The sequence below is a fragment of the Sporosarcina highlanderae genome (assembly GCF_030433715.1).
In the GTDB taxonomy this organism is placed as follows: domain Bacteria; phylum Bacillota; class Bacilli; order Bacillales_A; family Planococcaceae; genus Sporosarcina; species Sporosarcina highlanderae.
In genome coordinates, this window is the sequence record NZ_JAROCC010000010.1 from 1 (window position 1) to 57,671 (window position 57,671).

Here is a 57,671-nt window from a genome sequence, read left to right on the forward strand (position 1 = left end):
AACACGGAAGTTAAGCTCTTCAGCGCCGATGGTAGTAGGGGGCTTCCCCCTGTGAGAGTAGGACGTCGCCGGGCAAAGGCCATCCCTGTGGGGATGGTTTTTTTGTGTTTAAATATTGTAATATAAAAGATCTATTAGTGTTAAGTGCATTTGGCATGAATTGGTAGTGAAAATTATATGGGTTGGACCGCGACCGCGGGTGATTTATTTATAAAATACTTTAAATGAAGCGTCAAATGCTTTTGACAAACTAAAGGATATTCCCCGCGCTCAAGAATCCCGCCCTGCGCTCAAGATATACCCTCCGGCGCTCAAGAATCCTGCCCCGCGCTCAAGAAGTCAGCCCTCGCGCTCAAGGAACCCGCCTTCGTGCTCAAGAAGTCAGCTCCCGCGCTCAAGAATCCCGCCCCCGCGCTCAAAGCCAGACCTTCCGCATCCAAAAAACTTCCGATTATCCATATTCATCATATTTCACCACTATTAATTCCTTGAATTCACTTGTATTGAGCGTTAAGATGAAGGTCATCCTAGTAGAAGGGGGTTACCTTATAATGACTATGGTTCTTATTATTTTCGCAATTAACATCGTGTATGTTACATTCTTTACGATCCGGATGATTCTTACATTAAAAGGATACAGGTATATTGCTGCTGCTGTAAGTATGGTGGAGGTAGTTATATATGTTGTAGGTCTCGGCTTAGTATTGGATAATTTAAATGAAATACAAAATATCATCGCGTATGCGGTTGGTTATGGAATTGGTGTAATTATCGGATCTAAAATTGAAGAGAAACTTGCACTTGGTTATATAACTGTTAATGTGATTACTGCAGATGTCGATTATGAAATGCCGAAATTATTACGTGATAAAGGTTATGGCGTGACGGATTGGTCCGCGAATGGTTTGGAAGGAAGACGTTCTGCAATGCAGATTTTGACCCCACGTAAAGATGAATTGAAGCTTTATGATACGATCAAACAGCTTGACCCGAAAGCTTTCATTATTTCATATGAGCCGAAAACGATTCATGGTGGGTTTTGGGTAAAGTCTGTTAGGAGAGGAAATTTGTTTAAATGAGTTCAAAGAAGAAAACAGTATGGTTTGAGGTTGAAGAAGGAGAGACCATTGGGGATTGCCTGCAACGCCTATCCGCGGCAGGCTATTCAGTGGCGGGTCGAAAGGAAGAACCTGTTTTCAAGGAAGAAGGCGGGGAGTATGTCCCAATCCGTCAAATTATCAAATTCAAAGGGATTTTAAATGAATAATTGTCTAATATACGAACGATGGATAAATTGATTTATTTATCGTTCGTATTTTTTATTGACGTGAATACTTTCAATTGTTATCATAGATGTAGTAATAAGAAACCCACATATATGCTGAAGAATTGGCTTCAGCGTTTCTACCAGGGCACCGTAAATGTCCGGACTATGCGGGAAAGCGATTTTAAGGATTTAGCGAAAGGTGTGCCAGTAAAATGGGTACTATCATCTTGAAGCTAATTAAACAATCATCCTTGAATGAACTGCTTTCCATGTATATGGAAACCAGTTTGTTCAAGGATTTTTTATTTCATTAAAAAGGGGCGAATTGTCTGTGGAACCGAAAGTCGGCGTCATCATGGGAAGTAAAAGTGATTGGGAAACGATGAAGCATACTTGTGATATTTTGGATGAACTGAATGTGCCATATGAAAAGAAAGTAGTCTCGGCACATCGCACACCGGATTTTATGTTTGAATATGCAGACCAAGCGCAAGACAGAGGGCTTGAAGTCATTATCGCGGGGGCTGGCGGAGCAGCCCATCTTCCGGGAATGGTTGCTGCTAAGACATTATTGCCAGTTATCGGGGTTCCAGTTCAATCAAAAGCACTGAATGGAATGGACTCATTACTATCCATTGTCCAGATGCCAGGCGGTGTTCCGGTTGCGACGGTGTCGATTGGTAAGGCAGGTGCTACAAATGCAGGATTGCTTGCAGCCCAGTTTTTAGCAGTTCATGATGTGGAGTTACGAAATCGTCTACAAGAACGTCGGGATAAAATGCGTGATACGGCATTAGAAAGCAGTGGTGAGTTGGAGTGAAAACAATCTTACCGGGACAGACAATTGGAATTATTGGCGGTGGACAGCTTGGAAGGATGATGGGTCTTGCAGCAAAAGAAGCAGGTTTCCGAATCGCTGTGCTTGATCCGACGATGGACTCGCCATGCGGACAGATCGCCGATATCCGGATTGTCGCTCCATTTAATGACGAAACGGCTCTTGAAGAGCTTGGTGAAGTGAGTGATGTAATTACTTACGAGTTCGAGAATATCGATTATGAAGGCTTGAAAAGACTTAGTGAAATCGCTTATGTGCCTCAAGGGGCTGAACTCGTACGAATCACGCAAAACAGGGTAGTGGAAAAGGCGGAGATTAAGGCGTCTGGCGCACCTGTTGCAAACTATGTAATAGCTGAGACATTTGAGGAATTACTAGATAACATCGATCAAATTGGTTTTCCTTGCATCGTAAAAACGGCTTTCGGCGGTTATGACGGTAAAGGGCAAGTGAAGCTTGATTCAATCGAAGATATTAATGAAGCTGAACAGCTATTTGAACACACAACATGTGTTGCGGAAGCTTTCGTTCCATTCACCAAAGAGATTTCGGTCATCATTCAACGCAATATAGATGGGGAGTCGTATTGCCTGCCAATCTCTGAGAACGTTCATAAACATCATATTTTACATGAATCAATTGTGCCAGCTCGTGTGAATCCAAGTGTAATTACCAAAGCGGAAGAGGCGGCCAAGCAGATCGCTGATCATCTTGACCTTGTCGGAACATTAGCGGTGGAAATGTTCGTACTTGATAACGATGATATCATCATCAATGAACTGGCACCCCGGCCACATAATTCTGGCCACTATTCGATTGAGGCATGCAATGTTTCACAGTTCCATCAGCATATCCGAGCTATTTGCGGATGGCCGCTCCGCAAGCCGAGGCTCTGGGCACCTTCCATTATGGTGAATGTGTTAGGGGAACATGTGGCTCCGCTTAGGAAGGTCATCGTGAACTATCCAGATTGGTCCGTTCATCTTTACGGAAAATTGGAAGCAAAGGAAAAGCGTAAGATGGGGCATGTCACAATCATGACCGATGATATTGAGAAGACACTACAAGACATAGATTCAACAGGTATTTGGGCTTAATCAATCAAACTAAACCGATTTCAATTGGGAGGAAACCAAAATGACAAAAGTTAAAGTTTACGTAACATTACGCGAAAGTGTTGTAGATCCACAAGGTATTGCTGCTAAGGAAGCTCTTCAAACGATTGGCTATAGTGAAGTGGAGAGCGTTCGTATCGGAAAGCTGATTGAGCTTGAAATTGCGGGGACAGCCGCTGAAATCGAAACACGTGTGACGGAAATGTGCGATAAGCTTCTTGTCAATAAAGTGATTGAGAACTATAGCTTTGAAATCGGGGAGGTTGCGGGCAAATGAGGTTCGCCATTCTAAGTTTTCCCGGGTCAAGTTGTGATGTGGATATGCTCCATGCGGTTAGAAATGTTGTCGGTGAGGGCGCTGAAATTGTCAGCCACACGGATGCAAAATTGGAAAATTACGATGCTGTGTTACTTCCGACGGGCGCTTCTTACGGGGATTATTTACGCCCGGGCGCGCTTGCGCAAAGCTCAAAGTCAATAGAGGCTTTAAAAACATTCGCTGATTCCGGGAAACCGGTATTAGGTGTAGGAAACGGGTTCCAAGTTCTTGTTGAAGCAGGTATCTTACCGGGCGCATTCCTGAGGAATAAAAGCTTGAAATTCAGAAGCGGCAATGCAAAGATAGCTGTTCAAAATGCTTCAACCTACTTCACAAGTAACTATGAACAAGGTCAACTTATTACAATTCCATTTGCCCATGAATATGGCAATTACTATGTTGACGAAGATACATTGCATCTTTTGAATGAAACGAACAGAATCATATTCACATATGAAGATGAAAACACTGACGGCAGTGTCGCGAATATAGCGGGTGTTTTGAATGAACAAGGCAATGTCCTCGGTATGATGCCGTTACCTGAACGTGCGGTCGAAGAAATCATCGGTGGAACAGACGGATTGCCTTTATTCCAATCAATCTTGAAGAACTGGAGTGAGAAGAATGTCAGCCATGCATGAACCTACAGCTCAGCAAATCAAAGATGAAAAATTATACCGCCAAATGGGAATGACCGATGAAGAGTTCGACCGTGCAGTTGACATGATTGGAAGACTGCCAAACTACACGGAAACAGGATTATTCTCGGCGATGTGGTCGGAGCATTGTTCATATAAAAGCTCGAAGCCGATTTTGCGTAAATTCCCGACTGAAGGCGAGCGTGTCTTGCAAGGCCCTGGTGAAGGGGCTGGAATCGTCGATATCGGTGACAATCAGGCTGTCGTATTTAAAATGGAATCACATAACTCCCCATCCGCAATCGAACCATTCATCGGTGCTGCGACTGGCGCTGGCGGGATTATCCGTGATGTATTTTCGATGGGCGCACGTCCAGTTGCGCTTGTAAACTCGATGCGTTTCGGTGATTTGTCGGAAGCACGCGACCGCTATTTATTCGAAGAAGCGGTAGCGGGTATTGCAAGCTATGGAAATACGATTGGAATTCCGACAGTAGCAGGGGAAGTTCAATTTGATAATTGCTATTCCAAGCGTCCGCTTGTTAACGCGATGGCTGTAGGTTTATTGAACCACGAAGATATTCAAAAGGGGCTTGCGTCTGGTGTCGGTAATACAGTTTTATATGTCGGAGCTAAAACTGGCCGTGACGGAATCCATGGAGCGACAATGTCGTCATCCGAAGTTGCTGTCGATAAAGAGGCGGAACTTCCTGTCATGCAGGCGGGGGATCCGTATCTTGAGAAGCTTCTCATGGAAGCGTGCCTCGAGCTTGTGAAATCGGATGCATTGATCGGTATACAAGATATGGGTGCGGCAGGACTAACTTCATCTTCCGCTGAAATGGCTTCGAAAGCTGGCTACGGCGTGGAACTAAACTTGGATCTTGTTCCGCAGCGTGAAGAAGGTATGACTGCTTATGAGATGATGCTTTCTGAGTCTCAAGAGCGTATGCTCGTCGTAGTGAAACAAGGCCGTGAAGAGGAAATTATTGAGTTGTGCAAGAAATATGGACTTGAAGCGGTAGCGATTGGTAAAGTGACGGACGATAAAATGCTTCGTCTTGTTCATAAAGGTGAGGTTGTAGCGGAAGTTTTGGCGGATATCCTTGCAGAGGACGCACCGGTTTATTATAAAACATCGGAAGAGCCTGCGTATTACCGCGAGTTTCAGGGAATGGAAAATATAGAACCAGTAGTAGAAGATTTGAAAGAGACGTTAACCGCTTTATTGAAACGTCCAACGATTGCCTCTAAAGAATGGGTTTATAATCAATTCGATTCCAAGGCGCGCTCAAATACTGTAGTTGCACCAGGGTCTTCTGCTGGTGTTATCCGCGTTCAAGGTACGAATAAAGGTCTTGCGATGACAGCGGATTGTAATTCACGCTTCATCTATCTTGATCCTGAGACAGGTGGAAAAATTGCAGTTGCGGAAGCTGCACGGAATCTAATTTGTTCTGGAGCTGAGCCGATTGCTGCGACGGATTGCTTAAATTTCGGAAGCCCGGATAAGCCGGAAGTTTTCTGGCAAATCGAGAAATCTGCAGACGGCATTGCCGAAGCTTGCCGTACATTGAATACACCGATTATCGGAGGCAATGTTTCGATGTCGAATGAAGTGAATGGGGTGCCGGTTTACCCTACACCAACGATGGGCTTGGTCGGGATAGTCCATGATCTACAGCAAGTGACGACAACTGCATTCAAGCAAGCGGGAGACGTAATTTATTTGATCGGTGATGCGGCAACCGAGTTCGGTGGCAGCGAGCTTCAACAAATGGTGGAAGGAAAAATTTTCGGTAAAGTTCCTACGATTGACCTTGAATTGGAAGCGGCTCGTCAGAAGGCATTGCTGAAAGCGATCCAAAGCAGACTCGTTCAATCAGCAACGGACTTGTCGGAAGGTGGCTTTGCAGTGGCGCTTTGCGAGAAAGCGTTCGATGCGGAGGGGCTTGGTGCGGAAGTGACTATTTCAGGTTCGGCAGTAACGGCTTTATTCAGCGAAACCCAATCCCGTTTCCTTGTAACTGTGAAAAAGGAGCTGACAACGGCTTTTGAAGCGCTTGTGAAGGATGCAGTGAAGATCGGTAATGTGACAGCAGACGAAAGTATCGTCATTAAAGGCGAAAACGGCGAAGCGTTGTTAGACGGATCGGTGGATGAATTCCGTTCAGCTTGGAAAGGGGCTATTCCATGCTTGCTGAACTCAGAGGCCTAAACGAGGAATGTGGCGTATTCGGCATTTGGGGCCATGAAGAAGCGGCGCAGCTCAGTTATTACGGCTTGCATGCATTGCAGCATCGCGGGCAGGAAGGTGCTGGGATTGCGACGAAAAATGGTAAAGGGCTGTTAGTAAAGAAAGGCGAAGGCCTTGTGAATGAAGTGTTTTCCGGTGACGCGCTGAAAGGATTGTCAGGGCGTAGTGCAATCGGGCAAGTCCGTTACACGACGGAGGAAGGAAGAGGAGAGGAGAATGTACAACCTCTCGTCTTCCGTTCAACGACGGGAAGTATGGCAATAGCGCATAACGGAAACTTGATCAATGCACAGGAATTAAAGGAAAGCCTTGAAAGACAAGGGAGTATTTTTCAAACTACATCCGATACGGAAGTGCTTGCGCATTTGATCAAAAAAAGCGGCAGAGGGGCATTGACACAGCGCGATCGTGTGAAAAAGGCGCTGTCGATGTTAAAGGGAGCCTTCGCTTTCGTATTGTTGACGGAAGAAGGGCTTATGGTCGCACAGGATCCGAATGCAATGCGACCACTGTCTCTCGGTAAGTTAGGAGATGCATGGGTAGTTGCATCCGAGACTTGCGCATTCGATTTGATCGGAGCTGAAACGATCAGATCCGTGGAGCCAGGTGAATTGATCATCATAAATGATAAAGGGTTACAATCCGACCGGTTTGCTGAGGCGGGGGATCGTGCGATGTGCTCGATGGAATATGTCTATTTCTCCAGGCCAGATTCGGATATCGACGGCATTAATATCCATATGGCACGTAAACGCTGCGGGAAGCAGTTGGCAAGGGAAGTCCGGATTGAAGCAGATGTCGTTACAGGTGTTCCGGATTCCAGTATTTCTGCGGCTATTGGATTTTCGGAGGAAAGCGGCATCCCTTATGAATTAGGGTTGATTAAAAATAGATATGTTGGCAGGACGTTCATCCAACCGACTCAAGCGATGCGCGAGAGAGGCGTTAAGCTCAAGCTCTCACCGGTACACCAGGTCGTCGCAGGAAAACGGGTTGTCATGGTGGATGATTCGATTGTCCGGGGTACGACTTCCAAACGGATTGTGAAAATGTTGAGGGATGCAGGGGCTACGGAAGTCCATGTCGTTATTGCGGCTCCACCATTGGTCAGCCCTTGTTTCTACGGAGTAGACATCAGTACGGATTCCGAATTGATTGCAACCGGACGCACTGTGGATGAAGTCCGTGAATTGATCGATGCGGATTCACTAACGTTCCTTTCAACGGAAGGAATGTTGAATGCAATCGGAAGACCGGCTGAAATGAAGAACTGCGGGCAATGCTTGGCTTGTTTTACAGGAGAGTACCCGACGGAAATCTATGCAGATACAGTAATGCCTCATGAAAAGGAACTTGCACGATAATCTTAAAGGAGGATATTCCATGTCAAAGGCGTATGAAAAGGCGGGAGTCAACATCGAAGCGGGCTACGAATCGGTAGAACGTATGAAATCACATGTCGCACGAACGGCGCGAAAAGGTGTTGCAGGAGCTTTTGGTGGTTTCGGGGGAATGTTCGATCTTTCGGAACTTAATTATAAAGAGCCGGTGTTAATATCCGGAACAGACGGTGTCGGTACAAAGCTAAAGCTTGCGTTTCTTGCAGACAAACATGACACAATCGGAATCGACTGCGTCGCGATGTGTGTAAATGATATCGTCGCTCAAGGGGCGGAACCGCTATACTTCTTGGATTATATTGCACTTGGCAAGGCGATTCCTAAGAAAGTTGAAGCGATCGTCAAAGGGATCGCAGACGGCTGCGTACAATCCGGAGCTGCACTAATTGGCGGGGAGACGGCGGAAATGCCAGGTCTTTACGCAGAAGATGAGTATGACTTGGCCGGATTTGCAGTTGGCGCTTGTGAAAAGAGTAAAATCGTCACTGGCGAAAAAGTGGCTGAAGGTGACGTACTTGTCGGAATTGCTTCAAGTGGTATCCATTCCAATGGTTTTTCACTCGTTAGAAAAATTGTCCTTGAAGAACAAGGTTATTCGCTCGACCAATACATTGCCGGCTTCGAGGAACTTGGAAAAGTAGGTGCGGCCTTGCTTGAGCCAACGAAAATCTACGCTAAGCCTGTATTGCAAATTCACGATGAGCTTGACGTTCATTCAATGGGCCATATTACTGGAGGAGGTTTCTATGAAAATCTTCCAAGAATGTTTGGCGAAGGTTTTGGAGTGGAGATCAATCTTGGTTCTTGGCCGGTTCTTCCAGTTTTCAAAATGCTGAAAGCGAAAGGCGACCTATCGGATAAAGATCTGTATAGTGTCTTTAATATGGGTATCGGTTTTGTTATCGCTCTTCCGGCCGATCAAGCGAAAAGAGCAATCCAAATCGCTGCTGAACACAATGAAGAAGCGTTTGAAATCGGTCGTGTCGTTCGCGGAACGGGAGTTACCTTTATCGGTGATCATGATGGGAGCTTGGAAGAATGACTGGTAAAACAAAGATAGCCATCTTCGCATCCGGAAGTGGCAGCAATTTTGAGGCACTCGAGATTGCATGTCGTGAAGGTGAGTTGGACGCGGAGATTGCACTTGTCATGACTGATAAACCTGCTTCTTTCGTGATAGAGCGCGCGAGGCAGGCAGATATACGGGGGGTTGCTTTGGAGCCGAAAGCATTCCCTACAAAGCAGGCATTTGAAGAAGCGCTACTCGCTATTCTGAGAGAAGCGGGCGTCGAATGGATTGTGTTAGCGGGTTATATGAGGTTGATCGGCCCAACGATGCTTGCCGCATATCCTTCACGTATCGTCAATATCCACCCTTCCTTGCTACCTTCATTCCCAGGTAAGGACGCTATTGGTCAGGCTGTCGCCCATGGTGTTAAAGTGACCGGCGTTACTGTTCATCTCGTAGATGAAGGAATGGATACGGGGCCAATCTTAAACCAAGCCGCGGTCCCGGTCGTTGAAGGTGACCCGGAAAAAACCGCACAAGCTATTCAGAAAACCGAACATGTCATTTATAAAGAGACTTTACAGAAATTATTCAAGCCGGTGCCTGCGAACAATTAACCAGGGCAGGCACTTCACCATAAATCGGAGGGAACCACTCGTGAAAAAACGTGCATTACTCAGTGTGTCAGACAAAAACGGAATTTTGGAATTCGCTCAGGCGCTTGAGAAACTCGATTATGAAATTCTTTCAACAGGCGGGACGATGAAGCATCTGAAAGAAAACGGAGTCGCAGTAACAGCGGTAGACGAAGTGACAGGCTTCCCTGAAATCATGGAAGGCCGCGTCAAAACGCTGAACCCAATGATACACGGCGGACTGCTGGCAAAGCAGGATGATCCAACACATCAAGCACAGATGACCGAACATGGTATCGAGCCGATCCACATTGTCTGTGTCAACCTTTATCCGTTCAAAGAAACGATTTCGAAACCGGATGTTACCGTTGAAGATGCAATCGAAAACATTGATATTGGCGGTCCAGCTATGCTTCGTGCTTCCGCGAAAAACCATGCCTATGTGACTGTAATTGTCGATGCTGCTGACTATGCACAAGTCCTTGAAGAAATAGAAGCAGAAGGACAGACGACTCCTGCAACTCGCCGTCGTCTTGCTGCAAAAGTTTTCCGTCATACAGCAGCATATGACGCACTAATTTCAGGCTACCTAACTGACCTCTCTGAAGAGGAATTTCCTGAACAAATCACATTTACATATGAATTAAAGCAGCCACTTCGCTACGGGGAAAACCCCCATCAAAAAGCAGCATTTTACAGCCGTCCGTTAGGTTCTGATTTCTCCATCGCTAATGCTTTGCAGTTGCACGGGAAGGAACTCTCCTATAATAATATTCAGGATGCAAATGCAGCAATTCAAATCATCAAGGAATTCAATCAGCCTGCTGCCGTAGCAGTGAAACATATGAATCCATGTGGTGTAGGAACAGGTGCTACAATTGCTGAAGCGTTCAATAAAACTTATGAAGCTGACCAAACATCCATTTTTGGAGGCATTGTTGCATTAAACCGTGAAGTGGATTCCGAAACAGCGGAACAACTTTCAGGTATTTTCCTTGAAATTATTATCGCTCCTTCGTTCACTGAGGAAGCAATTGCAATCCTAACGAAAAAGAAGAATATCCGTCTACTGACAATCCCGTTTAATCAACATAATAAAGATGCATTCAACACGGTATCTGTAGAAGGTGGACTTCTCATCCAAGAGTTAGATGCATTCGGTTTCGAAGACGCGGATATCCGTGTTGTAACAGACCGCGAACCGACGGAAACTGAATGGGAAGCATTGAAGTTAGGATGGGCAGTTGTGAAACATGTCAAATCCAATGCCATTGTCGTCTCTGATTCTCAAATGACACTTGGGGTCGGTGCTGGCCAGATGAACCGTGTAGGTGCTGCGAACATTGCTCTAACTCAAGCCGGTGATTTGGCTAAAGGGGCAGCTCTTGCTTCTGACGCATTCTTCCCGATGGACGATACGGTCGAAGCGGCAGCAAAGGCTGGCATTACTGCAATCATTCAGCCGGGTGGTTCAGTGAAGGACGAGGATTCCATTAAAAAAGCGAATCAATACGGAATTACGATGGTGTTTACTGGCATTCGCCATTTCAAACATTAAGGGGGATTTAATAAATGAAAGTACTTGTCATTGGCAGTGGGGGCCGTGAGCATGCAATTGCACGCCAATTCAATAATTCTCCATCCGTGGCTAAAGTGTTCGTCGCTCCAGGCAATGACGGCATGAAAAACGATGCGGAATGTGTGTCGATTCAGGCAACTGATTTCGAAGCACTTGCATCGTTCGCTGAAAACCAAAAGATTGACCTGACGTTTGTTGGACCCGAGCAACCTTTATCGGAAGGGATCGTTGACTATTTCACTGACAGAGGGTTACGGGTTTTCGGTCCTACAAAGGCGGCCGCCCGTATTGAAGGCAGTAAATCCTTTGCGAAAGCTCTCATGAAAAAGTACGGGATTCCAACTGCTGCATATGAAACATTCACCAATGCTGAAGAAGCAAAAGCCTATATTAGACAACAAGGAGCACCAATCGTCGTAAAGGCAGACGGACTTGCCGCAGGTAAAGGCGTTATTGTTGCGATTACTGAGGAAGAAGCGATTGAAGCAGTCGAAGATATGATTGGCAATCAAAAATTCGGGGAGTCCTCTTCCAGAGTCGTCATTGAAGAATTCCTTGATGGTGAAGAGTTCTCCTATATGTCATTCGTCCATAAAGGCCAAATCTACCCGATGCCGATTGCCCAAGATCATAAGCGGGCGTATGATGGCGATAAAGGGCCGAACACTGGTGGGATGGGGGCATATTCTCCTGTTCCGCAAATTCCGGAGCATGTCGTACAAGAAGCATTCGAGAAAGTCGTCATTCCGACGGTGGAAGCAATGTCAGAAGAGGGTGCACCATTCACAGGTATTTTATATGCAGGACTTATTCTTACTCAAGATGGTCCGAAAGTGATTGAATTCAATGCACGTTTCGGAGATCCCGAAACCCAGGTAGTCCTTCCACGCATGGCTTCCGACTTCGGAGAATTCATGAACTCACTTATGAATGAAATTCAATTCGACTTAAAGTGGCATGAAGAAGCACTCTTAGGTGTTGTCGTAGCATCGGATGGCTATCCGGGAGATGTTGTAAATGGCGCGGAATTACCGGATTTTACGAAGCTTGGAAATCTTGATATCTTCCATGCAGGTACGAAAGCGTTAGGCGATCATTTCGTAGGCAACGGCGGCCGTGTTCTCCTTGTCACTGCAAAAGCAGAAACTTTAAAAGAAGCTCAATCCAAAGTGTACGAAGGGCTGAATAAGCTTGAATGGAACGGTTTCTTCTATCGGACGGACATCGGTTGGAGAACATTCAACTAATAAAACAGACCACACTTACAATAATAAGTGTGGTCTGTTTTTATTATTCAACCGCTCCATGTATTGATGTTGTCTTCGGTGCTATATCGAGTATCGGACGATTGAACTTTCATACAAAAGAATAGAAATCTACTATGTTTCGCGGTGATGCTATGCTACGATAAGGTAAAACTATAATCAGTGGTGCTCTTCCACTGATTGTTAGTTGCACCAATCGGGCTTTTACTAACTGTTGATCTTGCAAGGATCTTACAGCCAGTTAAAGCGGGATAAAGTAAAACAGAATCGTTAAAGGGGTTTATCGAATTGTGGAGTCAACTTGAGGTTCAACAGCAAATCGAAATTATAAACGGTAAAAAAGCACCCGATCTAATTATAAAAAATGCTTCATATCTTCATTCGATTTTCAAGAAATGGATGGAAGGGAATATATGGATTTATGGGGACCGAATTGTTTACGTAGGCAGCAGAATGCCTGCGATAACAGATGGAGTTGAAATCGTCGATGCCACTGGTAAAAAAATTGTTCCTGGCTATATCGAACCGCATGTCCACCCTTTTCAGCTATATAATCCTGAAACGTTCGCAGAGTACGCTGGCAGACTCGGTACAACAACATTCCTATCGGATAATTTGACGTTTTTCATGCTTTTGGGCAATGAAAAGGCTTTCAATGTGATTGAACAATTGCGCGAGCTACCATTCTCGTTTTACTGGTGGGCAAGATTTGATTCACAAACGGTCTTAAAAAATGAAAGAGATGTGTTTAACCAGGATGCGATTGCAGAATGGTTGAACCGCGAAGACGTCCTGATGGGTGGGGAATTGACAGGGTGGCCACGTCTTATGAATGGTGATCCGGATATGTTAGCATCAGTTAATGCTGCAAAAAAGGCGGGTAAAAAAATTGAAGGGCATTTCCCTGGATCATCCGAAAGAACGCTTGCGCGGATGAAACTGTTAGGCGTAGACGGCGATCACGAAGCTATGACTGTCGAGGAAGTGGAAGCACGCCTCCTGCAAGGATTTGCGGTAACGCTCCGCCATTCATCCATTCGCCCCGATTTGCCCGACCTATTAAAAGGCATCCTTGGAAAGGGACATGACGTTTTCGACCATCTTATGATGACGACGGACGGTTCTACACCCTCTTTCCATACTGATGGAGTCATGGATAAATGTATCCAAGTCGCACTCGATGCAGGCGTTAAACCTATCGATGCCTACCTAATGGCCTCTTACAATATTGCACGCTACTATGATATCGCCGATTTACATGGGGTTATTGCAACGGGTAGATACGCAACGCTTAACTTCCTTGAGGACGAAAAGACCCCTATTCCAACGGATGTTCTCTCGAAAGGCAAGTGGCTGCTACGTAATAATGAATCGATGGAGCCATTCAAGAAAGTCGATTGGTCTATTGTCCCTTGTTTCAATCCTCCATTTGACTTGGATGAAAAGGATTTTGAATTTACACATCAAGTGGGAATTGAAATGGTGAATGACGTCATTACAAAACCTTATGAAGTAACACTCGATCTCTCGGTGGATAGGTTATCTGGTGATCACAATGAGAGTTTCCTCATGCTGATCGATCGACATGGAAAGTGGCGTGTCAATACGGTCATCAAAGGATTCGCAGATCACGTAAAAGGATTTGTATCTTCCTATTCAAATACAGGGGATATCATTTTGATAGGTAAAGATAAGCAAGAAATGCTCAATGCTTTCCGTGAAATGAAAAAGATGCGGGGCGGGATGGTGTTGTATGAAGACGGCAAAGTTGTTGCGTCAATCCCTCTTCCTATCGGTGGAGGATTATCTGCGGAAAATGTAGAAGTGTTAATTGAACAGGAAATTGAATTAAAAAAAGCACTCTCAGAACGCGGCTATAAACATGGAGATGCAGTCTATACTTTCTTATTTCTGCAATCAACACATTTGCCGTACGTACGGGCGACACAGGTTGGGCTTTATAATGTCATGAAAAATGAAGTAATTATTCCATCAATGGAAAGATAGGAGGAAATGATGAAGGGGAATATGAGAGGCTGGCTTTTGGGGATGGCCATACTGCTGCTGTTGTTGTCAGCATGTTCAAAAGATGAAAAAGTGGGAGCGGAAGAAAAAGAGCCGGATGCCACAGAGAGTGAAGAAGTTGAAGAAACAGCCGAAGAACCGGAAGAAGAGGAAGATAGTAAAGGTTCTCTTCATTTCCAAGCGCCTTTCACTGGGGTGTTGACGAAGGATGAAAATTGGGCAAGACCTGTTCTTGCTACTATTAACAACCATCCTGCTGCGAGACCTCAATCAGGTATTAGTCAGGCAGATATCGTTTATGAATTTCTTGCAGAAGGGAATATGACACGTCTACTGGCATTATTTCAAAGTGAGCTTCCTGAAACTGTCGGTCCAATCCGAAGTGCACGTGACTACTTCGTCTATTTGGCGAAAGGATTAGATGCGTTTTATGTGGCACACGGCTATAGTCCGGATGCACAAAAGCTATTGGCTAACAGGTATGTCGAACATGTGAATGGTATGCAATATGACGGCACTTTATTCAAGCGGTCATCAGACAGAAAAGCCCCACATAACTCCTATATTAGTGGAGATAACATTAAAGCGGCGATGGAGAAGACGAAATCCTCTACTGAAATCGATAAAATTCCTGAGTTTTCCTTCCACGATTCCATCGAGGATGCAAGGGTTGGGGATATCGCAACAATGATTGACGTACGTTTCAGCTCGGATAAGAATTTCATATCGACATTCTCTTATGATCCGGAAAGCGCTACGTACGACCGGATGGTAAATGGGATCAAAACAATCGATAAATCCAATGACATGCCGGTTGCAGTATCCAATATCCTTGTTCTTGAAGCGCCCCATCGCACAATCGATAGCGTAGGGAGACTGGCGATCGATATTGAAAGTGGCGGCAAGGCGATTTTATTCCAAGCGGGAATTGCAAAAGAGGTCGAATGGAAAAACATCGATGGTTTCATGGTGCCGGTTGAGAATGGTGCACCAGCAAACTTAGTTCCTGGAAAGACGTGGATCCATATTATCCCGACTTCAGGAATCTCAAAATCAGTCACATATACTCCTTGATTGGTAATAGGGGAAAGAGGGGGAAATTGCATGCAAATCGACAAAATCCGAAGTGAGCAGACAGACAAGCTTTTCAAGGCCATTTTGGAGTTGAGGGATCTTGAGGAATGCTATATGTTTTTTGATGATTTATCTACAATGAGCGAGCTACAATCAATGGCACAGCGGTTGGAAGTGGCTCATGCACTAAAGCAAAAAAAGACATATGATCGCATCCAAAGCGAAACAGGAGCAAGTACAGCGACAATTTCACGCGTCAGACGTTGCGTGGATTACGGTTCTGGCGGCTACAACACAGTGTTGAATCGACTTTACCCCGAGCTTGCTGATACTAATGATAAGAAGTGAACAGGCGGAGAAACGTTCCGCCTGTTTTTTTGGTATACTAATGGATAGAAACGAACAACGTAATTTGACGGATTAGGTGGTAAAACAATGGATTATAGACAATGGCGCCACGCCTTTAAAGTTGACCCTGCAAAAACATTGTCGGATGAGGCGCTCGAAAGACTCGCTGAATCCGGAACGGACGGCATCATCGTTGGCGGCACAGATGGCGTGACCCTTGAGAACGTCCTCGATTTGCTCGCACGCATTCGAAGGTTTTCCGTACCAGTAGCACTCGAAGTATCAACGGTCGAATCAGTGACGCCAGGATTCGACTACTATTTCATCCCTACCGTTTTGAACTCCACAAAAACGGAATGGATCAACGGCATCCATCACGCCGCCCTTAGGGAATACGGTCACATGATGAACTGGGATGAAATCATAGCAGAAGGCTATTGCATCCTTAATACGGACTGCAAAGCGGCAAAACTAACAGGCGTGGAGGAAACACCTGACGAAGATGACGTCATCGCATACGCGCGTATGGCCGAGCACCTCTTCAACTTACCAGTATTCTACCTCGAATACAGCGGCACCTATGGAGACAAAGAAATCGTCAAAGCAGCTGCCCGAGTATTAGAAAAAACACAACTATTCTACGGCGGGGGAATCCGTTGCGCACAAGACGCCAAAGAAATGGCAGCCATCGCACAAACAATCATAGTAGGCAATATCATCTACGAAGACCTTAAAGCTGCATTGGAAACTGTACAAGCAGTGAAATCAGTACCCTATTTTTTAATTTAATATCCTCACTACTGATATAGACCAGCTCCGTTGATTGAAGCGAAAGGCGGCGACTCCTGCGGGAACAGCACGAGCTGAAAGCCCCGCAGGAACGAAGTGACGAGGAGATTGAAGCCGTGCCCGCGGAAAGCGTCCGCCTGTAGCGGAAATCAACTGTATAAGGTATAATAAAGAACAAATGTTCCACGAAAGGCGGGATTTCTTTTGAATGAAATAGCAGCAGACTTGCTTGTCGGCATGAACCCCGAACAAGCACGCGCAGTAAAAAAAACCGAAGGCCCACTCCTCATCATGGCTGGCGCAGGCTCAGGTAAAACAAGGGTACTAACACATCGGATCGCCTACCTGATCGTCGAAAAAAATGTCTACCCTTCAAACATACTCGCAATCACATTTACAAACAAAGCAGCACGAGAAATGCGCGACCGGATTGACGGCTTACTTGGACCAGGAACCGGCGAGCGCATGTGGGTATCAACATTCCACTCAATGTGCGTCCGTATTTTACGAAGAGACATCGACCGTATCGGTATTGCCAAAAGCTTTTCCATCCTTGATGCCTCAGACCAACTGACAGTCATCAAAAACGTGCTGAAAGAACGGAACATCGACCCGAAGCAATACGACCCACGCGCTATGTTAGGAGCAATCAGCTCAGCAAAAAATGAATGCATTGATGCGGAAACATTTCAGGGGCAGATTAATCCTCATAACCCATACGAAAAGACGATTGCAAACGTCTACGAAGGATATACGAAAAAATTGCGCCAAAACCAATCGCTCGATTTTGACGACCTCATCATGATGACTCTCAAACTATTTGAACGTGTACCGGAAGTCCTCGAATTTTATCAAAATAAATTCCAATATATCCATGTCGATGAATACCAAGATACGAACAATGCACAATACAGACTCGTTAATATGCTTGCGGCTAAATTCCGTAACCTTTGTGTTGTCGGTGATTCGGACCAATCCATCTACAGATGGCGCGGTGCAGATATCGGCAATATCCTTTCATTTGAAAAGGATTATAAAGACGCAATGGTCATAATGTTGGAACAGAATTACCGTTCGACAAAAACAATTTTGCAGGCTGCAAACGATGTTATACAAAACAATCGCAGCCGTTACGATAAGAAGTTGCGGACAGATAACGAAGAAGGAAAATCAATCACCGTCTATAAAGCTTCTGACGAACGGGATGAATCCCAATTTATCGTCCAGACAATCATTGAACTGAAGGAACGTGAAAATCTTCGACTTGATCAGTTCGCAATTTTGTACAGAACAAACGCACAATCACGAATGATCGAGGAATACCTCGTGAAATCCAATTTGGACTACACAATCGTCGGTGGCACGAAGTTCTATGATCGAAAAGAGATCAAGGATTTATTGGCCTACTTAAAATTGATTGCGAATAACGATGATGATTTAGCGCTTGCAAGAATCATAAATGAACCGAAACGGAGCATCGGTGCAACATCTTTCGACAGAATGGCTCAATTTGCAATTGAAAATGACCGGTCTATTTTCGATGCTTTGCAGGAAGTCCATTTCATGGGGCTGACGGCAAGGGCGGCGAACGAAGCGGTGAAGTTCAGGGATATGATACACGGTTTCACACAAATGCAGGAGTACTTGTCGGTCACTGAATTAGTTGAACAAGTTTTAGAAAAGACAGGCTACAAAGAAATGCTTATACGCGAGAAAACGATTGAATCGGAAAGCCGATTGGAAAATATAGAGGAGTTCCTATCCGTGACGGAAGCATTTGAAAAAAGGGCCGAGGAAGAAGAGGGCGACCGTTCGCTTGTAGCCTTCCTGACGGATCTCGCGCTCATTGCGGATATCGATTCTTTAGATAAAGAAGAGAACCAAACATCCGAAAAAATCGTCCTTATGACGATGCATGCAGCAAAAGGACTTGAATTTCCGGTCGTCTTTGTCATTGGGATGGAAGAAAATATCTTCCCACACTCAAGATCCATAGGGGACGACGAAGAGATGGAAGAGGAACGAAGACTTGCGTATGTTGCGATTACGAGGGCTGAACGGATGCTATATTTGACTTGCGCTTCCTATAGGACATTATTCGGACGTTCAAGTTTTAATAATCCATCACGTTTCATAGGCGAAATTTCGGATGATATTATTGAAGTGAAATCTAATAATGATCAAGGCTTTTCTTTTGGTGGTTACAATAGAACTGAAGCCCCTGTTCGACCAGCAGTTAAAAGGCCGATTTATAAATCAAGTGGCGGAGAGAAGATGGGCTGGAAGGCGGGCGATAAGGCGACCCATAAGGCTTGGGGGACAGGCATGGTTGTCAGCGTTAAAGGGGATGAAGATGATCTTGAGCTCGACATCGCGTTCCCGGAACCAGTCGGTATTAAGCGTCTGCTTGCTAAATTCGCTCCGATAGAAAAAGCGTAAGGAGAGGAAAACATGGACCAAAACTTGGATCAAAGCATGAATAGAATTGAAATCGAAAAACGTGTGAGGGAGCTCAATAACCTGCTCAATGAATACGGATATGCCTATTATGTGTTGGACAAGCCAATTGTCCCCGATTCCGTTTATGATCAGCATATGCAGGAATTATTGGCCATTGAGGCGGAGCATCCCGATCTTGTTTTCCCGGATTCACCGACGCAGCGGGTTGGAGGGGAAATCCTTGCTAATTTTAGCAAAGTGGTCCATGAATTCCCAATGCTCAGTCTATCGAATGTATTCAATGAAGAGGATATTCGAGACTTTGATCGCCGGGTCCAGGCAGGTGCGGGTCATTCCATTAGGTATATTTGTGAATTGAAGATTGATGGGCTTGCTGTTTCATTGAAATATGAAAACGGCAACTTCATCCAAGGGTCGACACGTGGAGACGGGACGGTTGGTGAGGATATCACAGCCAATTTGAAAACAATCCATGCGATTCCGTTAAAATTATCGGAACCTATTACCATAGAAGTACGTGGTGAGGCCTATATGCCGAAAAAGTCATTCATGAAGTTGAATGAGATGCGTGATGAAAATGGGGAGGAGCCATTCGCCAACCCACGTAATGCGGCTGCAGGGTCACTTAGGCAGTTGGACCCTAAAATCGCTGCAAGTCGTAACCTCTCTGTATTCATTTACGGAATTGGTGGGGATGGAAGCGCGTATGGACAAGACAGCCATTCGGATTCACTTGACTATCTTGCAACGCTCGGTTTTAAGACAAATACGGGAAGCAAACGTTGCAATTCAATTGAAGAAGTGATCGAATATATAGAGTCTTGGCAAGAACGTAGGCAGGACCTTGACTACGAAATCGATGGCATCGTCATTAAAGTGGATGGCTATGAAGACCAGGAACAATTAGGCTTCACAGCAAGGAGCCCAAGATGGGCGACCGCTTACAAATTTCCGGCGGAAGAAGTTCATACCAAACTGCTTGATATCGAATTAAGCGTCGGTAGGACGGGTGTCGTCACACCGACAGCCATTTTGGAACCGGTCCGGGTTGCCGGGACGACAGTATCAAGGGCTTCCCTTCATAATGAAGACTTGATACATGAAAAGGATATACGGATCGGGGACGCAGTCATCATCCGTAAAGCTGGAGATATCATCCCTGAAGTCGTAAGTGTTCTTTTTGAACAACGGACAGGGGAGGAAGAACCTTTCCAAATGCCTGACAATTGCCCGGTTTGTGATTCAGAGCTTATCCGTATTGAGGGTGAAGTGGCATTACGTTGTGTGAATCCTCAATGTCCCGCGCAGATGAAAGAGGCGCTTATCCATTTCGTTTCTCGTAATGCAATGAATATCGAAGGGATTGGGGAGCGGGTCGTTGACCAATTATATACAGCCAATCTTGTTCAAGATGTATCGGATCTTTACGCACTGTCAAAAGACCAGTTGCTATCATTGGAACGAATGGGTGAGAAGTCCGCTTCGAATCTGATCTCGGCAATCGAGGTGTCGAAAGATAATTCATTAGAGAAACTTCTATTTGGATTTGGCATCAGGCATGTGGGTGAAAAGGCGGCACATATTTTATCAGAGGAATTCGGGACATTAGAGAAACTCGCTAAGGCAGATGCGGAAAGGCTTACATCCATACATGAGATTGGAGACAAGGTCGCAGACTCGGTCATTTCATTTTTCAGTAATGAGGATGTCCAGGAAGTAATCGATAAGCTGAAAGAATACGGAGTCAATATGGCGTATAAAGGACGAACGCGTCAGGAATTGCCGACTGATGGACCGTTTGCAGGAAAGACGGTCGTCTTGACAGGGAAACTTTCGATTTTGACACGTAATGAAGCAAAAGAACAAATAGAAGCAATGGGCGGCAAAGTAAGTGGGAGCGTCAGTAAAAAGACGGGCCTCGTCATTGCAGGCGAAGACGCGGGATCCAAGCTTGTTAAAGCGCAGGAGCTTGGCATCACAGTCTGGAACGAAACAGAGTTGGTCGATGCGCTCGGCGAAAAGGAGTAATTTTTTATGAAAAGGTTATTAGTAGCACCCGGCATGGCGGTCGTCCTCTTTTTGGGCGGCTGTCTACCCTCAATCGGCCCAGAAAAAGATAAAGTCATCCAAGAAAATGAAAAAGTCGAGGAAACGGTTATGATTCCCGACATTCAATTAAAAGACGAGTATTACAGGACACTTCTTCCTTTCAAGAAAAGCGCTACCCGTGGACTCGTTGTAAAAAATATTTACACGAAGTATGACATCCAGGAAGCGGAAGAGGGGCTGATGCGCTTATCCGCCCAGCATTTCGATCCGAAAAACCATTTTTTCCAAGAAGGTCAGTTTATCGATAAAAAGACAGCTAGTGCTTGGCTGGCAAGAAGTACAACTAATGCAGACGGCTTGAATCCACCGGAAGCAACAGGTAAGGATGCAGAGGTGCAGCCAATCTATCTAGCTCATATCATCGAGCAGAATTATTTGACGATGACGGATGAAAGGAAAGTGAGTTTATCCGGGATATCAATAGGTCTTGCTCTGAATTCAGTCTATTACAGCAGGGACGGCAAGCAAACGACTATATCTGACAAGGAGCTTGAAAAGCAAGGCATGGACTTGGCTGAAATTATTGTCAGCAGGCTGAGAGCGAAAGAGGGATTTGAAGATATTCCGATAGTCGTCGGTCTTTTCAAACAGGAAAAACGGAATTCGATTGTTCCGGGTACTTACTTTGCAACTGCTTTCGCGGATAAAGGAAAGTCGGCACCGTCCGGATGGAAAGAAGTGAACGAGCGATATGTATTGCTTCCAGCTACTTCTGACATCGATAACTATCGTGAAATTAATACTAGGTATAGTCATTTCAAACAAGATATTGATAAATACTTTCCAAGTTTCGTCAACGTAATTGGAACTGGATATTTTAAAGAAGGCAGGATGCAGTCACTTCAAATCAATGTTCCAATCCAGTTTTTCGGGAAAGCTGAAATTATCGGTTTTACACAGTTTATGACGGAGCTTGTTAAAAAGTATTATCCGAATATCGATATCGAAGTGAGCATTACTTCGGTAAATGGCCCTGAGGCGCTGATTGTCAAAATCGCCGGTGAAGAAGAATATGTCCATATATATGGGTACTGACGCTTTTAGCTGTCCAGCTCCGGGCGCTAAAGTCTCGGGTCATAAGTCGAAGCTGCTCTGTGGCAAAAACCGCCACGCCGCATCTTCGTCTTATGCCTGTCGCCTTTGAGCAAGCGCCCTACGCTTTTCTCTAGTAACTTTTCAACAAAACAGTTAGATGGTATGATTAGTCGTACAATTGCAGTAGGAGGAAATCAAATGACGAAATTTACACAAGATGACGTGAAATACTTCGCGAATTTTGCAAGAATCGGCGTTTCTGATGACGAAGCTGAAGTTTTTGCTGAACTCATCTCCGAGTTAGTCGGGTTCGGTGATGTCTTGAAAGAAGTTGATACGGATCATGTTGAGCCGATGACTCATCCGTTGCAACTATTCAACGTACTCCGGGAAGACGTTCCCCAGGATATTCTTGACCGGGAAGAGATGTTGAAAAGCGTGGAAGAGCATGAAGCCGGAATGATAAAAGTTCCGAATATCCTGTGAGAACGGGTTTAGAGGAGGATGTAAGATGACGTTAATGAAAAAATCGGCAGCAGAACTCCAACAACTTTTACATAATCGGGAAGTCTCTGTCAAAGAATTGACCGAAGATTCATTGCAACAAATCGCAAAGCTTGACGGTAAAGTACAAGCTTTCCTTGCAGTGACTGAAAAAGAAGCACTATCCCAAGCTGAATCTTTGGATAACGAGCCAATGGAAAACCGTGGTCCTTTGTTCGGACTGCCGATCGGAATAAAAGACAATATCATTACAAAAGGCATCACCACAACATGCGCGAGCAAGATGCTTGAGAACTTCGTTCCAGTCTATGACGCAACGGTCACGAATAAAGTTAAACAAGCCGGAATGGTCAGCGTAGGTAAATTGAATATGGACGAATTTGCAATGGGATCTACAACTGAGCGTTCTGCTTTCAAGACGACTCATAACCCATGGAATTTGGACCGCGTCCCGGGCGGATCATCGGGCGGATCAGCTGCTGCAGTAGCAGCAGGCGAAGTGCCTTTCGCATTGGGTACAGATACGGGCGGATCGGTCCGTCAACCAGCTGCTTTTTGTGGCGTTGTCGGGATGAAACCGACATATGGACGAGTTTCCCGCTATGGCCTTGTCGCGTTCGCTTCGTCATTAGACCAAATTGGACCAATCACACGTACTGTTGAGGACAATGCGCTTCTTTTGAATGCGATTGCAGGAGTGGATCAATGGGATTCTTCATCCTCGCCAAAACAAGTACCTGATTTCCGTGCAGCCTTAACGGGCGACATCAAAGGGTTGCGAATCGCAGTTCCAAAAGAATACCTTGGAGAAGGCATTGCGGATGACGTAAAAGAGTCCGTCTTGGAAGCATTGAAAGTGCTTGAATCCCTTGGCGCAACTTGGGAAGAAGTGACACTTCCACATTCCAAATACGCTTCACCGGTGTATTATACAATTGCAACATCGGAAGCTTCTTCCAACCTTGCACGTTTCGACGGAATCCGCTACGGCTACCATCCGGAAGGTGCAAAAAACTTGGAAGAGATTTATTTACGTTCCCGTTCAGAAGGATTCGGCACTGAAGTGAAAAAGCGTATCCTTTACGGAACGTATGCTTTGAGCGCAGACCATCATGAAGACCTATACGTCAAAGCGATGAAAGTCCGTACGCTAATCGCCCAAGACTTTGCTAATTTATTCGAAAAATATGATGTTGTCATCGGCCCGACAAGCGCTACAACTGCTTATGAAATCGGCGGAGTCGCCCAAAACCAATTAACGTTGTATGCAAATGATGTACTAACAGTGTCTGTAAACCTTGCTGGTGTACCTGCGATTTCTGTTCCATGTGGCATTTCGAACGGATTACCGGTGGGACTTCAAATTATCGGTAACCATTTTGATGAGCCGCTTGTTTACAAAGTTGCCCACGCATATGAGCAAGCAACAGATTTCCATAAACAATCTCCATCTCAAGGGGAGGGGAATGAATAATGAACTTTGAAACGATTGTTGGACTTGAAGTCCACGTTGAATTGAAAACTGATACGAAAATCTTTTCACCGGCACCTTCCCACTATGGTGCAGAGCCGAATATGAATATCCACGTCACGGACTTGGCATATCCTGGTACGCTTCCTACATTGAATAAGCGTGCAGTCGATTTCGGTATGAAGGCATCGTTTGCCTTGAACTGTGAAGTGGCAGACGTCATGAATTTCGACCGGAAACATTATTTCTATCCGGATAACCCTGCAGCCTATCAAATTTCCCAAGACAAGCGTCCGGTCGGCCAAAATGGCTGGATCGAAATCGAGGTTGATGGGAAAAAGAAGAAGATTCGTATCGAGCGTGTCCACTTGGAAGAAGATGCAGGTAAGTTGACTCACTCTGATAACGGATATTCACTTGTCGATTTGAACCGACAAGGTACGCCACTAATTGAAATTGTTACGGAAGCTGATATCCGCACTCCTGATGAGGCATATGCATTCCTTGAAAAATTGAAAGCGATCATCCAATATACGGGTGTCTCCGATGTCCGTATGGAAGAAGGATCACTACGTTGTGATGCGAATATTTCATTGCGTCCGTTCGGACAGAAGGAATTCGGAACGAAAACGGAATTGAAAAACTTGAACTCATTCAACTTCGTACGTCGTGGAATTGCGAATGAAGTTGAACGCCAGGAAAAGATCCTTCTTTCCGGTGGGGAAATCGTCCAAGAAACTCGCCGATATGACGAGGCAACAGGTCAAACTGTCTTGATGCGTGTCAAAGGCAGTGCGAACGATTATCGGTTCATTAACGATCCGGATCTACCTGAAATCCATATTGACAAAGAGTGGAAAGACCGTGTGCGCGCAGAAATCCCTGAACTACCGGATGCTCGAAAAACGCGTTATGTAAGTGAACTTGACCTACCGGAATATGACGCACATGTGTTGACATTGACGAAGGAAATGTCGGATTTCTTCGATGCGACTGTTGCCGCTGGAGCAGATGCGAAACTCGCTTCCAACTGGTTGATGGGTGAAGTTTCCGCTTATCTAAATGCGGAGCAAAAAGAACTTCATGACACAGCTCTAACGCCAGAAGGCCTATCCAGCATGGTCAAACTGATTGCGGATGGTACGATTTCATCTAAAATTGCGAAGAAAGTGTTCAAGGAATTGATCGAGAACGGTGGAAATGCCGCTGATATCGTGAAGGAAAAAGGTCTCGTTCAAATTTCAGACGAAGGCACGCTTCGTAAAATTGTAACAGAAATATTGGATGCGAATGAGCAATCGATCGAAGACTTCAAAAACGGTAAGGATCGCGCTGTCGGATTCCTTGTCGGCCAAGTCATGAAAGCAACAAAGGGGCAAGCAAACCCGCCGTTAGTCAATAAAATCCTCCTTGAGGAAATTAACAAACGATAAATAAATAAGAACGTCCTATGCGAGAAATTTTGTATAGGACGTTTTTTAATAGAGCCATTTCGGCATCCTATTTGATTGTCAAAACGAATAGACTTACACTAAGGAAAAGGAGTGTGTAGCTATGAAAACTGAAAAGCAATATTTTGACGAGGCAATACCACTAGCAGCATACATGGAAAAGATGGAGAAACATAAAGAAAACAGCTTCGGCATCTATGAGAAATTTGAAGTTCCACAAGATGATGAGTTCATTGAGATCTTAAAACAGAAAAAGCCCGATGTATTGGTAATCACTGAAGATTGGTGCGGAGATGCCATGATGAATAATCCAATACTGCGTAGAATCGCTGAAGCTGCAGAATTGGATGTGCGCACTGCCTATCGGGATGAAGACACAGATTTGATTGACAGGCATTTGACGAATGGTGGTAGATCGATCCCAATCTATCTTCTTCTTGATGATGAAGGGGAAGTCCTTGCGAAATGGGGTCCACGGGCGGCAACTATACAAGAAGACGTGCTTGAGCGTCGAAAACAACTTCCTGCGAAAGAAGCTCCGGAGTTTGAAGAAAAGCAACGGGCATTCATTACTGAACTGATGAAGGAATATACGACGCAGCCTGAATTATGGCTAACGGTTTATGAAGACATCCGAAAAACATTCATGCCCGCATTACAGAAAACAAATTGAGCGGATCTCGGACGCAACATGTCTCTATAAGGAAGCGTCCTATAACTATATGAGTAATGATACGTCAGAATTTGTATGAAATGAGAGGGAACATGTATGAAGCGTGCACGAATCATTTATAATCCGACAGCAGGACGTGAAATATTCCGGAGGCATTTAGCTGACGTTCTTGAAAAGTTAGAGAAGGCGGGATATGAAACATCAGTACATGCGACAACCGCAGAGGGCGACGCGACAGAAGCAGCGAAAGCGGCTGTTGAACGCGGTTTTGACGTCATCATCGCTTCAGGTGGGGATGGAACGTTAAATGAAGTCGTTGCGGGAATTTCATCAAGCGAAAAACGACCGAAGTTAGGACTGATTCCAACTGGAACAACGAACGACTTTGCACGAGCATTGCGTATTCCGCGTGATATTGACGAGGCAGTGGATATCATTATTAATGGCGAAACAGTACCAGTAGACGTCGGTCTTATGAATAACCGTCATTTCATCAATATAGCCGGTGGGGGTAGGATGACCGAGTTGACCTATGAAGTGCCAAGCAAGCTTAAAACCGTACTTGGACAGCTTGCTTATTACTTGAAAGGCATCGAGATGCTGCCCTCCATCCATTCCAGTAATGTAAAAATAGAGTATGACGATAATGTGTTTGAAGGGGAAGCGATGCTGTTTCTAGTCGGGCTGACGAATTCTGTTGGCGGGTTGGAAAAATTAGCTCCGAATTCAAGCATTAATGATGGCAAGTTCACGTTATTGGTCTTGAAAAAGTGTAATATCGCTGAATTCATAAGGGTTGTGAGCTTGGCGCTACGTGGTGAGCACCTCGATGATCCATTAGTCATTTCCTCGCAAGCATCGAAAATAAAGGTTACTTCCTCTGAAGAGGTGCTGTTGAATTTAGATGGCGAGTATGGTGGAACACTTCCCGCTGAATTTGAAATTAAATACCGTCATATTGAAATGTTCGCCACTCTTGATCAATTGCGGGAACAGGACCGTATCGAGAGAGACGAAGACAACGAAAAAGCTGCTTTGGATTAAATATCCATGCAGCTTTTATTTATGTGCTTTACACAATAAACTCGATATCTTCATCCTGCCCAGCGGCAAGTTGCGGCAAATTATAAATTGGCAACCATTGGCAATGGAAAATCATACCGTTGTCCTGCCCCTCGCTCTTGACAAGATTATCCCATTCACTCTCATCGTCTCCAATAAAAACAAGATGAAAGATATTCCTCTCATGCATAACATCTTTTCGATGCGCGGGAAAATAATTTCTTTTATGTACTTTTCCCCTTAGCTCAAGCTGCTCACGTCTAATACCGGTCTCCTCTTCAATCTCCCGATAGAGCGCATCAATCAGCAATTCGTCCTCTTCAATTGTCCCCCCAGGAACTTGCAAACCCGCTTCCGGATTTCCTTTTTGATCGAACACAAGGATTTTGCGCTCGGTGTTTTCCCCTTTTGTAATGTAAGCTAAAACTTTACGTTTAACCTCCAATGTGTCCACCTCTCTTTTATCACTCCATTATACATAACATTCAAACTACTCTCAAGAGGATTATTGTCAAAAATAATTCACAGTAACTGTGACAAATTTGTTATTTCAACCCCAAAAAGGGAAAAGTATTAAACGAGAGGCATCTTATATATATTGACGAAGAGTTTTTCTTACCAAGGAGGACCAAAAACCGTGTATAAAAAACAAGAGAAATGGCTAATGTGGCTCGTTTTTATCGTAGCGGGAATAATGTTAGTATCCATTGTCGGAAGAGTTATCGGAAGTTGAAGGAGGAGAAGTAGATGGGAAATGAAGAGGCAGTTTTTTATTCGCGTGTGTTAACGGAACTGACGTTATCCTTCCATATCATTTACGCCACAATCGGTGTCGGTGTCCCGCTCATGATCATGATTGCACAATGGGTGGGTATCCGGAAAAACGATGAACATTATATATTGTTAGCAAGAAGATGGGCGCGTGGGTTTGTCATAACAGTTGCAGTTGGTGTCGTGACAGGGACCGCAATCGGACTGCAATTATCTTTGCTATGGCCGAATTTCATGGAGCTTGCGGGGAATGTCATTGCCCTTCCACTTTTCATGGAAACGTTCGCTTTCTTTTTTGAAGCCATTTTCCTTGGAATATATTTATATACGTGGGACCGGTTCGAAAATCAGAAAAAACATTTACTGCTATTAGTGCCGGTTGCAATCGGTGCATCATTTTCAGCTGTATTCATCACGATGGTGAATGCGTTCATGAACGCCCCTCAAGGATTCGACATCGTCAACGGGGAACTTGTTAACATCAACCCGATCATCGCCATGTTCAACCCAGCGATGCCGACGAAAGTGGCGCATGTCGTTATCACGGCGTACATGACCGCAGCATTTGTGTTAGCAGCAATTGCTGCATTCCGATTACTGAAAGGATCTAATCATATTTATCATAAGAAGGCACTTTATTTAACAATGAAATTGGGATTTGTCTTTTCAATTGCAACGGCATTGATCGGGGATTTCTCAGGTAAGTATTTGGCGGAGTACCAACCTGAAAAGTTAGCTGCGGCAGAATGGCATTTTGAAACGCAGGAAAATGCTCCGCTCGTCTTGTTAGGAGTCTTGAGCGACGGGGAAGTGAAGTATGCTCTTGAAATTCCATTCGGACTTTCCATGCTTGCGCATAATAATCCGAAGGCGGAAGTGATCGGCCTGGATCAATTCCCGGCGGATGAAATACCGCCGCTTTACATCCATTATTTATTCAACATAATGGTGTTCATAGGCATGTGGATGGCAATCCTGTCCGCATTATATTGGTTCGGTATCAACCGTGGCTGGAAACGTGTGTCGTCAAGATGGTTCCGTTGGCTGATCGTTTTAGGGGGGCCATTATCGATTATTGCGATTGAGGCAGGGTGGTGGCTCGCCGAAGTCGGGCGGCAGCCTTGGATCCTTCGCCATATAATGCGTGTTGAAGATGCAGCGACGACAAGCGGCCAAGTCGACTTGATGCTAATGCTGTTTGCACTGCTGTATCTCATATTAGGGATCGGCAGCATAGTGGTCCTCTCGCGGATGTTCCGAAAAAATCCGGTCGAACAAGAGCTTGAAGATCGCCATATGGAAAAGGGCGGTGATTTACATTGAACCTCGAAATCATAGGAATCACGGTTCTTTGGTCGTTTCTCTTCGGTTATATTGTCATTGGTGCAATTGATTTCGGTGCAGGGTTTTTCAATGCATACAGTCTGCTGACAGGAAAAGAGCGAATCTTGACGAAAGTCATCCAACGCTATTTATCTCCTGTCTGGGAAGTGACGAACGTATTTTTAGTCTTCTTCTTCGTCGGAATCATCGGGTTCTTCCCGAAGACAGCATTCTATTACGGCACGACACTATTAGTACCTGTCAGCATCGGTGTCATTCTGTTCGCGATTCGTGGTTCGTATTATGCGTTCGAAACGTATGGCTCTCGAGGTCATAAAGGCTATTCGTTCATGTACGGACTTGCTGGGCTATTGCTTCCGGCGTCCCTTTCCATCGTCCTCACCATTTCAGAAGGCGGCTTCATCGAAATGGTGGATGGACATCCGGTACTTGATTACTGGGTGCTATTCACGAGTCCATTGACATGGTCGATAGTTGTACTAAGCATATCCGCAACGCTTTATATTTCGGCAGTCTTCCTTACTTGGTATGCGAATAAAGCGGGGGACGTTAGTGCGACTGACTTATTACGGAAATATGGGCTTATCTGGTCGTTGCCGACAATCATCACAGCAGGCGGCATCATTTTCGAACTGCGTAGGCATAATTTCGAACACTATAGTAACATCCAGACATTTTGGCTACTCTTCCTTATTTCATTTTTAATGTTCATAGGTACGGTTTGGCTACTGTGGAAGAGGCGTAATTACGGTTGGGCGTTCGGATTGCTTGCCGGCCAATTCGCATTTGCATTTTTCGGCTATGGCGCATCGCATTACCCGTATTTGCTCTATCCGCATTTGACGCTCTACGACAGCTTCACGAACCCGGCGATGGCGATTTCGCTTATCATAGTTTTCATTTTAGGCTTATGCCTATTGATTCCGTCACTTGTGCTTCTCTTGCGCCTGTTCTTGTTCAATAAAGACTATGTGCGTGGAAAGGATAACTTCCATGTGTAAAGGAGGATTGTGCAATGACTGATTTTATAATTTTCTATGCGCCTTTCATCATATTGATTGCAGCCATTGTAGTCGCGTTTCTCGTCGCACCGATGGACGGTTCTGTGAATAAGGATGAGTAACACGGAAACAGACGTCATTAGGCGTCTGTTTTTTCGTTTTTGGTCAAAAAAGTGTTAAACTTGTATCACACGAAATTTGGAGGAAGAATAATGTCTTTTATTGTAAAACAAAACGATCATATCACTGTATTTATAGAGGATCTGACACATGATGGGTCAGGTGTTGGAAAAGTGGAAGGCTATCCGCTATTCATCCCCGGTGCATTGCCCGGCGAGGAAGTCGAGGTTAAAGTCGGGAAGACGTTGAAGAACTACGGATTCGCCCGACTGTTAGAAGTGAAGAAGCCATCCCAGAATCGCATCGAACCGCCATGCCATGTATTTTGGGAATGCGGTGGTTGCCAGCTCCAGCATTTATCATACGAAGCGCAGCTCATCCAAAAGCAAAAACAAGTCCGCGACGTCATCGACCGTATCGCGAAATTGCCACATGTTCCAGTCCATCCTGTAAAAGGAATGGAAGACCCATGGCGATATCGCAATAAATCCCAAATACCCTTCGCCGAACGGGATGGGAAAATTGTATCCGGTTTTTACAAGTCTCGCACACATCACATCGTCGACACAGATGTCTGCATCATCCAGAGCGAGGAAGCGGATGAACTAATGTCGACGTTGAAGCATAAAATGCACAATATTGGACTAAGTGCGTATAACGAAAAAACACATCGCGGCATGCTTCGCCATCTAATTGTCCGGAAAGGGAAGGCGACTGGGGAAATCATGGTTGTCCTTGTGACACTTAAAAAGAAATTCCGTCAAAAAGAGGCAGTCGTTGAACTGATTAAAAGCGTCTTACCAGAAGTGACGTCCATCATGCAAAACGTCAACGGTGAAAAGACGAACGTCATTTTTGGGAATGAAACGATCCCACTCTACGGCAAATCATTCATCATCGATAAAATCGGCGACATCCAATTTGAAATCTCAGCACGTTCTTTTTACCAAGTGAACCCGGCACAAACAGAAGTGCTTTACAAGCAAGCTCTTGATTACGCACAACTGACAGGTGGAGAAACGGTCATCGACGCCTACTGCGGCATCGGTACAATATCTTTATTCCTTGCTCAAAAGGCGAAGGAAGTATACGGTGTCGAAATCGTCCCTCAAGCGATTGAAGACGCGAAACGCAATGCGGAATTGAATGGAATGACGAATGCGTATTTTGAAGCAGGCGCTGCGGAAGATGTCATTCCGAAATGGTACGCGGAAGGGAAACGATTCGACGTTTTAGTTGTCGATCCACCGCGTAAAGGCTGCGATGAAAAATTGCTACAAACGATTTTGGAATACAAACCAAAGCGAGTTGTTTATGTATCTTGTAATCCAGGAACCTTGGCGCGCGACTTGCGGATTTTAGAAGACGGCGGTTACCGGACGAAGGAAGTCCAACCTGTCGATATGTTCCCGCAAAGTAGTCATGTAGAATCGGTTGCGTGGTTGGAATTGGTGTGAAGTTTTTAAAAAAACGAATCCCGGCTTGGGATTCGCTTTTTCATTTTACTTCCGCTTCGTTAATGAATGTCTTGAATGACTTTTTCGAGGAATTCACCCATTCGTTTAACAGTTGGCTCTGAAAAATCAAAACTGACCCCGGTTTCTTCATAAATAGCTGTGATGGAGTGATTGTAGTCCGCACTTGCACCTTTTTTAAATGATTCGACAGCTAACTCTGGGTCTTTCTGATAATTCTCAAGTAATTGAAGAGCCCCTAACATCGAGATGGAGTATTCAATAGAATAGAAAGGATATTGAATATAATGAAGGGTGCCTACCCAGCTCATTCCAATTTCCTCCTCAAGCCCAGAAGTATCGACAGGGTTTAAGCCATAACGTTTTGAGATTTCAAAGAATTTTTCATCACGCTCTTTGGCGGTGTGTTTAGGATTCGTATACATCCAATGCTGGAAAAGGTCCCCTGATAATGGACCGAATAGCATAGTAAAAGCCCTTTTTAACTCCTCACGCTGTGCGTTCTTAAATTCTTCTTCTGAGTAAAACTCATTTAGTTTATCGAGTAAGAGCAATTCCATCCCATGAGAAAACAGTTCTCCAACTTCCGCTCGCCATTGGTATTCTTCTATAGGACCGTGCTCCGAAGACTGAAGGTATCCATTCACCGCATGGCCCATTTCATGAATTAATGCGATAAGAGAGAAAAAGGATGGACTCATGTTTGCAAAAACAAAGGTATCCCCTGAAACAGGTAAAGGAGCACAGAAACCACCTGGGCTTTTTCCTTTCCGATCTCCAAGATCGAGTAATCCATGCTCTCTCATGTAATCGAAACGTTCTGCGAAATATGGGTCTGTTTTTCCTAACATCTCGGCAACGCCATCCATAAGAGTGGACACCTCGGAGTATGGTGGGTTTTTCAAGAGTTTTGCGGTGTTATCCCAGGGGCGATAAGTTTCTACACTTAGCTTCGACTTAAAAACTTCTGCAAGTCTGTTCCAAGCAGGGATAATATGTTTTTCTACATTTTCATGAAAGTCATAACAGTCCTGAACACTATACTCACGATTTTTGGCCACCAATATATAATCACGATAATTTTCAAAGCCTGCATTTAACGCAATTTGATGGCGTAGTTGAACGAGCTCATCCATGATGGCATCCATATCGGGCTTAATCTGACGATAGGCTGACCTTATTAAGAGATAAGCTTTTTCTCGCACGGCTCTGTTTAAATGATCAAGTTGGGATTCGACGAACGGAAAAGGCTTTTCCTCCCCCTCCCATTCAACTGTTAGCCCTCCCATAATTTCGCTGTACTTTGTAGAGAGCTCTTGTTCTTTTACCATTAATGGAATGTTTTCTTCTCTGAACAATTTAACTTTGGACTCGCGAACGCGACGCATTAAACCGTAACGGTTTTCATCTAATTGATTGAAATATGGAGAATCACAGAATTTCCCATTCAGTTTTGCTTCATATTTCATTAAAAGTGGTTGGATGACTTGCTGATCGTGAAGAAACGTTGACTTGATGTCAGCATCCTCTGTGTTTCGGTAGAAGTCGATTTGGTGACCTGTCATCGCCTCCGTAATTTTAATCATCAAATCCTTTTCATCCTTTAACCACTTTTTTAGATCAGAAATGGATTCAATCGGAACTTCAAGTAAACTTTGAAATTGAGCCTCGACACCTTCTACATCTTGTAAATCAATTAATTCTTTATAATACTTATGACCTGTATCTTGCGTCATGGATAAATCTCCCCCTTTAGGATATTTTTAATAACCACTAATAATATGTTTTTCATAGTTTTCAAATCCAGCTTTTTCAAAAGAATTAACAATTAGTTTAGGATCTTAGGTTCTCGTTAAAATCTGAATTGTTTTAGAACCTGGGCTGTTTTTTAGAGTGCAACATACAACGAAAAAGGACCAGACTCCATTACCAAAATGGAGTCCGGTCCTTTTTTATTACCAAAAGTATCGTATATAGCTCCCTTATAAGGGGAACTTAACGGTGGGTGGACTAATTAATAATTTCAAAAGGGCATGAAGATTACATAAACAAATTTACAAAACCTTTACATAAAAACCGATTTATATTTACAATTCGAGTTTATTATTTACAATGGGTCAACAAAACATGCGGGAGGTATAGTTATGAAATTCATAAGGAATGCAGCAAAAGGATTATTCGTTATCTCCCTTACGGTGATTATGAGCGCATGCGGCAACAATGCCGATGGAGATACTAAATCGTCAAAAGAAGGTTTACCAACAATCGCTATTTCCGGGTCGACTTCCGTAGGGCCATTGGCAGAAAAGTTAGCGTTTAAATACGAAGAGAGCAATAATGTCAAAATAGAGATTAACCAGATCGGATCATCAGCGGGCATAACAAATGCAATAAATGGTGTATCCGAAATCGGCATGTCCTCCCGTGATTTAAAACAGGAAGAGATTGACAAAGGATTGAAAGAAACAATTATTGCTTACGACGGTATCGTTGTCGTAACGCATCCGACGAACAAAGTGAAAAATCTTACGTTGGAACAAGTAAAGAAAATATTTACCGGCAAAGTGACAAATTGGAAAGAGCTTGGCGGTGATGACTTGGAGATAGTAGTCGTTTCTCGTGAGGACGGTTCAGGTTCACGGGATGCATTTCAAGAAATAGTTGACTACTCATCAGGAGAGTTAGTAAGAAGCGCGATCATTGCAAGTGGAAACGGGAATATTAAAACGACTGTTGCGATGAATAAGCATGCAGTAGGTTTTATTTCCTTCGAATATATCGATGAGTCCATATCAACGATTGACATTGATGGCGTACAGGCGACAGCAGAAAACGTTTTGCAACAGCAATATAAACTTGCCCGTCCATTCTTGTTCGTCCATATGGATAAAGGTCTAACGGATGCGGGACAAAAATTCATTGATTTTATTTTAAGTCCGGATGGACAGGTTATTGTGTCCGAAACCGGGGCTATACCAGTTAACGAATCATGAATCGAATCTATATCTGCTTATTAAAGGTAATCTTGGAGGAATGCAGCCATGACAAGCCCACCTATTGAGAAACACAACATAGGTAACGGTAAATCAAATAAAAGAAAATATATGTTGGAGAGTTTATCATCAAAACTTTTCCTACTCTGTGCACTTTTATCAGTACTAAGTTTGTTGTTAATCGTTGGCTTTGTATTTTATAGAGGTTCACATCCGTTCATAGCTGAGGGTTACAGCTTTTTCGAGTTTATTTTCGGAGTAGATTGGGTACCTGGTGAGGATAAATTTGGGATATTTCCAATGATTGTCGCATCCATTTACGCAACGATTGGTTCTTTAATCATCGGTGTACCGATTGGATTATTTACAGCCATTTTCTTATCGGAAATCGCGCCAAAACGAGTTGCGAAAATTATTTCACCAGCTGTACAATTGCTTGCTGGTATCCCGTCTGTTCTGTATGGTGTTTTCGGACTTGCGATTATCGTTCCGTTTTTGCAAAACTATTTAGGCTTGGCAAAAGGGCAAAGTTTATTGGCTGTCATAGTTGTATTAGCAGTCATGATGCTACCGACAATTGTGACTGTAGCTGAAACGTCGATACGTGCGGTTCCGAAAACGTATCGGGAAGGTTCTTTGGCGCTTGGCGCTTCTGAAATTGGCACTATTTTCAAAGTGGTAGTACCTGCAGCGAAGTCCGGTATTACGGCAGCTATAGTTTTAGGGTTGGGTAGAGCGATCGGGGAAACGATGGCGGTTATATTGATAGCCGGCAACAGCTTGATCGTTCCTACAAGTCTGACAGACAGTATCCGCCCGTTGACAACAAATATTGCTTTGGAAATGGGTTATGCTGCAGGGGTTCATCAAGAAATGTTGTTTGCAACAGGTATCGTGTTGTTCTCCTTTATCATGATTTTGAATTTTGTTTTAGCAAAAATCAGCGCAAGGGGTGCTAACTAAGATGAGAACTTTTAAGGATAACTTATTGCGCGGCCTTCTATGGTTTTCAGCTTTCGTAACGGTTGGTATCCTGTTACTAATTGTAGGATACATTTTCTACAAAGGTTTCCGACTCATCAACTTCGAGTTCATCTTCGGAGATTATTCACCAACCGGTGGCGGCGGAATTTGGCCGATGGTCGTGACAACCGTGTATACAATCGCAATTTCACTTGTTATTGCAACACCAATCGGGATTTTGGCAGCTGTGTACCTGCAAGAGTACGCGAAACAAGGCCGGCTTGTCAAAACAATCCGTTTTGCGACAGAAAGTTTAACAGGGATTCCATCGATTATCTATGGATTATTCGGTGCTGTATTCTTTGTAACGACGTTAAAGCTCGGCATGTCAATCATTTCTGCGTCCTTGACTTTGACGATTATCGTATTGCCGGTTGTCATCCGTACAACTGAAGAAGCGTTGAAGACAGTGCCTGGAGCGTATCGAGAAGGTTCTTTGGCTTTAGGAACGACGAAACTTCAAACACTCATTAAAGTGATCTTGCCAAGTTCAATGCCAGGAATACTTTCGGGAATCATTCTCTCCATGGGACGGATTATCGGCGAGTCAGCTGCGATTTTTTTAACCGCCGGAACTGTGGCAGCAATGCCTTCAAGTATTTTCTCCTCTGCAAGGACATTAACAGTTCACGCATTTTTAGTAACACAGGAAGCCGGAGATATTGAACTTGCAGCGGCAATTGGAATTGTGTTAATCGTTCTCATCTTGGTATTGAACTTCTCAGCTACCTTCATATCCAAGAAGTTAAATAAAGCAGATTATTAATGTGTATGAAGTGAAGGAGGAAATGTAGCGCTTATGAATCAGTCAGAGGAAACAGCGAAAATCAGTGTAAAAGATTTAAGTCTTTTTTACGGAGATAAACAGGCACTGTACAGTGTATCTTTGGATATTGAAGAGAAAAAAGTTACAGCGTTAATCGGACCATCCGGTTGCGGGAAGTCGACTTTTTTACGAACGTTAAACCGAATGAATGATCTAATCGATGGAGTGAAAATCACTGGGGATATTGTCGTAGACAATGAAGATATTTATAAATCCAACGATGTCATTAAGCTCCGAACAAAAGTCGGTATGGTATTCCAAAAGCCGAATTTATTCCCAATGAGCATTTATGATAATGTTGCGTACGGACCACGTGCGCAAGGGATTAAAAATAAAAAAGAATTAAATAAAATCGTTGAGGAGAGCCTACGTGGCGCTGCGATTTGGGATGAAGTGAAAGACCGTCTTAAGTCATCTGCACTCGGTCTTTCGGGTGGTCAACAGCAGAGGGTTTGCATTGCCCGGGCAATTGCGATGAAGCCGGATATCATTCTAATGGATGAGCCTACTTCGGCATTAGATCCAATATCGACATTGAAAGTTGAAGAACTGATTGCACAATTGAAAAAAGAGTATACAATTGTAATTGTTACCCATAACATGCAGCAGGCTGCGCGTGTATCTGACAAAACGGCCTTCTTCCTTAGTGGGGAAATCATCGAATACGATGTCACAAATAACGTCTTTTCAAATCCGAAAGACCAAAGAACGGAAGATTATGTAACAGGTCGTTTCGGCTAATTACATGGAGGGGTGACTGTAATGATGAACGTGAGAAAAAACTTTGACAAGAACTTGCAAGAATTGCAAAACAAAATGTTGGAGATGAATAAACTTACCATATCAGCATTTGAGAAAGCCTTCACTGCTTTTAAAACACAAGATGTAGAATTGGCGTTACGAGTCATTGACGAAGACACGGCCATTGATAATCTGGACCAAGAAATTAACCAATTTGCTGTGTGGCTCATTGCAAAAGAACAACCATTTGCGACGGATCTACGAAGAATTATTGCGTCTTTAAAGATCACTTCGGATATCGAACGGATTGCCGACTTTGCTGTAAACATCGCGAAAGCGACTGCTAAAATCGGAAAAGCTGAATCGTTGCTCAACATTACAAATCTTGAGCAGATGAATGAGACCTCGCTTAAAATGCTAAATATGGCGGTGTCTGCTTTTATCGATGGGAACATGGAGTTTGCTAAGGAAGTCGCAGGACTGGACGATCAAGTCGACAATCACTATGCGGAAACGTATAAAAGCATTACCGAATACTTACGTATACATCCAGAACAAACGACCCAGCTTGTCCAATTACTATTCATCAATCGTTTCCTTGAACGTACAGCCGACCATATTACGAACATCGCAGAAAGTGCTGCTTATTTAATAAAAGGGCAGATTTATGATTTGAATCAATAAAATTAAGTGAGGTGATGTTGGAGTTCACCTCGCTTTTTTTGGCTATCATCAATATGAGACTATCTCACCTTGACAACGCTTTCAGTAATGTTACGATAATATCGATTTGTGGAACAAATGGAGGGATCGATTTGAGTGAAACATGGGGTATTTTGGATAGCGGGTTTCATGATGCAGCCATCAATATGGCGCTCGACGAAATGTTACTCGTTTGGCATAGCCAAGGGAAAATCCCGCCAACTATACGCTTCTATGGTTGGTCATCACCGAGTCTTACGGTTGGACGCTTTCAACCAGTAGACGGGGTGATTGATTTCAATGCGTTGGAAAAGCATCACTGCCAATTTGTGCGGCGTATGACAGGAGGCAGTGCTGTACTGCATGATAATGAATTGACTTATAGTATCATCGTAGCAGAGGATCACCCGAAAATTCCCGAATCAATCGTGGAAGCCTATTATATCCTTTCTCACGGGCTTCTTGAGGGATACAAACAACTTGGTATTCATGCGGATTATGCGATTCCACAAGAAAAACAGAATAAAAAAAATCAAACTGCGGTTTGTTTCGAAAAAACTGCCTACTATGAAATGATTGTAGATGGTAAGAAAATTTCAGGAAATGCACAAACGAGAAAAAAAGGTGTTTTACTGCAACACGGATCCATCCCGATGAGTATAGATGAAGATATGCTTTTTGATTTGTTTATGTACCCATCAATAGAACAAAGGCAACTAAAGCAAAATGCGTTTAAGGAAAAAGTTATCACGATCGACCAGATTAAAAATCGAAAACATAGTTATGATGAGTTGAAACAAGCATTCATATCAGGTTTTCAATCCGGGTTAGGCATTACGCTGAAACCTTTAAACCTTACCGAAGAACAGTGGGAAGAAGTCAGGCAGCTTGCAAGCAGCAAGTATGAACAGGAAATTCATTCTGTACAAACCATAGACTGAAGGGGTAGATGATCCGTGACGAAACAACAAGAATACATACGTAAACCTGAGTGGCTAAAAACAAAAATCAATACAAATGAATCCTATCAAGGCATTAAAAAAATGATGCGTGAAAATCGCTTGAATACTGTTTGCGAAGAGGCAAGATGCCCGAACATCCATGAATGCTGGAGTGAGCGGAAAACGGCAACCTTCATGATCTTAGGTGATACATGCACAAGAGCATGCCGTTTTTGCGCTGTCAAAACGGGTCTTCCAAACGAATTAGACTGGAATGAACCGGAAAGGGTCGCTGATTCCGTTGCTATCATGGGGTTGAAACATGTCGTAGTTACCGCAGTTGCAAGAGATGATCTCAATGATGGAGGTGCGGCTGTATTTGCGGAAACAGTTCGGGCCATCCGCAGAAAAAATCCGGGATGCACGATTGAGATATTGCCTTCTGATATGAAAGGCGATTATGAAAGCCTTTTCACACTGATGGACAGCAAACCGGATATATTTAACCATAACATTGAAACTGTCAGCCGGTTAACAAAGCGTGTCCGTGCCAGAGCAACCTATGACCGATCATTACAGTTATTGAAACGGGTTAAGGAAATTGCTCCTGACACTCCTACCAAATCAAGCATTATGGTCGGTTTAGGCGAAACAAAAGAAGAAATCATCCAGGCAATGGACGATTTACTGGCCCATAACGTAGACATTATGACAATTGGCCAATATTTGCAACCAACTAAAAAACATCTGTCTGTTGAACGCTACTATCATCCGGATGAATTTGCCGAGCTGAAAGCGATTGCACTTGAAAAAGGATTCAGCCATTGTGAAGCAGGTCCACTCGTCCGCTCATCCTATCATGCGGATGAACAAGTAAGTGCATCGGCTGCTCAAAGAAGGATTAAATATATGCAGGGTTATGAAAAGCAGGAAGATAAGGAAATAGATATCACGTTTATCGATTAATGATTTGAAGGTGCGGAATGGAAAGGTATTCCATAATGTAGTTACCAAAAAAAGGGGGATTAAAATGGGGATAGGTGCGTTTTCTACAAGTTTAACTGTAAAAGATATTATAAAATCCAGGGAGTTTTATGAAAATCTTGGTTTCTCTGCTTTTCATGGAGATATTGAACAAAACTGGCTAATCATGAAAAACGGTGATTGTGTAATTGGACTGTTTCAAGGGATGTTTGAAAAAAATATGTTAACCTTTAACCCCGGATGGGACAGTAATGCAGAAGAGATAAATCCCTTCAAAGATATTAGAGTATTACAGGAGGAACTGCGGGAAAAAGGAATAGTGTTCATTAACGAAGTGGACACAGCTACAGTTGGGCCAGGCAGTTTCATGATTCAAGATCCGGATGGCAATCCGATTTTAGTCGACCAACATAGATAAAAGGATTGGTAAAAAGGGTTGCATGATTGCAAGTAAATGCAATCATGCAACCTTAAATCAATGCCTCTTAATTAACGCTAAGTTCTTCAGCAGTAAACTCAACTGATCTTATACTTTCAGTTTGAACAGGTACGGTTGAACGAAGGATTCTTCCTAATAGGCGATAGGTAAATGTTCCTCTGCCAGGTGTATCAAAAGCTGTAAAAGTAGTAGTCAGTTCATCAAAATCTGTATCTTCTACTCGTCTAATAAGCGCATTATCCGATGTTCGGACAATAGAATACACCATAGTATTTCCTCGAAGCGGTACAGAGTTTACTGTTGATGCCTCAATTTCCGCCCATATTGATGCCATTAATCGAACAACATCATCAGCATCATTTACAGTAATAGTTACCGTGGAGATAAGCCGTTCCATCCCGTTTGGATTTAAGACAGGAAGAGGATTAGCATTTACCCCCAACGAAATTCCACAACATCCATGTAGTCCCATATGATTTCCCTCCTTTCTTTGTGAACTACCTTATTAATATGATTTGAACTTAGTGTTGTTTGGACAAGTGTACTGAGTTAATCAAAATCCAAGATAATTTGCTTATTATATTTTTATCCAATAGTAGTGCATCTTTTGGGAAAGTATTTTGCATATGTAATTAAAAAACCCCCGATTAACGGGGTTCCAGACTGTAGATAAACACATGAATTTTGGTGTTAGCCTACAGTCTTTTTTCATTTAACATAGAGATAATGCTACAAATGTTGATTTCCGCTGCGAGCGGACGCTTTCCGCGGGCACGGCTTCAGTCGCTTCCCTCGCTGCGCTCAGTCCAGGGTCTTCAGCTCGTGCTGTTCCCGCAGGAGTCGCCGCTCTCCGCTCCAATCAACGGTGCTTCCTATTAAATGAATGAGGTGATGGATATGATGACTAAGAATCAAATCAATGAACGAGACCAGTTGGAAATACTGACCATAAAGCAGTTGGCTCCTCAAGACCATCTGGTACGCAAACTGGATGCGGCAATTGATTTCTCCTTTATCTATCCATTAGTTGAAGATCTTTATTCAACACCCAGCATTGATCCTGTAGTTCTAATCAAATTGACATTTCTTCAATATACCTTCGGCATTCGTTCGGATAGACAGGTCCTTACATACCGAACAACCACGAAGGAAGGATACCGCCAGTATGCATCGACTCCTTCCATTTGTGAATCGTGTCCAGTGATTTGTCAGTGTACTGCGAGTAAGAATTACCAAAAAATGATTCTACGTCATATCTGGGAAGATTATTTAGATGTAGCTGAAGATTTACGTCACAATCATGAAATGAAAGCGCAAAGAGACAATTGAACGTGTCTTTGCCGATGCAAAAGAAAAGCATGGCATGCGACGGACAACCCTAAGGGGACTTAAAAAAATGTCCATGCAGGCGATGCTAACTTTTGCTGCCTTAAACCTTAGGAAGCTCGCCAGCTGGACATGAAGGACGCCGGCTGTAAATTTCACTTGAATTCTCAGGGATATTTAGTTGATTGGAGTGCAGGGCGGCGACTCCTGGGGGATCAGCGAAGCGCGAAGACCCCGCAGGAAAAGCCGTTACGAAGAACGGCTTTTGCGACCAAAAGCGAAGCGTTGGGAGCACATCCGAGGAGGCTGAGGGCAAGCCCCCCGGAAAGCGTCCGCCCGGAACGGAAATCAACGTCGTGTCAGTCTAATATTTTTTGAGCCAAATGCTTAAAATAAAACAAAAGGGATGGAAATCAATTCGATTCCCACCCCTTTTGTCTACAGTCTGAAACCCCCGATTAACGGGGGTTCAAAACGCCTTCTTTAGTTGTAACACCAAGACGATCAAGAACAAACGCATAACATTCCGCAGCTTCTTTCAAATGATTGAAACGGCCAGACTTACCGAAATGGCCAGCGCCCATGTTCGTTTTCATCACAATGACATTATCATCCGTCTTCAACGATCTTAGCCGAGCAACCCACTTGGCAGGCTCAAAGTAACCGACTCGTGGATCATTGATGCCAGTTGTAATATAAAGATTCGGGTAATCCTTCGCTTCCACATTATCATACGGGCTGTATGACTTCATATAGAAATAGTCTTCAGGTTTACGTGGGTCGCCCCATTCATCCCATTCAAGTGTTGTAAGAGGAATTGTCGTATCTAACATCGTTGTAACGACATCGACGAACGGTACTGCTGGAACGATTACCTCAAACAGCTCACCTGCCATATTAGCTACAGCGCCGACTAACAAACCTCCTGCACTGCCTCCGCGGGCAGCCATTTTCCTTGGAGATGTGTAGTTCTGCTCAATAAGATGTCTTGCCGCTGCGATGAAATCAGTGAATGTATTGCGCTTTCTCTGCATTTTTCCATCTTCATACCAGCCCCGGCCCATCTCTGAACCGCCACGAACTTGTGCAGTGACAAATACGACACCTCTTTCAAGTATTGGAAGGCGATACGGGTCAAAACGTGGATCACTGTTGGAACCATACGAGCCATATCCATAAAGGATCGTCGGTGCAGGGCCATTATCGAGCGCACCTTCCAAGTAGACCGCAGTCATTGGAATTTTCACTCCATCATCAGCTGTCGCCCATAGTTGCTCTTGGCGAAAACGAGTACGTTCATAGTCGCCGCTAACTGGAGCAACCTGCAAGCATTTCATCTCCGCGGTTTGCAAATCCAATCCATAGGTCGTTTTTGGAGTGAGCAGCGACTCGTATTGGACTAACACTTCACCTGCCTCATAGCTTTGATTGGATAAAACGGCAACAGTATAAAGTGGCTCATCCCAAGTGATTTGCTCTAATCCGCCATCCCGCAATACCCAAATCTGCGTCAACCCATTTTCCCTGCCTGTCACAAGAAGCGAGTCACGGAACGGGTGAATCGCTTGAAGATAGCGGGCTTCGCTATGCTCAATAACAGTCGTCCGTGCTTCTTTATCGTCGAGAGGACAACGAAGCAACTTGAAGTTCAAAGCATCTTCATTCGTCAAGATTATCAGGTCATCGCCCCAATGCTCGACATCGTAGAGGACCCCGGTACGTCGTGCATCAAATAATTGCAATGGCGATAACGGAGAATCCGTGTCGATCATGCGGGTCTCATTCGTAGTTTTGGAATGCGAATGCACAAAAATGAATTTTTGACTTTGTGATTTACTTATGAATAACGTGAACGTCTTATCGACTTCTTCATAGATCAGCTCATCCTGATCAACCTCAGTTCCTAAGCGGTGTCGCCACAACTTGTACGGACGTTGGTGCTCATCCACTGTCGTGTAGAAAATATAATCTCCGGAGCGGTCAAACTCCATACTGCCGAATAAATAGACATTAGGAATCCTGTCTGGCAATAGTTCTCCAGTTTCCATGTTCTTAATATGGATTGTGCACCGATCCGTACCATCGCGATTTTCCAAATAAGCAAAGAGCTTATGATCCGAACTCATCCGTTGTGCAGTAACACTCAAATAGCCGTCTTCGACAGCCAATTCATTTAAATCAAGCACAACTTCCTCTTTTGTTTCGTCTAATAGATCGCGACTTGCAGCCTGCTTACGTGCAAAGATTGGATATTGCTTGCTTTTATCCAAACGGGAATAATAGAAGAATTTTCTATGCTGTACAGGTACATTCACTTCCGAATCAGGAACGCGATCAATCATGCTTTGATAAATTTTCTCGGTTTGTTCTTGAAGCGGGCGCATGATTTCTTCAAAATACTTGTTTTCTTCCTCTAAGTACTGGATGACCTCAGGATTATCCTTCTCATTAAGCCAATAATAATCATCCTCGCGCACATCGCCATGTAGTTCATGGGGGTGGGGGATACGTTTTGCTATAGGTGGTTTCACAATAAGCAACTCCTTTCAGTATAGCTATTACTTCGGGACATCCCCTCTGAATTCCTTCTTGTTTCGACGAGATGGTTTTCTATTTGCTTTTTAAACGATTGTAGCGTACGTTAACTAAAAAAGGAGCGGTTAAAATGACACAAACCTTACCAGAAGACCAACGTGAGGAATTACTTGAAATATTGGAAGCACGTTTCAGGAAACATATGGAGCGACATGAGGGGATGGAGTGGGCAAAGGTGCAAGAAAAGCTCGCAGCTAACCCTGAAAAGCTTTGGTCGCTTAATGAAATGGAAAGAACAGAAGGGGAACCGGACGTTGTAGAGTATGATGAAGAGACGGATGAATACATATTTTATGACTGTTCTGCAGAAAGTCCGAAAGGGAGAAGAAGTGTTTGTTACGACCATGAGGCGTTAGAGGCAAGAAAAAAACATAAGCCGGAAAATAGTGCAATGAATATGGCAGCCGAATTGGGTATTGAAATTCTAACAGAGAAACAATACTATAAGCTGCAGCAACTTGGGGATTTCGATTTGAAAACATCGAGTTGGATCCATACACCTGCTGATATTAGAAAACTTGGCGGTGCCATTTTCTGCGATAGGCGTTACAACACTGTATTTTTATACCACAATGGTGCAGATTCTTATTATGCGGCAAGGGGTTTCCGTGGTTCACTTAGAGTTTAATATTCACTAATGCAAGCCATCTATCACTTACTATTTGATAGGTGGTTTTTGTTTGTTAACCTATAATAATACTCCATGACTTTGTTCAATACATACAACCCTTTGTTCAATGTAAACAATGCGGTAAAATCTTATATGTTCCTTGATTTTTTAAGTAAACTGATAATTAGACATTTCGCTTTGTTTAAAGTGAACAATTGGCTGTTCAAGTTGCTTGTTATATTGAATTTCATTATTCACTGTGTCTATTAGGGTCATATTTTTTTGTTTAATGGAGATAAAGACAAGTCAAAATATCCTAGTATAATTAGTTATGTAATCGAGGAATTAGTTTTCAAGGGGGTAACATGGTATTACCCACAGACCCATTTTTGAAAACGAATATTTAATAAATTCATAAATTGAATAGTATGAATGCTTGTATAGATACTAAAAGGAGGAAAAACAATGGCTGCACACGAAGAAATTGAGCATGTCTCTGGATTGGATGAATCATTGCATCCGAAATCCGATAAGGATAGAACCGTCAAGCCAAAAGACTATATATTCATGTGGATTGGTGACGGGGTCAACTTAGGGAATATGACGTTAGGAGCCAGCGTGATCGTTGCGGGAATAGCGACATTAAACATCTACCAGACAATCCTGGCAGCTTTGATCTCAATCGGGATCATTTCAACAGTCTTCGCATTAAATGATCGAATCGGATATCGGAAAGGTATTCCATATGTTGTACAGCTTAGAATGTCTTTCGGTATAAAAGGGACAGTCATTTCATCACTGTTACGAGGTATTCCCGCCATCGTCTGGTACGGTATTCAAAGCTGGATCGGCGGAACTGCCTTGAATGAAATTGCAAAGATCGTTACGAATGGATCTTTTGATAATATTGTAATCTGTTTCATAGCTCTTCAGCTATTCCAAATTGTCCTGTCATTATTCGGCTTCCATGCAGTTAAATGGGTAGAGACGATCGCATCAGTTGTCTTCATGGCAGCGCTCGTCTATGTATTTGGGCTTCTTATGACATCACATACAGCTGAGATTTCCCAAAATTGGGTACAAGCTAAAGGTTCATGGGGCTTGCCGTTCTTCGGGCTCATCATGGTGTTCTTAGGTAACTATGCAGGTATTTTTGTAAGTGCCGCGGATTATTCCAGAGAGTTGAAAACTGGTTTGAGCGATAAGAAGCGTGGAGCACTATACTTTGTTCCGATCACTCTTTCGTATGGTTTTGTAATTGTCATCGGGGCAATGCTTGCTGCTGCAACGGGTGTAACGAACCCGGCAAAAGCACTTCCAATCATCTTAGATAATGACTATGTATCCGTATTTGTATCTGTATTCATCGTAATTGCGGTAATTGCGACAAATATGGTGGCAAACATCATTCCGCCAGTGTATGTTATTACAATGCTGACAAAACTAAAATACAAACCATCAGCAATCATCACAGGATTGCTTGCGTTAGGTGCATTCCCTTGGTTGCTAATTCAAGAATCTTCAGCTACGGGACTGAATATGTTCATACTCATCTATTCCGCGTTTTTAGGACCGGTCATTTCAATACTGATAGTCGATTACTATATCTTAAGAAAACAAAAAGTAAATATAAAGGACTTGTACAAAGAAGACGGACCTCTTGCAGGATATAATCCAGCAGGACTTATCGCAATGTTCCTTGGAGCAGCTGCTGCCTTTACATTGGTAGAGCTTGCGTGGATAATTGGTGTTGTAGTATCCGGAATCGCCTATTATCTTCTATCAAAATATGCATTTAAAGGTTCATCCTTTAAAAAGGGTACAATATTCGATAAGTAAAACCAATTCAAATTAGTCTACTTCTTAATAACTTTCACAACGACTTAGTGAAAAAAATACGCTTTCTTCATAGCCACTTTGAACAATCAATTGTTCAAAGTGGCTAATTTTGTATGCTCAATCATATACTTTCAACAACAAAATATCTTATTTTTGGTTATAAGTTATAACGACTCTCAGGATGAAAGTTTGTATACTAAAACCTGCAAAAAGGAATTAGCCCTTTATTTAAAGAGGTTTCCAAAAAAACTGCCGATACATCCGGATGAATTGGGCACAATAATAAGTATTGGAGACGGGGTATTTTGAATATAGAAAAAAGGGGTTTTCCCATGGAGCAAATAAATCGAGAAGAACTAAAGTCTATAGGATACAGTGAAGATATCCTTCCAACTAAAGAAGAAGAACGTAAATGGGGTATTAGTAACTTTGCAACAGTTTGGATGGGTTCGGTCCATAATATTCCCAACTATATTGCGATTGGTGGACTGTTTGCATTAGGTCTATCAGTAGGGCAAGTATTTGCAGCAATAATCGTTGCTTCCATCGTTTTATCAGTAATGATGGTTTTAAATGGGCATGCAGGCTCAAAATACGGATTGCCATTTTCCATGTTGGTTCGTCTATCTTACGGTACAAAAGGTGCGATGATTCCCGGCGTGTTACGTGGTGTAATTGCCGCAATCATGTGGTTTGGGTTTCAAACTTATGCAGGTAGCCAAGCTTTATCTATTTTAATCGGCAAGCTATGGCCGACATACTTAACACTTGGCGGGGATTGGAATCTTTTAGGATTGTCATTGCCTGCGCTAATCTCATTTTTGATCTTTTGGTTATTTAACGTAGCTTTAATTTACGGCGGCATGGAAGTCTTAGGGAAGTTTACAAACATCCTTTCACCGCTTGTCTATATTGTATTTGGTGGCATGGCGATTTGGGCTATCAATTTGGCTGGAGGCATTGGACCAATACTTGCATATACAGGCAAAGGTGTAGCGGGTAATCCGATAATCATCTTTGTGGCAGCAGTCACCGCGGTATTAGCTGCTTGGGCTGCGCCGATGGTGAACGTATCCGATTTCACAAGGTTAGCAAAATGCACTAAAGACCAAGCAATCGGGCAGACAGTGGGCCTTGTTGTGACATATCTTTTATTTGCAGTAGCAAGTATAGCGATTATTGTTGGATCTGAAATTGCTTTCGGAACACCAATTTGGAACGTTTTAGACGTTGTCGCTCGCTTTGATGGCGCATTTGCCATTGGAATTTCTGTACTTACTCTCTGTTTAACAACGTTGTCAGTTAACGTCACGGGTAATATTGTTCCAGCTGGATATCAGCTTGCTTCATTATTCCCGAAAAAGCTTACATTCAAAACGGGTGCTTTGGTAGCGGCTGTAATCGGAATTCTTGTAATGCCATGGAAGTTGATGGAAAACGCGACGAGCATCTTCACATTTTTGAATATCGTTGCTGGACTCTTAGCGCCAATTGCAGGCGTCATGATTGCACAGTACTTCATCATTTCCAAAACAGAGATCAATTTGAAAGAATTGTACTCAGGTGAAGGAAAGTTCCCTCGTACGAAAAACGGCTTTAATATCAACGCGATCCTCACTACGGTTGTCGCCGGCGTCATCTGTCTAATCGGGAACTTTGTACCGTTTTTCAAACCAGTATATGATATTTCCTGGTTTGCAGGATTTATCGTGGCTTTCCTTCTTTACAGCTTCCTTGAGATGTCTAGCCTAAAAGAGGTTACACCCAAGGGGACTGGGGAACTAAAAAAGAAAATAGTTAAATGAGCTTGTGTTGCATTTTGTCTATATAGACAAAATTTATAAAATTACTTTCATAATGCTGAAAAGAGGTAATCACAATGACATTCGATTTGGTAATTAAAGGCGGAAACGTAGTATTACGTGATGGGGTTTATAAAGTCGATATTGGAATCAAAGATGAGAAAATATCTTGCATCGCTGAAACAATCACTGAAGATGCGAAAGAAGTAATCGATGCAACTGGCCAATACGTCATGCCTGGAATGATTGACACACATGTTCATATTAGTGAACCAGGACGTGCAGAGTGGGAAGGCTTCGAAACGGGATCTAAATCACTTGCTGCAGGCGGTACAACAAGTTATGTTGAAATGCCACTGAATGCCCTGCCAGCAACAACAAATAAAAAAGCATTAGAACTTAAACTTGAAGCAGCAGTGAATCAGAACTACGTTGACTACGGTTTTTACGGCGGTCTTGTACCAGGAAACGTAGACAAGCTTAAAGAAATGGCTGATGCCGGCGTTCTTGCATTCAAATGTTTCTTGTCTGATATAACTAGTGACATTCCGGATGATTTTACAAACGTGGATGATTTCACATTATACAAAGGCATGCAAAAGCTTGCTGAATTAGATCAAATTCTATGCATCCATGCGGAAAACTCAGCAGTCCCATCCGGTCTTGCCAAGGAATTTGCAAGAGAAGGGAAAAACTCAGGAGTTGAGTATGCAGAATCACGTCCAATCTTTACAGAGGTCGAAGCTGTTCAACGTGCAATCCTTTTCGCTAAAGAAACAGGTTGTAAATTGCATCTTGTTCATATCAGTACTTCGGAAGCAATCCAAGAAATCTTGAAAGCGAAAAGAGAAGGCGTTGATGTAACAGTTGAATCTTGCCCACACTACTTTGCCTTTACTGCTGAGGAAGTGGATGAAGTTGGACCAAAAGCAAAATGTCAGCCACCTATCAGAAAAGCGAAAGACCAAGCAAGACTATGGGACGAACTTCTGAACGGCAATATCGATTGGCTAACATCCGACCATTCACCATGTACGGAAGAACTTAAACAAGGTACTCTTTGGGAAGCGTGGGGTGGAATTAGCGGAGCGCAAAACAACGTAGACCTTATGTTTGACTTGGCAGTTAAACAACGTGGCTTACCAGTCCATAAATTTGTTGAACTAATCGCAACACATCCTTCTGAACGTTTCAATATTCCACAAAAAGGTGAAATCGCTGTCTCGAAAGATGCTGATATCATCTTAGTGGATCCGAATCAGTCCTATACAGTGAAAAGAGAAGACCTCTATTATAAAAACAAGCATAGTGCTTATGAAGGTAGAAAAATCGACTGCCGTGTAACAAAAACAATAGTACGCGGACATGTTGTATTTGATTTAAAAGAAGGCATCGTAGGCCAGCCGATCGGAAAGTTGATTTCCGCTCAATAAATGACATAAAAATCCCCAACCGGAAACGGTTGGGGATTTCTTTTTAGCTATTTTCTTCCTCATCTTCTTTTAATATCGAGCCGATAACAAGAGCTACGCGAATTCGTAAAGAGTCGGCAGGATCCCGAAGTGAACAGTTAAGCAGTTCTTCGGTTTTTTCAATCCGATATTTTACAGTATTACGATGAACAAATAATTTCCTCGATGTCTCTGAAAATTCACATTGCGAATCAAGGTAAACTTGAATCGTTTTCACTAAATCTTGATCATCCTTCGTTTTTGGATAAGCCAGTGACTTTAATGTATTTTCGTATAGTGCTTTTAGGTCTTTCCGGGACAGTGTGTTCAATAATTCCTTTAAATCCCGTGTTTTATAATGTTTGACAAACCCTTTCAAATTCTGATCGTACCCAGTCAATATCGCCTCAACAGCTTCATCATAAGCTGTTGGTATTTCTTTAAGGGTCTGAACAGAATGGCTCACTCCGAATGAAAGGCTGAATTCACCGTTGAAGCTTGCTTGGACATTCTCTGTGAATGCGGTAATCAAGTCAATCTCCTCATCGTCGTATTTAGGAAATTGTAATATCATGACGAAGTACTTTCCTTTTGTGAATAATGTCGCTTCCAAATTACCATGAATGAGTTCATCTTCAAGTTGATCGTAAACGCTATTATGCAATTCTCCGACTTTCTTTTCGTATAACTGTAAGGTTTCGTAGATATCGCCATCCGCATCAATCGTACAAATGACACAGACATTTTCCAGTTCCTTTTCCAATCCATAATAGTTTGCTCTGCTTGTAATTTCTTCGTCAGATTGGATTTTCATTTCGATTAAATCAGCGAAGAAGTTATTTTTCAATAGCCTGGAATTTTCTTCGATCGCCTGTTCTTTAATGATGGTGAAAGAAATTACATTGCCAGCTTGCTCAATTGCCATTTGTGAAGAGGGGTAGGGCAATGTCTTCGAATCGAATATAACGAGCATACTTGCATATTGGCGTTTCGTTTGAACAGGGAAAGTGGAAACGGATTGTTGCTCTCGGGATGGGATCGAGAAGGTTGTACCCTCACGAGCAGCGGGTAAGTTTTCTTTTACCTTCTGTATAATTTCTTGTTCAATTACTTTCATCGATTCCTTTAAGAAATCATGGCTTTGTGCGATTTTTTCTCCCCTATGGTTCAAAAGAAGTGCTGGACGTGCCAAGGAATGTCCCAATTGTTCCAAAAGGGCTGCTAAGCTATACCCTTTAATAAGCATGTTTGAAAATTCCTTTTGTATATGCAGGGCATAATACAGTTGCTCAGACTCAGCATCATTTAAATAGTTCAAGATGTGGCGAGAGACGTCACCTAAGGTATGTTTTGTTGGTAAATCAATAATTGGAAATGCCAAATCGTCCGCAAGTAATCTCACTTCAGCCGGTAGTTCGTTGAAGAAACGGTTAATTTTAATAACGAGACCTGAACAATTTAAGTCGTGCATTTGCTGAATTAACTCACAGAATTTCTCAGGGTCATCTTTAAAAGCATATCCTGTTGTGAGAAGAAGATGGTTTTTAGACAAGAAGTTGATGACATCGGGTGTGTCGGAAATATTAACGAATTGTACGTTTCTCGTTAGTCCACGGTGCCCTGCAAGTACAATCCCTTCCTTCATCCCTTCCAATATTAATAAATCATTTATCGTTTTCATTTAGATACCTCTTTAGTAAAAAGTTTTCATAATGACAGAAACAGTAACTTTCATTTTACGTTAAAAGTGAACAAAAATCAAAGCTTAAATTAGTCATGTTATACAATGACTTTTTTTGTGAAAAACTGTAGACTAAGATAGTTAGTGACGAAAATAGGGAAGTCATAAAATGGATATTATTTTAGTTATGGGGTGAAAGTATTGTTTTATTCATTAGGTGCGAACTCCGATCATACTAGCGGGCCATTTACAATGACTGCACTTGCGGCAAGTGATGATTTAAAGCTTATCTTAAATGAGTGCCCAATGGGCCGTGTCCATAGTGTTTTTAACAGCAGTTTCAACTTAGTCTTCAATGAGCATCTTGTCCATATCGGTGCTTATGAGAATGGGCTTGCTCCCTTCGGTATTGGTCTAAGTCAAGAAATGGCACTACTGCTTACAAAATTAGTGCGTGCTAACGAGGAGGTTTCTTGGGAAAATCATTCACAGTCTATTGTTTTTCCGAATGGGATTTCCCTTGTGCTTAATCAAGCAAATTGGACGAATCATAAGGTACAACCGTTCGAATACCAGCTATCCCATATAAAAGAAAGTGCTTCGTTCATAGCTGATAAGCTTCTGCAAGAGAATTGGCAAACTGGCCTTGGGGAGAATGATGAAGAAAAAAGGCAAATCATTCACTATCTTATGGATCCGTCATCATCCAATGAGGATGGTGTCATTTTCGAAAAATTATCCGACCTGATCAATCTTGTTCGCAATCAAGAAGGAACGAAAGCTGAAGAAGTATTCGATTATTGGATCGGCAGAGGACTTGGACTCACCCCAAGTGGGGACGATGTCATTACAGGGATTTGTGCAGTCCTATCCTCTATTGTTGGCATCGATCAAACGTTTATCCAACAACTTATATCCTATTTGGATGACCGGGGTCGAAAACGAACGACGGATATTGCTTTAGAGTATCTTCTTTATGCTACTGACAACAAGTTTCATTCACACCTTCAGGGGATATGTTATGTTCTGAACCAACCAATGGGATCTGAATTTATTGAAGCTATTGATGAAATGAAGAAAATCGGACATACATCTGGCGCCGACACATTATTGGGCGTTTTAGTAGGCATCACATCTGTTGTTATTCACAAGAAAGAAAGGTGATTATTATCAAAGAGTTAGCTAAATCAAGTAACTGGATTTCGGGCTTACAATGGCTCTTTTTTATTTTTACAAATATAGTTGTTATACCGATAACTGTCGGTGCAGCTTTTGAACTTTCCCAGAACACGATTGTCAATATGCTCCAGTTATCTTTCGTCGTAACTGGTTTGGCATGTATCATTCAAGCATATTTCGGCCATAAACGTGCCATTATGGAAGGGCAATCTGGACTTTGGTGGGGCGTCATTTTGACACTCGTCGCTACAGCTACTGCTCAAGGTATGCCTTTACCTATACTTGGAGGCAGTCTAACTGTTGGAATTATCATTACAGCGATTCTTACATTTTTGATTGGTGTTACAGGGCTTGGACCGCGTATTGCAAAATTATTTACACCTGCTGTCATGGGTGTATTTATGTTTTTATTTGGATGTCAGTTGATCGGAATCTTTTTAAAGGGGATGTTAGGCATCCCATTTGGCAACCAATCCGCAGGTGCCCATATCGATGTACCTGTTACTTTACTATCAATCGTAATTGCTACGTTGGTTATTGTGATCAGTGTGAAGGCACCTTCAAGCATTCGCCGCTATGGTTTACTTATTGGAATTATCGTCGGATGGATTGTATTCGCGCTTATTTTCAAGTCGGAAAGTGCCATCAGCGCATCTACATCGTTTAAACTTGAATTCTTCCCGTTAGGAAAGCCTGCATGGGATATGGGAATTATTATTACGACTGTAATAGCTGGTTTGTTGAACTCAGCTAATACATTTGGAGCATTAAAGGGAACGGAAAGTATGTATAACGTGGAAACGAAAAAATCAGAGTACAGGGCATCCTTTACAATTACTGGTGCTTTCACACTTATTGCTGGTATTTTTGGTCTTGTTCCAAATTCACCTTACGTTTCATCAATTGGTTTCTTAAGTCAGACTGGAATCATAAAAAGAATTCCGTTTGTACTTGGTGGCCTAATGTTCCTTGTTATGGGACTGATTCCACCAGTCGGCCACTTTTTCTCACAGCTTCCACTAAGCATCGGTAGTGCTGCGTTATTTGTCTCTTATTTACTTCTATTAAATTCTTCATTTAATTTCTTTAAACAGGTTGAATTTAATACGGTCAATGTGTATCGTTCGGCAGTTCCATTGTTTGTGGGGATTATAATTATGACCCTTCCTGCTACTTACTTCATTACAATCCCAAGCATTGTCCGTCCGGTTCTTAGCAGTGGACTTTTAGTGGGGATTATTTTAGCGCTTGTGTTAGAAAATCTTATCAATTGGGATAAATATGGCGTGGAAAAGACCAAAGAGCAAACAGAAAAATAGATGGAGGAAGACGTCATGTTTTCCTCCATCTGTTTTTGCATTTCGTGCCTTAATTTCTGCAAAGAACGCAGAAATACGGCAAATCGAACCCTACGCTGTTCGATTGGCTTACTTTAAATGATTGGTTAGGAAGGTGAGTACTTCCTTAAAAGCGTCTTGAACAATTGGACGTTCCCAATCGTTGTCGAATTGGTGCTTGCCTTCAGGAATGGTAATCAGTTTCCCTTCAACCCCGTTTTCCTCTAACCGTTTCGCGAAAAGGACGGCCTGTTCGTAAGGGACATCTTCGTCTTCCGTTCCGTGAAGGAGAAGTGTTGGTGGATAATCAGTTTGGATGTTAAAAAGTGGGGAGTACTTCTTCAGTTTATCTTTTTCCAAAAACGGGATGAGTCCACTTAGTTCCTCAATCCAAACGCCGTGCTGCCTAGCGTGCATATAAATGGCGTAACGCTTTTCTATCGGGCCAACGGAAATAATGTCGCTGGACACAAGCATTTTCGCAAGCTCTCTCGGAACGGTCGTCATACTCGAATAATGAGGACTTGGCTTCACTGCCCAATCCCCCGTAATATCGCCATATCCATAAAACGACACAATCGCTTGTGGTTTAGTTTTCAATGTCCCGGCCAAAAGAGCAAGATAGCCGCCAGCGGAGCTGCCGATGACCGCAATTTTTTTCGAGTCATAGTCAAACTGCTTTGTCCCTTCGTTTTCAACCCATAGAAGGGCATCAGCAATATCTTCTTTGATATCAGGCAATTTAGTTTCTGGCGCCAGACGATAATCGATGGAAAAGATGTTAAAACCGGCATTATGGAAAAACTCGATTTGCGCTGGCTTAATATCTTCCCGCGAACCCCATATAAGACCCCCGCCATGAATAAAGACAATAAGAGGGCAGGATTCCTGTTTAACAGGGTAGAAGTCACCTTTTAGTTCAAAATTGCTTCCCTGTTTATAGATAACAGTTGTTTTCAACATGAAGTCACACTCTTTTCTTGAATAAGCATTGTAAATAAATATAGCATAATTAAAAATAAGATATCAGCATTGAGCACTTGGTGTCTCTATGTTGTAGCTTGAAGTGGAAGGCGGCGACTCCTGGGGGATCAGCACGAGCTGAAGACCCCGCAACGGAGCGTAGCGCAGTGAGGAGGCTGAAGCCGTGCCCCCCGGAAAGCGTCCGCCTGAAACGGAAAGCTACAGGTGCGTATATCTGAGTTTCATTTAAAGACGGAAAGGAATGCGTCAAATGGAATTAAAAGTAAAAGATTTAATGGCAATGGAACCTATGAAAAACGCGGAAATAGTAGAAGGGCAAACTTATAGTGATAACGTAATCGAAGGGGTCACCATCATGGAAGCCCCAGACATCGCAGATTGGATTAGAGGCGGAGAAGTAATCCTAACGAACCTCTATTCGATCAGAAACTTCACTGAAACAGAACTGAAAAATTTTATTCACAAATTAGCAGATAAGAGAATAAGTGCCTTCGTCATCAAAAAAATTAGCACAGACTTTTTCAATCGATTTCTTGAAGCAAGCAAAAAATATAAGATCCCAATCATCCAACTACCAAACAGCGTTCCATTTGTTGATGTCATGTATCCAATCATGGGAGAGCTCTTCAACAATCAGATTACAAAACTGCAATACTATAAAGAAATACATGACCGTTTTACCGCTCTATCACTTGCTGGTGAAGGACAAGAAAAGATTATCTACACACTCGAAGAGTTAATCGGAAATCCAGTAGCGTTATTTAATCGGAACTTCAACTGTATTCTATCTACATATCCGGGACTCGAAAAGTTCCAAATGGTAGAGAAAGTTCACTTTTACGAACAAACCTCGGGAATCAAATATCCCCATTACCGGCAAATCGTGAAGTACCCGGATCAGAATAACAAAGGTCATCAAATAGTCGTCCCAATTGAAACGTTGAACCATAACAAAATGTATCTATTAATCGGTGAAAACAATAAGTCGTTAGGTGAACTTGACTTAATTGCTGTTGAAAATGCAGTAACCTCATTATCTCTTGAATTGGTAAAGCAATTTGCAGTGAATGAGGTTGAAAAGAAATATAAGAACGACCTAATCGAAGAATTGATTAGTGGCAAAATCCAGTCGATGGATGCTGTCTATGAAAAAGCGAACGTTATTGGATGGGATCTCACCGGTGCCTTTGCAGCGGTTCTCTTTAAGATAAATCGACAAGAAGATGGTGTAATTAAACAAAAAGGCGAGCTTTCGGATCGAAGCCATTTTCTTGTACATGAAGCAATCCACCATTACTTACCGAATGGCATCATTTCAACTAAAAGTAATTTGTTTATCGTTTTATGGAAAGTAGATAAGACAAGCAAAAATGAAACAGCGGTGATAAAGAAAATAAAAAAAGTCTCGCAATCAATTCAAGCGTTAATAAAAAGGCAAATAAAAGATATAGATGTCCAAGTTGGATTGGGAGATGCAGTTAATGACATTTCTGAAATTCCTAAAAGCTATAGGGAAGCGCATGATGCACTGGATCTTGGTGCAACGTTAAATGGTTTAGCGTCAATTACCGCATATTCCGAGTTGGGTATTTTCAGGTTGCTCCGCAATATAGAAGACACCTCTACTTTACATCAGTTTATTCCTCCGTCGCTTAGGGGATTATTAGAGTATCAACAAGCGAATCAGGCGGACTTGCTGAATACATTAAGAATCTTTTTGGAATGTAATCAAAATGCTGCGCAAACTGCAAAACAGCTATTTGTCCACTACAAGACTGTCGTTTATCGGTTGGAGAGGATTAAAGAAATAACAGGCATGGATTTCGAGGATTCAGAAGAGATGTTATCTGTTCGGGTCGGATTTAAAATTTATGAGCTGATTCAACGCGAGAACGCACAATATTGACTTTTCACATTACACTGTTTCTTTGAATGGATTTATCCTATGAGGATAAAAAAATGATATAACTTTATCCTTTTATGCCAAAGACTATTTTTGTTGTAAGGTCTACAATTAAAAGTAGAGCTTGAAGGCCATCCGTAGATGAAGAATAATTCGTGCATACTATCTGCAAGAATTACAAACAATATTTAGCGTTATCTAATAATGCATGGTCAAAATATATTGCGGAAAAGGGCGGTGAAAATAGATGAACGATACACCGAAAGACATTATCCAAAAAC

At 43.0% G+C, this 57,671-nt stretch carries 51 protein-coding genes, 1 rRNA gene, 2 pseudogenes and 1 riboswitch (1 of these 55 running past the window's edge); of the genes and pseudogenes, 47 read left to right on the forward strand and 7 right to left on the reverse strand.

Annotated features, from left to right (window positions below):
• The 25 genes from rrf to P5G49_RS12570 all read left to right on the forward strand — a co-directional run.
• Positions 1-74: ribosomal RNA gene (gene rrf / locus P5G49_RS17570) — 5S ribosomal RNA — on the forward strand; the annotation flags it as partial.
• Between the two features lie 477 nt (positions 75-551).
• Positions 552-1,079, forward strand: coding sequence for a DUF2179 domain-containing protein (locus P5G49_RS12455; RefSeq protein WP_301244222.1), 528 nt, complete (start codon positions 552-554; stop codon positions 1,077-1,079).
• Positions 1,076-1,267 (forward strand): NETI motif-containing protein, encoded by a 192-nt coding sequence (locus P5G49_RS12460; RefSeq protein ID WP_301244224.1) that lies wholly within the window; start codon positions 1,076-1,078, stop codon positions 1,265-1,267. The genes P5G49_RS12455 and P5G49_RS12460 overlap by 4 nt, the downstream gene beginning before the upstream one ends.
• 85 nt (positions 1,268-1,352) lie before the next feature.
• A riboswitch (purine riboswitch) is annotated at positions 1,353-1,453 on the forward strand.
• Positions 1,454-1,598: 145 nt separating this feature from the next.
• On the forward strand, positions 1,599-2,087 hold the full coding sequence (gene purE, locus P5G49_RS12465) for a 5-(carboxyamino)imidazole ribonucleotide mutase (RefSeq protein ID WP_301244226.1): 489 nt from the start codon (positions 1,599-1,601) through the stop codon (positions 2,085-2,087).
• Positions 2,084-3,202: a 5-(carboxyamino)imidazole ribonucleotide synthase gene (gene purK / locus P5G49_RS12470; RefSeq protein WP_301244227.1), complete on the forward strand. Its 1,119-nt coding sequence runs from the start codon at positions 2,084-2,086 to the stop codon at positions 3,200-3,202. Before purE ends, purK begins: the two co-directional genes overlap by 4 nt.
• A gap of 40 nt (positions 3,203-3,242) precedes the next feature.
• A complete protein-coding gene (purS, locus tag P5G49_RS12475) occupies positions 3,243-3,497 on the forward strand; it encodes a phosphoribosylformylglycinamidine synthase subunit PurS (protein WP_301244228.1) in 255 nt (84 codons plus the stop codon).
• Complete coding sequence (gene purQ / locus P5G49_RS12480) at positions 3,494-4,180, forward strand: phosphoribosylformylglycinamidine synthase subunit PurQ (RefSeq protein ID WP_301244230.1); 687 nt, start codon at positions 3,494-3,496, stop codon at positions 4,178-4,180. The genes purS and purQ overlap by 4 nt, the downstream gene beginning before the upstream one ends.
• Positions 4,164-6,395 carry a phosphoribosylformylglycinamidine synthase subunit PurL gene (purL, locus tag P5G49_RS12485; protein WP_301244232.1) on the forward strand — a complete coding sequence of 744 codons (2,232 nt, stop codon included), beginning with the start codon at positions 4,164-4,166 and terminating at the stop codon, positions 6,393-6,395. The genes purQ and purL overlap by 17 nt, the downstream gene beginning before the upstream one ends.
• Positions 6,371-7,798 (forward strand): amidophosphoribosyltransferase, encoded by a 1,428-nt coding sequence (gene purF / locus P5G49_RS12490; RefSeq protein WP_301244234.1) that lies wholly within the window; start codon positions 6,371-6,373, stop codon positions 7,796-7,798. The genes purL and purF overlap by 25 nt, the downstream gene beginning before the upstream one ends.
• A 19-nt stretch (positions 7,799-7,817) precedes the next feature.
• Positions 7,818-8,876, forward strand: a complete 1,059-nt coding sequence (gene purM / locus P5G49_RS12495; RefSeq protein WP_301244236.1) for a phosphoribosylformylglycinamidine cyclo-ligase — start codon at positions 7,818-7,820, stop codon at positions 8,874-8,876.
• Positions 8,873-9,460: a phosphoribosylglycinamide formyltransferase gene (purN, locus tag P5G49_RS12500; protein WP_301244237.1), complete on the forward strand. Its 588-nt coding sequence runs from the start codon at positions 8,873-8,875 to the stop codon at positions 9,458-9,460. The genes purM and purN overlap by 4 nt, the downstream gene beginning before the upstream one ends.
• A 40-nt stretch (positions 9,461-9,500) precedes the next feature.
• The gene (gene purH / locus P5G49_RS12505) at positions 9,501-11,036 is read left to right on the forward strand and encodes a bifunctional phosphoribosylaminoimidazolecarboxamide formyltransferase/IMP cyclohydrolase (RefSeq protein ID WP_301244239.1); all 1,536 of its coding nucleotides are present in this window, start codon (positions 9,501-9,503) and stop codon (positions 11,034-11,036) included.
• A gap of 14 nt (positions 11,037-11,050) precedes the next feature.
• Entirely contained in the window at positions 11,051-12,304 is a 1,254-nt protein-coding gene (gene purD, locus P5G49_RS12510) for a phosphoribosylamine--glycine ligase (protein ID WP_301244241.1), read from the forward strand.
• A gap of 306 nt (positions 12,305-12,610) precedes the next feature.
• Positions 12,611-14,329: an adenine deaminase C-terminal domain-containing protein gene (locus P5G49_RS12515; RefSeq protein ID WP_301244243.1), complete on the forward strand. Its 1,719-nt coding sequence runs from the start codon at positions 12,611-12,613 to the stop codon at positions 14,327-14,329.
• 6 nt (positions 14,330-14,335) lie between these two features.
• Positions 14,336-15,421 carry a DUF3048 domain-containing protein gene (locus tag P5G49_RS12520; protein WP_301244245.1) on the forward strand — a complete coding sequence of 362 codons (1,086 nt, stop codon included), beginning with the start codon at positions 14,336-14,338 and terminating at the stop codon, positions 15,419-15,421.
• A gap of 30 nt (positions 15,422-15,451) precedes the next feature.
• Positions 15,452-15,769 carry a YerC/YecD family TrpR-related protein gene (locus tag P5G49_RS12525; protein ID WP_301244246.1) on the forward strand — a complete coding sequence of 106 codons (318 nt, stop codon included), beginning with the start codon at positions 15,452-15,454 and terminating at the stop codon, positions 15,767-15,769.
• 87 nt (positions 15,770-15,856) lie between these two features.
• Positions 15,857-16,558, forward strand: coding sequence for a heptaprenylglyceryl phosphate synthase (gene pcrB, locus P5G49_RS12530; protein WP_301244248.1), 702 nt, complete (start codon positions 15,857-15,859; stop codon positions 16,556-16,558).
• A gap of 237 nt (positions 16,559-16,795) precedes the next feature.
• On the forward strand, positions 16,796-18,997 hold the full coding sequence (pcrA, locus tag P5G49_RS12535) for a DNA helicase PcrA (RefSeq protein WP_435877216.1): 2,202 nt from the start codon (positions 16,796-16,798) through the stop codon (positions 18,995-18,997).
• A 36-nt stretch (positions 18,998-19,033) separates the two neighbouring features.
• Positions 19,034-21,046 (forward strand): NAD-dependent DNA ligase LigA, encoded by a 2,013-nt coding sequence (gene ligA, locus P5G49_RS12540; protein ID WP_301244419.1) that lies wholly within the window; start codon positions 19,034-19,036, stop codon positions 21,044-21,046.
• Between the two features lie 6 nt (positions 21,047-21,052).
• The gene (locus P5G49_RS12545) at positions 21,053-22,162 is read left to right on the forward strand and encodes a CamS family sex pheromone protein (RefSeq protein ID WP_301244252.1); all 1,110 of its coding nucleotides are present in this window, start codon (positions 21,053-21,055) and stop codon (positions 22,160-22,162) included.
• Between the two features lie 198 nt (positions 22,163-22,360).
• A complete protein-coding gene (gene gatC, locus P5G49_RS12550; RefSeq protein ID WP_301244254.1) occupies positions 22,361-22,648 on the forward strand; it encodes an Asp-tRNA(Asn)/Glu-tRNA(Gln) amidotransferase subunit GatC in 288 nt (95 codons plus the stop codon).
• Positions 22,649-22,673: 25 nt separating this feature from the next.
• Complete coding sequence (gatA, locus tag P5G49_RS12555) at positions 22,674-24,140, forward strand: Asp-tRNA(Asn)/Glu-tRNA(Gln) amidotransferase subunit GatA (protein ID WP_301244256.1); 1,467 nt, start codon at positions 22,674-22,676, stop codon at positions 24,138-24,140.
• Entirely contained in the window at positions 24,140-25,570 is a 1,431-nt protein-coding gene (gene gatB, locus P5G49_RS12560; RefSeq protein ID WP_301244258.1) for an Asp-tRNA(Asn)/Glu-tRNA(Gln) amidotransferase subunit GatB, read from the forward strand. The genes gatA and gatB overlap by 1 nt, the downstream gene beginning before the upstream one ends.
• 121 nt (positions 25,571-25,691) lie before the next feature.
• A complete protein-coding gene (locus tag P5G49_RS12565) occupies positions 25,692-26,261 on the forward strand; it encodes a thioredoxin family protein (RefSeq protein WP_301244260.1) in 570 nt (189 codons plus the stop codon).
• 96 nt (positions 26,262-26,357) lie between these two features.
• Positions 26,358-27,305 (forward strand): diacylglycerol kinase, encoded by a 948-nt coding sequence (locus P5G49_RS12570; protein WP_301244262.1) that lies wholly within the window; start codon positions 26,358-26,360, stop codon positions 27,303-27,305.
• Positions 27,306-27,333: 28 nt separating this feature from the next.
• Here P5G49_RS12570 and P5G49_RS12575 read toward each other — a convergent pair whose 3' ends face one another.
• Positions 27,334-27,777, reverse strand: coding sequence for an NUDIX hydrolase (locus tag P5G49_RS12575; RefSeq protein ID WP_363322184.1), 444 nt, complete (start codon positions 27,775-27,777; stop codon positions 27,334-27,336).
• Positions 27,778-28,070: 293 nt separating this feature from the next.
• Between P5G49_RS12575 and P5G49_RS12580 the strand changes: the two genes are divergently transcribed.
• The 4 genes from P5G49_RS12580 to rlmD all read left to right on the forward strand — a co-directional run bounded on the left by P5G49_RS12580 (position 28,071) and on the right by rlmD (position 32,016).
• Positions 28,071-29,417, forward strand: a complete 1,347-nt coding sequence (locus P5G49_RS12580; RefSeq protein WP_301244265.1) for a cytochrome ubiquinol oxidase subunit I — start codon at positions 28,071-28,073, stop codon at positions 29,415-29,417.
• Positions 29,414-30,439 carry a cytochrome d ubiquinol oxidase subunit II gene (locus tag P5G49_RS12585; protein WP_301244267.1) on the forward strand — a complete coding sequence of 342 codons (1,026 nt, stop codon included), beginning with the start codon at positions 29,414-29,416 and terminating at the stop codon, positions 30,437-30,439. Before P5G49_RS12580 ends, P5G49_RS12585 begins: the two co-directional genes overlap by 4 nt.
• A gap of 14 nt (positions 30,440-30,453) precedes the next feature.
• Positions 30,454-30,561, forward strand: a complete 108-nt coding sequence (cydS, locus tag P5G49_RS17575; protein ID WP_435877214.1) for a cytochrome bd oxidase small subunit CydS family protein — start codon at positions 30,454-30,456, stop codon at positions 30,559-30,561.
• Positions 30,562-30,651: 90 nt separating this feature from the next.
• The gene (gene rlmD, locus P5G49_RS12590) at positions 30,652-32,016 is read left to right on the forward strand and encodes a 23S rRNA (uracil(1939)-C(5))-methyltransferase RlmD (protein WP_301244269.1); all 1,365 of its coding nucleotides are present in this window, start codon (positions 30,652-30,654) and stop codon (positions 32,014-32,016) included.
• A 59-nt stretch (positions 32,017-32,075) separates the two neighbouring features.
• Here the strand turns inward: rlmD and P5G49_RS12595 are convergent, their stop codons facing one another.
• Positions 32,076-33,770: a M3 family oligoendopeptidase gene (locus P5G49_RS12595; RefSeq protein ID WP_301244271.1), complete on the reverse strand. Its 1,695-nt coding sequence runs from the start codon at positions 33,768-33,770 to the stop codon at positions 32,076-32,078.
• Positions 33,771-34,178: 408 nt separating this feature from the next.
• On the opposite strand from P5G49_RS12595, the gene P5G49_RS12600 reads away from it, so the two are divergent.
• The 8 genes from P5G49_RS12600 (at position 34,179) to P5G49_RS12635 (ending at position 40,662) form a co-directional block, all read left to right on the forward strand.
• The gene (locus P5G49_RS12600) at positions 34,179-35,027 is read left to right on the forward strand and encodes a phosphate ABC transporter substrate-binding protein (RefSeq protein WP_301244273.1); all 849 of its coding nucleotides are present in this window, start codon (positions 34,179-34,181) and stop codon (positions 35,025-35,027) included.
• 48 nt (positions 35,028-35,075) lie between these two features.
• On the forward strand, positions 35,076-35,990 hold the full coding sequence (gene pstC / locus P5G49_RS12605) for a phosphate ABC transporter permease subunit PstC (RefSeq protein ID WP_301244275.1): 915 nt from the start codon (positions 35,076-35,078) through the stop codon (positions 35,988-35,990).
• Position 35,991: 1 nt separating this feature from the next.
• Positions 35,992-36,816, forward strand: a complete 825-nt coding sequence (gene pstA, locus P5G49_RS12610) for a phosphate ABC transporter permease PstA (RefSeq protein WP_301244277.1) — start codon at positions 35,992-35,994, stop codon at positions 36,814-36,816.
• A gap of 33 nt (positions 36,817-36,849) precedes the next feature.
• Entirely contained in the window at positions 36,850-37,617 is a 768-nt protein-coding gene (gene pstB, locus P5G49_RS12615) for a phosphate ABC transporter ATP-binding protein PstB (RefSeq protein WP_301244279.1), read from the forward strand.
• Between the two features lie 21 nt (positions 37,618-37,638).
• A complete protein-coding gene (gene phoU, locus P5G49_RS12620; RefSeq protein ID WP_301244281.1) occupies positions 37,639-38,301 on the forward strand; it encodes a phosphate signaling complex protein PhoU in 663 nt (220 codons plus the stop codon).
• 131 nt (positions 38,302-38,432) lie between these two features.
• Positions 38,433-39,260: a lipoate--protein ligase family protein gene (locus tag P5G49_RS12625; protein WP_435877215.1), complete on the forward strand. Its 828-nt coding sequence runs from the start codon at positions 38,433-38,435 to the stop codon at positions 39,258-39,260.
• Positions 39,261-39,275: 15 nt separating this feature from the next.
• A complete protein-coding gene (gene lipA, locus P5G49_RS12630; protein WP_301244283.1) occupies positions 39,276-40,226 on the forward strand; it encodes a lipoyl synthase in 951 nt (316 codons plus the stop codon).
• A 64-nt stretch (positions 40,227-40,290) separates the two neighbouring features.
• Positions 40,291-40,662, forward strand: a complete 372-nt coding sequence (locus tag P5G49_RS12635) for a VOC family protein (protein ID WP_301244285.1) — start codon at positions 40,291-40,293, stop codon at positions 40,660-40,662.
• 67 nt (positions 40,663-40,729) lie between these two features.
• Here P5G49_RS12635 and P5G49_RS12640 read toward each other — a convergent pair whose 3' ends face one another.
• A complete protein-coding gene (locus tag P5G49_RS12640) occupies positions 40,730-41,155 on the reverse strand; it encodes a hypothetical protein (RefSeq protein ID WP_301244287.1) in 426 nt (141 codons plus the stop codon).
• Positions 41,156-41,395: 240 nt separating this feature from the next.
• Positions 41,396-41,542, reverse strand: coding sequence for a hypothetical protein (locus P5G49_RS12645; RefSeq protein WP_301244288.1), 147 nt, complete (start codon positions 41,540-41,542; stop codon positions 41,396-41,398).
• 41 nt (positions 41,543-41,583) lie between these two features.
• Here P5G49_RS12645 and P5G49_RS17580 point away from each other — a divergent pair.
• Both P5G49_RS17580 and P5G49_RS17585 read left to right on the forward strand, forming a co-directional pair.
• A pseudogene (locus tag P5G49_RS17580) lies at positions 41,584-41,751 on the forward strand (transposase); the annotation flags it as partial.
• A gap of 51 nt (positions 41,752-41,802) precedes the next feature.
• Positions 41,803-42,145 (forward strand): annotated as a pseudogene (locus P5G49_RS17585) (transposase); the annotation flags it as partial.
• A 322-nt stretch (positions 42,146-42,467) separates the two neighbouring features.
• On the opposite strand, the gene P5G49_RS12655 reads toward P5G49_RS17585, so the two are convergent.
• Positions 42,468-44,540, reverse strand: coding sequence for a S9 family peptidase (locus tag P5G49_RS12655; protein ID WP_301244289.1), 2,073 nt, complete (start codon positions 44,538-44,540; stop codon positions 42,468-42,470).
• A gap of 134 nt (positions 44,541-44,674) precedes the next feature.
• Between P5G49_RS12655 and P5G49_RS12660 the strand changes: the two genes are divergently transcribed.
• The 4 genes from P5G49_RS12660 to allB all read left to right on the forward strand — a co-directional run bounded on the left by P5G49_RS12660 (position 44,675) and on the right by allB (position 50,288).
• Positions 44,675-45,232: a DUF4256 domain-containing protein gene (locus P5G49_RS12660; protein WP_301244290.1), complete on the forward strand. Its 558-nt coding sequence runs from the start codon at positions 44,675-44,677 to the stop codon at positions 45,230-45,232.
• A 447-nt stretch (positions 45,233-45,679) separates the two neighbouring features.
• Positions 45,680-47,053, forward strand: a complete 1,374-nt coding sequence (locus P5G49_RS12665; RefSeq protein ID WP_301244291.1) for an NCS1 family transporter — start codon at positions 45,680-45,682, stop codon at positions 47,051-47,053.
• 332 nt (positions 47,054-47,385) lie between these two features.
• Positions 47,386-48,858, forward strand: a complete 1,473-nt coding sequence (allW, locus tag P5G49_RS12670; protein WP_301244292.1) for an allantoin permease — start codon at positions 47,386-47,388, stop codon at positions 48,856-48,858.
• Between the two features lie 74 nt (positions 48,859-48,932).
• A complete protein-coding gene (gene allB / locus P5G49_RS12675) occupies positions 48,933-50,288 on the forward strand; it encodes an allantoinase AllB (RefSeq protein WP_301244293.1) in 1,356 nt (451 codons plus the stop codon).
• A gap of 43 nt (positions 50,289-50,331) precedes the next feature.
• On the opposite strand, the gene P5G49_RS12680 is transcribed toward allB, so the two are convergent.
• Complete coding sequence (locus P5G49_RS12680) at positions 50,332-51,987, reverse strand: PucR family transcriptional regulator (protein WP_301244294.1); 1,656 nt, start codon at positions 51,985-51,987, stop codon at positions 50,332-50,334.
• Between the two features lie 201 nt (positions 51,988-52,188).
• Here P5G49_RS12680 and P5G49_RS12685 point away from each other — a divergent pair, with 201 nt between their 5' ends.
• Positions 52,189-53,151 carry an oxamate carbamoyltransferase subunit AllH family protein gene (locus tag P5G49_RS12685; RefSeq protein ID WP_301244295.1) on the forward strand — a complete coding sequence of 321 codons (963 nt, stop codon included), beginning with the start codon at positions 52,189-52,191 and terminating at the stop codon, positions 53,149-53,151.
• Complete coding sequence (locus P5G49_RS12690) at positions 53,148-54,485, forward strand: uracil/xanthine transporter (protein WP_301244297.1); 1,338 nt, start codon at positions 53,148-53,150, stop codon at positions 54,483-54,485. Before P5G49_RS12685 ends, P5G49_RS12690 begins: the two co-directional genes overlap by 4 nt.
• A 108-nt stretch (positions 54,486-54,593) precedes the next feature.
• On the opposite strand, the gene P5G49_RS12695 is transcribed toward P5G49_RS12690, so the two are convergent.
• Positions 54,594-55,466: an alpha/beta hydrolase gene (locus P5G49_RS12695; protein ID WP_301244298.1), complete on the reverse strand. Its 873-nt coding sequence runs from the start codon at positions 55,464-55,466 to the stop codon at positions 54,594-54,596.
• A gap of 271 nt (positions 55,467-55,737) precedes the next feature.
• On the opposite strand from P5G49_RS12695, the gene P5G49_RS12700 reads away from it, so the two are divergent.
• Positions 55,738-57,393, forward strand: coding sequence for a PucR family transcriptional regulator (locus tag P5G49_RS12700; RefSeq protein WP_301244299.1), 1,656 nt, complete (start codon positions 55,738-55,740; stop codon positions 57,391-57,393).
• A gap of 244 nt (positions 57,394-57,637) precedes the next feature.
• A protein-coding gene (gene allC, locus P5G49_RS12705) for an allantoate deiminase (protein ID WP_301244301.1) crosses the window boundary here: on the forward strand, positions 57,638-57,671 show its 5' portion. Its footprint extends 1,229 nt past the window's final position; 34 of the gene's 1,263 nt are visible here — the first part of the coding sequence; its start codon is at positions 57,638-57,640; its stop codon lies beyond the right edge, outside the window.

Coding starts and splice junctions, on each gene's coding strand:
- purD (WP_301244241.1), top strand. CDS start 11,051: ATGAAAGTACTTGTCATTGGCAGTGGGGGCCGTGAGCATGCAATTGCA.
- rlmD (WP_301244269.1), top strand. CDS start 30,652: ATGTCTTTTATTGTAAAACAAAACGATCATATCACTGTATTTATAGAG.
- purN (WP_301244237.1), top strand. CDS start 8,873: ATGACTGGTAAAACAAAGATAGCCATCTTCGCATCCGGAAGTGGCAGC.
- P5G49_RS12525 (WP_301244246.1), top strand. CDS start 15,452: ATGCAAATCGACAAAATCCGAAGTGAGCAGACAGACAAGCTTTTCAAG.
- purL (WP_301244232.1), top strand. CDS start 4,164: ATGTCAGCCATGCATGAACCTACAGCTCAGCAAATCAAAGATGAAAAA.
- allW (WP_301244292.1), top strand. CDS start 47,386: ATGGAGCAAATAAATCGAGAAGAACTAAAGTCTATAGGATACAGTGAA.
- P5G49_RS12700 (WP_301244299.1), top strand. CDS start 55,738: ATGGAATTAAAAGTAAAAGATTTAATGGCAATGGAACCTATGAAAAAC.
- P5G49_RS12595 (WP_301244271.1), bottom strand. CDS start 33,770: ATGACGCAAGATACAGGTCATAAGTATTATAAAGAATTAATTGATTTA.
- P5G49_RS12665 (WP_301244291.1), top strand. CDS start 45,680: ATGGCTGCACACGAAGAAATTGAGCATGTCTCTGGATTGGATGAATCA.
- gatC (WP_301244254.1), top strand. CDS start 22,361: ATGACGAAATTTACACAAGATGACGTGAAATACTTCGCGAATTTTGCA.
- P5G49_RS12680 (WP_301244294.1), bottom strand. CDS start 51,987: ATGAAAACGATAAATGATTTATTAATATTGGAAGGGATGAAGGAAGGG.
- ligA (WP_301244419.1), top strand. CDS start 19,034: ATGAATAGAATTGAAATCGAAAAACGTGTGAGGGAGCTCAATAACCTG.
- gatB (WP_301244258.1), top strand. CDS start 24,140: ATGAACTTTGAAACGATTGTTGGACTTGAAGTCCACGTTGAATTGAAA.
- P5G49_RS12660 (WP_301244290.1), top strand. CDS start 44,675: ATGACACAAACCTTACCAGAAGACCAACGTGAGGAATTACTTGAAATA.
- purF (WP_301244234.1), top strand. CDS start 6,371: ATGCTTGCTGAACTCAGAGGCCTAAACGAGGAATGTGGCGTATTCGGC.
- P5G49_RS12635 (WP_301244285.1), top strand. CDS start 40,291: ATGGGGATAGGTGCGTTTTCTACAAGTTTAACTGTAAAAGATATTATA.
- P5G49_RS12570 (WP_301244262.1), top strand. CDS start 26,358: ATGAAGCGTGCACGAATCATTTATAATCCGACAGCAGGACGTGAAATA.
- gatA (WP_301244256.1), top strand. CDS start 22,674: ATGACGTTAATGAAAAAATCGGCAGCAGAACTCCAACAACTTTTACAT.
- pcrA (WP_435877216.1), top strand. CDS start 16,796: ATGAACCCCGAACAAGCACGCGCAGTAAAAAAAACCGAAGGCCCACTC.
- P5G49_RS12460 (WP_301244224.1), top strand. CDS start 1,076: ATGAGTTCAAAGAAGAAAACAGTATGGTTTGAGGTTGAAGAAGGAGAG.
- allB (WP_301244293.1), top strand. CDS start 48,933: ATGACATTCGATTTGGTAATTAAAGGCGGAAACGTAGTATTACGTGAT.
- purQ (WP_301244230.1), top strand. CDS start 3,494: ATGAGGTTCGCCATTCTAAGTTTTCCCGGGTCAAGTTGTGATGTGGAT.
- purM (WP_301244236.1), top strand. CDS start 7,818: ATGTCAAAGGCGTATGAAAAGGCGGGAGTCAACATCGAAGCGGGCTAC.
- P5G49_RS12545 (WP_301244252.1), top strand. CDS start 21,053: ATGAAAAGGTTATTAGTAGCACCCGGCATGGCGGTCGTCCTCTTTTTG.
- pcrB (WP_301244248.1), top strand. CDS start 15,857: ATGGATTATAGACAATGGCGCCACGCCTTTAAAGTTGACCCTGCAAAA.
- P5G49_RS12520 (WP_301244245.1), top strand. CDS start 14,336: ATGATGAAGGGGAATATGAGAGGCTGGCTTTTGGGGATGGCCATACTG.
- pstB (WP_301244279.1), top strand. CDS start 36,850: ATGAATCAGTCAGAGGAAACAGCGAAAATCAGTGTAAAAGATTTAAGT.
- phoU (WP_301244281.1), top strand. CDS start 37,639: ATGATGAACGTGAGAAAAAACTTTGACAAGAACTTGCAAGAATTGCAA.
- P5G49_RS12600 (WP_301244273.1), top strand. CDS start 34,179: ATGAAATTCATAAGGAATGCAGCAAAAGGATTATTCGTTATCTCCCTT.
- P5G49_RS12580 (WP_301244265.1), top strand. CDS start 28,071: ATGGGAAATGAAGAGGCAGTTTTTTATTCGCGTGTGTTAACGGAACTG.
- pstC (WP_301244275.1), top strand. CDS start 35,076: ATGACAAGCCCACCTATTGAGAAACACAACATAGGTAACGGTAAATCA.
- P5G49_RS12695 (WP_301244298.1), bottom strand. CDS start 55,466: ATGTTGAAAACAACTGTTATCTATAAACAGGGAAGCAATTTTGAACTA.
- purS (WP_301244228.1), top strand. CDS start 3,243: ATGACAAAAGTTAAAGTTTACGTAACATTACGCGAAAGTGTTGTAGAT.
- cydS (WP_435877214.1), top strand. CDS start 30,454: ATGACTGATTTTATAATTTTCTATGCGCCTTTCATCATATTGATTGCA.
- pstA (WP_301244277.1), top strand. CDS start 35,992: ATGAGAACTTTTAAGGATAACTTATTGCGCGGCCTTCTATGGTTTTCA.
- P5G49_RS12455 (WP_301244222.1), top strand. CDS start 552: ATGACTATGGTTCTTATTATTTTCGCAATTAACATCGTGTATGTTACA.
- P5G49_RS12640 (WP_301244287.1), bottom strand. CDS start 41,155: ATGGGACTACATGGATGTTGTGGAATTTCGTTGGGGGTAAATGCTAAT.
- P5G49_RS12565 (WP_301244260.1), top strand. CDS start 25,692: ATGAAAACTGAAAAGCAATATTTTGACGAGGCAATACCACTAGCAGCA.